The sequence below is a fragment of the Paenibacillus sp. JNUCC32 genome (assembly GCF_014863545.1).
GTDB lineage: Bacteria > Bacillota > Bacilli > Paenibacillales > Paenibacillaceae > Paenibacillus_AQ > Paenibacillus_AQ lautus_A.
This window is the reverse complement of sequence record NZ_CP062260.1, coordinates 1499461-1556449: the sequence shown is the minus strand read 5'-3', so window position 1 is coordinate 1556449 and position 56989 is coordinate 1499461. Positions and strand designations below refer to the sequence as shown.

Here is a 56989-nt window from a genome sequence, read left to right as displayed (position 1 = left end):
CCGTTCTCTTCCAGGATCGGATCGATTTTATCCAATAGCGTCGGCAAATATCGCTCGGATTCGGCCATGGCCAATCCACAAGTCGGCAAGGCTACGCATGCCATGGAATTTCTGCGCAGCGCAGAATAATGATGGCCGTCCGTCAGCCCGTAACGCTTGATGAGTTCTTCAATCTTCTTCTTTTTGTGGCTGCTGATATTGGCAATGATCAGATTCTGATTGGCCGTCAATCGAAAATCGCCATTATGGATTTGGGCGATTTCGCGAAGACCCGTCATCAGCAGGTAATCGGCATCGTCTTTCACGCGCCCGTTCTGGATGAACAGCGTGAAATGCCATTTGCCGTTGCTGCCTTTTACCCAGCCGTAACGATCGCCGTTATGATCGAAATGGAACGGCTTTGCCTCCTCCAGCTTCCATCCCAGACGGCTGGTCAGCTCGTTAACGAACCAATCGATTCCGCGGTCATCAATCGTATATTTGAAACGAGCATGCTTGCGCACTGCGCGGTCTCCGTAATCACGCTGAATCGTCACCGTTTTCTCGGCCAAGTCCACGATCTGCTCGGGTTTGCAGAATCCGATGACTTTCCCCACTTGAGGATAGGTTAGCGGATCACCGTGCGTCATTCCCATGCCGCCGCCTACCGAGACGTTAAAGCCTTTTAATTTGCCGTCCTCCACGATCGCTATGAAGCCGAGGTCCTGGGAATAAACATCGACATCGTTGGAAGGCGGCACGGCCATCCCAATCTTGAATTTCCGCGGCAGGTACACCGGGCCGTAGATCGGCTCCTGTTCCTCTCCATTCTGCGTGCTGTCCACGATCTTCTCGCCGTCAAGCCAAATCTCATGATACGCACGCGAACGCGGATCGAGATGACTGCTGAGCATGCGTGCCCATTCGTATACCTCCGAATGAATTTCGGATTGATCGGGGTTCGGATTGCACATGACATTACGGTTAACGTCACCGCAAGCGGCCAACGTGCTAAGCATGGCTTCATTGACTTCTTTAATGGTGCTCTTCATATTCCACTTCAATACACCGTGGAGCTGGAAGGATTGACGCGTTGTCAATCGAATCGTGCCGTTTGCATACTTCTGGGCTACGCGGTCCATCATCAGCCATTGCTCCGGCGTGACGACACCGCCCGCTGCGCGTACGCGCAGCATGAACTGATAAGCGGGCTCCAGCTTTTGCTTGTGCCGTTCGTTTCGCAAGTCCCGGTCGTCCTGCATATAGCTGCCGTGGAATTTCATCAATCGGTTATCGTCTTCGGGAATCGATGCCGTAATGCGATCCTCCAATGTTTCTACAAGACTGCCCCGCAGATAATTGCTTCGACGCTTGATGTCCTCGACATCGCTATGCGGCGCACTATTCGGTGATACAAGGTTATTATCAGACATGTTCCTTTTCTCCTCTCGAAAACCACAGGGATGACCTCAATACACATCCCGCTGATAACGTTTCTGTTGCTGCATGAGCGTCAGATATTCCGCAGCTTCTTCCGGACTCATCCCGCCTTCTTGCTCAAGAATGGACCCCAGGGCGGAGTGCACGTCATGAGCCATCTTTTTCTCATCGCCGCAGACATATACGCAAGCCCCTTCTTGGAGCCACTGGTACAGCTCCTTGCTGCTCTCCAGCATCCGGTGCTGCACGTACACTTTCTTGTCCGTATCCCGTGAGAAGGCAACATCCATGCGAGTCAACACCCCATCCTTCAACCAGCGCTGCCACTCGATCTGGTAGAGGAAGTCCGTCGTGAAATGCTGATCGCCGTAGAACAGCCACGATTTCCCTTCTGCGCCCGTCTCTTCCCGTTCCCCCAGGAAAGCCCGAAAAGGGGCCACGCCCGTGCCGGGTCCAATCATAATAATCGGGGTGTCCGGATTCTCGGGGAGCTTAAAGTTCGGGTTATGCTGAATGTATACCGGCAATGAATCGCCAGCTTCCAGTCGTTCTGCCAATTGTACCGAGCACACCCCGTAGCGGTTGCGGCCGTGTGCTTCATAGCGGACCGTACGAACGGTGACATGGACTTCATCCGGAAACGCTTTGGAGCTGCTTGCGATCGAGTACAGACGAGCCGGAATCTTGCGCAGAATGGATACAAAATCGCTTGCCGCCACTTGCTGCAGCCCATAATCCTGTACCAGATCCAGCAAATCCCGTTCCTCGATATAGGCACGAAGTTCCTGCTCATGTCCAGGCTCCAGCAGTTTCCGAAGCTCTTCGCTCCCCGACAGCTTAGCCGCCTGTTCAATCAGTGGTTTCGTGAGAACCGTGATTTCATAATGACGGAGCAAGGCATCCCGCAGCGTCCGCGCTTCGCCACTTTTGTTCACAACGACCGCTTCGTCTGCATTCCATCCCATTTCAGCGATGAGATCATCTACCAGCTGCGGATGATTTTCCGGATAGATGCCTAAACTGTCGCCAGGCTCATACTGCAGATTCGATCCTTCAAGCGATATTTCGATATGACGAGTTTCCCGTTCAGACCCTCTTCCGTTCAAATTCAAATTTTCGAGGATCTCGGCTTGAAACGGATTACTTCTCGAATATTCCGATTCCGTACTGTCGGTCAGGGCTACCGCGCTTACATGTTCAACAGCGGACGATCCCGCTCCGGCCTCATTCAACGATAGGAGGACCTGATTCATCCATTCCGCGGCCGATTCATCAAAATCCACGTCACAGTCTACTCTTGGCGTCAGCCGCTTACCGCCCAGTTCCTCGAGGCGCTTGTCGAAATCTTTACCCGTTTGGCAGAAAAATTCATACGAGGTATCCCCCAGCGCCAGTACGGAATATTGAAGATTCTCCACCTGAGGTGCCCGCTTGCCATGCAGGAACTCATAGAATGGAATCGCGTTATCCGGCGGTTCGCCCTCTCCGTGCGTACTTACAATAATGAGGAGATTCTGTAATTTCTTCAGGTTGTTCGGCTTGAAATCGCTCATCGAGGACATGGTGACCTGCAATCCGACTTCTTCAAGCTTCTTCGATAACTTTTTCGATAATCCATGACCGTTGCCCGTCTGAGACCCATATAGGACGGTGACTTCTTTAGGAGCTGACACGACCGGTGCCGATACGGCTGCCGCCGCGCTCGCTTGCGGTGAAGCAGCAACTGCCGCAGCGGCTGCCGTTCCCTGCAAAGCCGCGATAAAGCCGCTCAGCCACGTCCGCTGGGATTCCGTCAGTGTAGGCAGTAAGCGATTCAGCAATTCCACTTGTTCCTGATTAAAAGGACTGTTCGTTACTTGAAGTTCCAACAATATCCACCTCTCAAAAGCGCACATTATTAATTCCTACTATTGCGATACAATTAATTTTATTGCTCCTCTGAACCTATCACAGCTTACGGGACCGGTCAATTACAATGTTCTTATAGCATTTATCAGTTTTCCTGATAAATCGGTTTTCCCGACGTTTACTGGATAAAAGCAAGCCGAATTACGGAATATCGCCATCCCCGAATGGTAATGATACCAATGATAAGGAGGAAGACATCGGATGCACAATCAAGACTGCAATTTTACGCCGCTGAAACGCAAATTAAAGGAACAGCTTTCGGATATCACGGGCCACCTGCAGCAGGTTATCGTCAATTTGGATCGAGACGGCTCCTGCCTGCTAGGGGAGCTGGACTCGATACGAACCAAGTTCATGGAAGCCGAATCGATTTCATCAACGTATTATCTCAATTGTTTTCTCTTCCCCTTCACCAGCAAATATCAAGAAATCGCGAAATCTGTATACCATCTCAGCCAAAAAAATCTGGGTGCGTTAATTGTTATTCAACGCGAGGACGGCCTGGATTCCTTAATAACGCCCGGCATTCCCTTGTCGGCAGAAATCACGAGCCCCCTGCTTGAATCCATATTCGTTCCGGGCAGTCCGCTCCACGATGGAGCTGTGCTCGTGCGCAAAGATATGATTATTTCGGCTGCGAACGTGCTCCCGTTAACCGCCAAAACCTACGGGGATCGCAAGCTCGGAACCCGTCACCGTGCAGCCATAGGACTATCCGAGATCAGTGATGCCTTGGTCCTCGTTGTATCGGAAGAGACCGGGAGAACCTCCTTCTGTATGGAAGGCACAATGTATCCTTTATCCATCAGCAGCCCCTAGCATTGGCTGTTGATTCATTCTGCCTCCTAGAAGCAGATGAAGAGTAACCCTTCCTGACCGAAGCCGACATATCTCAGTAGACTAAATCCTGAAAAAAAAGAGCCGCAGATGCTGAGTCTGCGGCTCTTTTTATGGATCCAACCGATGATGGATCTTTTATGCAAAGGTATAGGTCCAGAAACGCTCCGTTCCGAAGCGCTGCTCCACTTCCTTGGCCTTCATCTGTTTCTTGCCAAGCAGCTCGGCTGCTTGGAATTGAGAGCGATGAGCTTGAATGGAGTTCAGCTTCTGCACCATAAACATGGATACGTCTTGGTAGACATCCGGTTTACCCAATTCCTGTTCACAGTTGTTGGAGAAAGCCAGACATTGGACCACGGGTCTTTCTTCGGACGGCATCCGACCAATCGTTCGAATGACGGCCGCGCCTGTTGCATCATGATCGGGGTGCACGCTGTAACCAGGGTAGAACGTGAACACCAGCGATGGCTTGATCTCCTGAAGCAGAGAAGCAATCACGCCGTCCAGTTTGTCCTGATCCTCGAACTCAATCGTTTTATCATGGAAACCAAGCAATCTCAGATCCTGTATGCCGATGGCTTTGCAGGATTCTTCCAGCTCCGCTTTGCGTATCGTTGGAAGCGTAATGCGATTCGCGAAGGGAGGAATGCCCATATTGCGGCCCATTTCCCCCAGCGTTAAACACGCGTAGGTTACATGTGCGCCTTCAATAATATATTTAGCCAGCGTTCCGGACAAACCAAAAGCCTCGTCATCCGGATGCGGCAATACGACCAGTATGTTTTGCTCCATCGATCCTCGTCTCCTCTCTCTATTAAAAAGGTTCCCGGCTCAGCTGCAAAGCGACAACCAGTTTCCCCTGACTGTCATGACCCGCCATGATGAGCCGTTCGGTGTCCGTCTGCTCGAAGTGGGTGAGTCCTTCCGTATATACCCAGCCTTGGCCCATCTTCAATCCGACCCTGTAAGGTCCGTTGCCGGATATGGAACCATGACTGTAACGAATGGTTGCGTTCGTAATAAAATTAGCCGCCGGGTGTTTGGAGCTGTCATAATGGGCAGCATAGGCGCCTGTCGTCATCTCAAGATGGATATATAAATCCTGATCCTTCAATTTATCAATCATTTGCTGTACTTCAGTTTGATTTATGAGTTCCATATTTCCCTCCAATATAAAGAATCACTACGCCATAAGCAGTCGATATGATAATTCTATCATAATTATTGAGCAGGACGAAAACCCTCAAAACCGATGAACAAGATTATCTCTCGGCAAAGAGAGTTGCGTATTCCGGCTGTGCCGCATAAACGCTTAGCTCGTGCTCAGATATAACCGTATAGCCTTCCCGGCGCAGAAGAGCCGTAGTCACGCCATAACCGGCCTGTTTCACATTGTCAAATTCTCCGTTATAAATCATGGCACTTCCGCAGGAAGGACTTCCCTCTTTCAGGACGATCAGCAAGGCTCCAAGCTCTTGTGCCATTCGAAGAGCCTGGTATGCACCTTGGATATACATCTCGGTCACGTCTCTGCCCGATAGCTCCACCACTCTGGCTTTTCCCGCCAGTACATCATCCCCGTTCCCTCCAACGATCTCCGCAGGTTCTCGAGGGATGGTGAATCCACCCAGCAGTTCGGGACATACGGTTACGGCTTTCTTCGCTTCAACAAGCAGCTGAATATTCGTATCCATGCTGTCAGTCGCATTATAGCGAACTTTCATACCGGCTAAACATGAGCTTACAACAATCACAGATGCCACCTCAAATCTTTCGTTCATACAAACTTACAATCGAAGCCGTTCGCCCTCATTCAAGTATCATGAATCAGAACCCAAATGTCAACGAAATGCAATGAAGAGCTGCCGCGGCGTTCGGAAGCCCTTAATGCCAAAAGTGTATCCATTTTACGAACTTAGACCGCTTCTCTCCATCATGACTCATCTCAGCATGGGAGCAACCCTCTTAAGGAAATGATTCATTAAAATCGGCAAGGAAATCAGAATCGGCGGATCATCCAGCCGGGGAACGTGGAGCGTAACATGAAGATGCGGCGTCCTGGCGTACGGCTTTACGATAACGGGCTCCTTTGAACGGGTACGCAGCGTAGTGGACTGAGGAAGCAGGAAATCGACCGCCTGCATACCCCATGGGACCGAAGTAGCCATCAAATAATACGTGCCGGGTCTGACGTCGGTAAAACGAAAGGAGCCGACGGATGAAAGCAAAGTACCGTATAGGGGAAACCCTTCGGGGATCGGCTTGGCAAACAGCCCGATCAAAATCACGCCCTGAAAGGGAGCCGCGGCCTCGATCGTGCCTTCAACCGTCAAATCGGGATTATCTACCGGCATGGACTCGCGCCAGCTGTTCAGCTTCTGCAGGGCTAACAGATGCTCGTCGGCCTCCTCCTTCGAGTTTCGGAATTGCGAAGGGGTCACCCCCACCCTCTCCGTGAAGCGCGTCGTAAACGTCCCCAGACTCTGCTGGCCGATCTCCATGGCGATATCCCGTATGCTTAGATGCGTATGTAACAGCAAATCCTTTGCCTTCTCCAGGCGAAGCGATGAAACATAATATAACGGAGGCAGCCCGATTCGATCCTTGAATATACGCGAGAAGTGATATGGGCTGTACCCGATGTAATCCGCAAGCGTTGATAACGGGAGAGGCTCGTAAATATTCTTGTGAATATAAGCGATTACTTCATCGATTTCAGCATATCGATCAGTCATCAGGTCTGCACCATCTTTCATACCGGATATGTTATGTATGGATTCCAATTCATCTCTCTCGAAGAACAATTGTTCGCATTCATACTATCATATCCATTTAAAAAATGGAAGCATTTGCAATGCCATATTCACGAATTAAATAATTAAAATTGCAACTAAAAAGCCGCGCTGGTTGCACGGCTTTCATCATCTTAATCCATATCCGGAATATGGATTTCCACTTCTTTTTTGCTTTGGGAGGATCGCAGAATACCGTCCAGTATCGCTTGATTGCGAAGCACCTGCTCACCCGGAATCGGCGCCGGCTTGCCTTCGCGCACCGCGCTAACGAAATCCTTGATTTTCTCCTGGAATACATTCAGCTCATGGCTGATCAGCGGTATTGCGCTTTCGGTATGATGGCCCTGGATATCGTGGAACAAGGAAATCGATCCTACCTTCCCGTCCCATACACCGCTCCAAGGGCCTGAGCCTGCAGGCGTAATCTTCATGCCCGCGTCCGTCCCAAGGAACATCGTTGCCCCGAGCGTATCCATATGCATAGCCCAGGATGTTTTAAAGTTAAGCACAAGGTCGCCTTCAAACCGAATGATGGCTACCCCGAAGTCCTCTACGTTAAACGCTCCGGCTTCCGCATGGTATTTGGGATTCGTCCCGAAATAATTCGACGTATAAGCGGATACCGTTAATGGCTTGGGATATCCCAGGGCGTTCAGCGCCATGTCCAGGGAATAGCATCCGATGTCCGCCATAGCGCCTGCCCCGGCGATTTCCTGGCGTACAAACGTGCCGCCTGGCATTCCCCGTCGGCGGCCGCCCCCGGTTTCCACATAGTACACTTTTCCAAGCTCGCCGTTCTGGATCAAATTCTTAATGATGCCCATGTTCGGGTCATATCGCGGCTGGAAGCCTACATTAAGCATATTCCCGGTCTTCTTCGAGATTTGAACCATCTCGATCGCTTCATCCAAAGTGACCGACATCGGTTTTTCAAGCATAACGTGTTTGCCCGCCGACAGCGCATCGATCGTCGTACGGTAATGAGCGACGTTCGGCGTACAGATGCTTACGCCGTCCAGGTCAAGATCCAACAATCTGCGGTGGTCATCGAATCCGATGGCTCCCTGCAATCCCCAGCGCTCAATAAACTGATCGGCTCTGCCGGGTAAAATATCAGCTACGGCAACAATTTGCACATCGTCAATTTGTTTATAGTACTTTGCATGCTCCCCCGCAATGCCGCCGCTTCCAATAATTCCAATTCGAATGGTTTTGCCCATGGCTGATACTCCCCCTACAATTTCACATTCATGGCTCGGTATGTTGTTGGCGTATATCCGTATCTCTTTCGGAAAACGGTATGCAGATAACTGCCGCTGGAGAAGCCTTCGTGAATGGCGATTTTGTCAATCGACCAATTGGTATCGATCAGCTTCCTGCACACGGCTTCCAGGCGGACATGCTCCAGGATCTCGCTGAAGGACTGACCTTCCGCTTGCTCCTTGAATATCCGCTGCAGCTGTCTTGAGCTGATATGCAGCTTCTCTGCGACGTCATCCAGCACAACCTCACCCGAAGAATTCGCATGGATATACTCCAGCGCCAATTGATAACGGTAAGCCTTCATATCGCGCGAAGGCAGCTCCGCTTCCGATGGCTCGGATTCATATGCGCGCACAGCGCGCAGCAATATCTGAATAAGGCATTGCTTGATCGTTGTGTACAGACCCGAATATTTCTCCTGCGAAGCCTGATAAGCCTCAAGAAAATAAGGCATCGCGCGATGGATGTCCATCGTCGGCTTCATCGGCAATTCTCTCAGCTTCTCCATGCAGTCATCGGCTTCCGCCATTTCCCAAGGATCCGAAACAGGCAGTGCCGGGCTCTCAGGCTCGGAAATCTCATCGCGGGGAATGATGTCGACGTGCAGGCATAATTCGTCCATCGGTTCCGCGGTATCCGCTTCCTGATAATGAAGCACGTTCGGACCCGTTAAATAGAACATCCCTTCCCGCAGCGCATACGGCTCATCCTCCATAATAACGGTCCCCTTGCCGCGGGGTATGAAATGAAATTCATACTCCGCATGCTTATGGAAGGAGACAATCTTCCCGGGCGGGAAGGTGGTCAGATGAAACCGAAGGACCCGGATCTCGTAACGTCCCCAATAGACCCTAAGATCAAGCCGCTCCAAGGCATCCTGCCGCTCTTTCATCATTTCGTATGGAAAATGGTTATTCATCCCGGTGCATCATCCCTGTATCTTATGCTTGAAGTTCATCCAATCTTACAGCACGATGCTCCTTGGCCGAACGATTGGCTGCCTCCATCAATTTGGTCAATTCAACCGCATATGCGATATTTTCTTCGGCAACGGTATCTTCTTGAATATGAGAAATCCATTGTTCAAAAGCACTTGCGCGGTTCGCCGGTACCGGCAGCTCAACCCAAGCATCCTTGTACTCTTCTTTTTTCGTTGAACGAATCAGAAGCTTGCTATCCGGCGTACCGTACAGGATGGTTCCATCCGTGCCATGAATCTCGATCGTGAACGGAGAGAAGTTGTTAACGAATCCGGCTTCCACCACGCCGACGGCACCCGCCGCCGTAGAGAGCGTGGCAACGGCGTTGTCTTCTACCTCTTTGCCGGTTATGTATCCGAAATTCGCTTGGACGTCAATGGCTTCCTCACCAAGGAACAGGCGCGTCAAATACATCGGATGGCAGCCCAGATCGATCAGGGCACCCCCGCGGCACTCCTCCAGGCTGTAGAAATGCTCAGGCAGCCAACCGGCGGTTGCGCCATTGTGGGACAAGCGAACGCGAACGAGCGTCACGGTTCCCAGCAATCCCTGCTCCAATACCTCACGGATCGCCAGCGTATAACCGTCATTCAGCCGCGGTAGCGATACCGTGAATTTGACCTGATTCTCCTTCACGGCTTTAATGATATCATTGACCTCCTGAAGGGTTGCAGCAATTACTTTTTCCGTGAAAATATGCTTGCCTGCCGCTGCGGCCTTCAACATGACTTCTCTGTGCATGGATGTCGGAGCATCCACGATCACGGCATCAATATCGTCGCTTTGCAGCATATCATCCAGCGATTCATGAAAACGCACGCCTTGCTTCTCGGCGGCTTCTCTTCCCCGCTCCGGATTCTCATCCCATACCGCTACGATCTGAGCATCGGGATGCTCCTGCGCTTGTTTCGTATAATCCCATGCGTGCACATGCCAATAACTAATTTTTCCGATTCTGATCATTCTAGTCACCTCAGTATCTAATATTAAGACATCATGCCATTAATCTATCACACGTACCGCCTGATTCACAGTGTAAAATTGCGACAATCAAGTTAGAAATCACGACATGTCCGCACAAAAAGAACCCCGTCGTATGACGGAGTTCAATGTGATTTCGACTAAAATCCAAATCGTTCTCTGGCTGACGTGATGTGGGCAATGTGGTGATTTCCATGCCATGCATACATGCCTGCGGCGTATTCCAAACTCGTTGTTCGCTGGTTTTCGGGATGGTAGAACGTTCTCAGATAGTCCCCATCCTTCATATTCTCCAATAAAGCGACCCATCTGGCATGTAATCCGTCGATCAATGCAAGCGAAGCCTCAATGTCTTGTGTCAATGAATCGTGCAGGGCAGCCCATTTCTGTTCGTCATACGGTTTAATCGTCGGGTTCTCTTCCGTCAACGCAAGTTTAAACCGGATATAGCTGTTCATATGACTGTCAGCAAGATGGTGAACAACCTGGCGGATCGTCCAGCCGCCCTCGCGATAAGCCGTATCCAGTTGTTCGTGGCTTAACCCCTGGACCGCTGCCCTCAGCTTCTCCGGCATTCCCTTAATCTCTCGGACCCAGACCTTCCTGTGCTCAGGCGACGTGCTGCCTCCCCAGTCAAACTGTCCTATCGGATACCTCAAATCCATGTTCCTCTCTCCCTTCCATTATGTTTGAGATCATTCCATGTCATGATTTTAGCATCTCCGCCGAAAAATAATAGTGACTGCACTCCTGATGGATGCTGCTTATTTCCGTCGAAAAGGCCCTCGGCATCTGCCAAGGGCTTCTCTCCTGCTACATAACTGGAATGTGACTACATGGAGCCCAGTATTCCTTCGATTTCGTTCATCTGTCCAGCCGTTAAAGGTCCAAAAGCAACGGCTCCTATTAGTTCTTCCGCTTGCCTTCTCGTTTTGAAACCCGGAATCGGAATCGCCGCGCGGCTTCTTCCCCAAATCCATGCTAACGCTCCTTGAACTAAAGTACGGTCTTCACTCGTCAAAATCTCCCGCACCGCTTCAAGTTTAGCGAGGAACGACGGTACGGCCTTACCCTCCTTGAAATAGGCGACCCAGTCGTGACCGCTTCCTCGCACATCTTGATCATTGAATCGGGTGTCCTGATTAAATTTCCCGCTTAACAGCCCCATGGCCAAAGGCGTATTATTGATGCTCGCCAAACCATGACGTTCGCAACGGGCAAGCATCTCCTTATCGTCACTGAGAACATTCAGCACGTGCTGAATGGCTGCCGCTTCGGATCGCTCTGCAAATAACTCGGCATTGGCCGTATCCCAGGTACTCCAGCCATATGTACGGATCAGCCCTTCTTGACGAAGACCGTTTAAGGCATCAATCACCGTTTCCACCTCATCCGGTCGTAATCCGCCTACATGAATCTGATAGAGATCGATATAATCCGTATCGAGTCGCTGAAGAGACCGCTCGCAAGCGTAGCGGATATAATCCGGCGTAACATTATAACGCGTAAAAACTTCCTTCGTTGTTTCATCATAGGTATATCCGAATTTGGTGGCTATCACGGCTTCGTGCCGCTTTCCTTTTAATGCGCGGCCAAGCACCCGTTCGCTATGCCCGGTACCATAAACGTCTGCCGTATCAAAAAAGTTAACGACCCTCTCCAGGGCCGCATGAATCCCTGCAACGGATTCACGTTCGTCCACCTCGCCCCATCCGTCGGACAAGCCGTCCAACGTAAAATTCCCGCCCATTGCCCAGCAGCCTAAGCCGAGCGGGCTTACCGGGATTTGCGATCTGCCTAACGTTCTATCCATGATAGTTCCTCCCTTTTCGAATTGGTTCGCCTTCATTATAATTAGGAAAATGGTTTGTGATGAGATCCAATGATGGTGAATTTGGAGGAACCAATTAAAGGAGGGATACGGTGTACGGCATTTATATCGACCGTGAATCGAAACGATCCGTTACCCATCAGGTATGCCAGCAGCTGCGAAGGCTGATCGAATCGGGACAGCTGGCAGCGGGAGCACGGCTGCTTCCGACCCGGGTTCTGGCCAAAGAGTGGGGCATTGCGCGCAATGTAGTCATCGAGGTATATGAGCAGCTGACGGCTGAGGGATATTTGGAAGGGCACGTAGGATCAGGCACCTATGTAGCGGGCGGGATAATACCTTCTCCCCGTCCACGAAACGAGCCATCTGTCGGCGAGCAGCCGATCCATAAAGTTACATCGACTGAACATTCGCACATGATCGATTTTGCCGCCGGCATTCCCGATCAGAAGATGTTTCCAAGGCACATCTGGGCCAAGTACTTGAAACAAGCTGCTGAGGACTCCGTGAATGCAAACCATGATTACGGTCACATCAAAGGTGATAAGATGCTGCGCTCTACCATTTGCGACTATGTATTCCGGTCCAAGGGCATCCAATGCTCATCCGATCAAATCGTGATCGTGTCCGGCGCTTCCGAAGGGTTGCTCCTCCTTGCCAAATCGTTAGCTTCCAGGTTTCATTCCATCTATATCGAAGACCCCACGATCGATATTACCCGCGATATTTTTCAGATGATGAACTATCGGCTTGTGCCGGTTGAGGTGGATCACAGCGGCATGCGCATCGACGCCATGACGAGTTTCGCACCAGGTCATCTGGTTTTATTAACGCCGTCACATCAGTTTCCTTCCGGCAGCGTACTATCCATCCAGCGCAGACATCAGGCCATCCGGATGCTGGAGGAAGCCGACTCCTTCGTGATCGAAGATGATTATGACAGCGAATTCCGGCTTCGAGGAATCCCGGTGCCTCCTCTGCAGACGCTCTCGCCTTCGAGAGTCATTCACGTGGGAACATTCAGTAAAACCTTAACGCCGAGCCTCCGAATCGGATTCATGATCGTCCCGCCTGATCTAACCGATGCCATAACCGAGATGAAAGATAAACTGAATATACATACCCCAACCGTCATTCAACAAGCGCTAAGCCAATTCATTCTGGACGGCCATCTGGAACGGCATATCCATAAGATGAAAAAAGTGTACAAGAAACGCCGCAATGTATTAACGGAGCGGCTCCATCACTTGTTCGGGCAGGATATTTCCATTGTCGGCGATGATGCGGGGATGCATCTTCAGGTGATATTCGGTCCTCAAGCTTACGCTCTCCTCCCATGGAACGATACGGTCTCATACGGGTTTCGCGTCGAGCCTGCTTCTAATTACAGAATCTCGCCATCGCGTCCTCCGGGTTCGACAGGGATCGTATTGGGATATGGAAACCTTTCGACGGAAGAGATCGAAGAAGGCTTAAGCAGGGTTTACGCATTTGCTTCCCATTGCAGGGATTCATCTTGATTTGCGGGCATATCTTCCCTTCTCCAAACAACAATGGCTCGGTTCGCTTTACGGCGAACCGAGCCATATCTGTTTCATCCTCAGGATCTTGCCATCATATCCCTTCAATCCGGTCAAAATTACGCAGCGTCCGAAGCGCATTCAGTGTCATAACGCCCTTCCATTCTTCCTTGGCCGACGGCCATACCTCTGCGAATTGGTACCAGCTCCAATTCGGCTCCCAGGCCCCATCTTCGCCCTGGTTCTCTATAAGCAAATCCAGCTCCGCCGGAAGAAGCGCTCGATATTTTGGAAAGTAAGGAGAGTTCGGCGTGTCCATAATGCTCAGCGGTGTTGCCCCGTATCCCTCCCGGCTGCCGGGGTCCAGGCTAATGCAGTTGTCCATGAAAGCCTCCAAAGCCTCCCTGATCTCCGATGCCTGTTCCTTTGGCAATCGCTCATTCAAGCGCAAGTAACAAAACAGTTCATGCATTTCTTTTAAATCGCTGGTTCGATTCAGATAGTCCAGAGCATAACGAACCAAGGAATCCAGCGATTCCAGAGGATACAGCTCCCGTTCATCGATAAAATAAGCGATGATGTCTGCATTGGGATTGCCCCAATGGTCCTTAAAAGCGCCGTATTGCCACCAAATCGCTCTAGGTGACTGCTCCGCTTCTTTGGGGATAATGTCCCATCCTGAGCGTTCAGGCACATACGTATGCTCGAGATACTGTAACGCGGATATAACCCGTTCGTTCCGCTCGGGATGATTCGGATGTAACCGAAGGATCTCCAGCGCTCTGGTCGTCGCCAGGGCGGATGATTCCTTGCAGCGAAGGTCAGGCTCAAGACCATGACCGAATCCGCCATCCTCGTTCTGGTAGCTGGAGAGCTCAATCAGCACATCCGTAAACGACCCGTTCTCGAATTCATATCGGAACAAGGCCCGTTCAAGGCTTCTGGCCCGCTGCAGCATATATTGCCTTGCTTGTTCCCATCGTATCTCGTTTAGCTTCATCACTCGGGTTCCATCTCCTCGTAGTAAGTGATTCGATTGCCGAACGGATCCGTTACACGTACCTCTTTGCTGTTCCATGGGGCGATCTCGATTCCGGGTCTCTGATACGGATAGTTCTGGTTTGACAGCTGTTCGTGAAAAGCTTCAATTCCTGCGATCTCAACGCGAATGGCTGCTCCAGGGGAGCAGTCACCGTAATGCTCCGTTAAATGGATCAATAACGAACCTTTGGATATTTGCATGTAAAGCGGCGCCGAATCGTCAAACCGGTGCTCCCAGTCCAAGGTGAAACCAAGATACTGCAAGTAGAATTCCCTTGCCTTCGTTTCGTCGAACACCCTGAACAACGGTATGATTTTGCTCATGCCAGCCCCTCCCTCCTCTCATCATTCGTTTACATTATGTATGTGCTGCTGTTGACTTAATTTAGATCTTATCACAAATCACTTCACAGCTCGTCCCTATCTTATATAAACTAAACCCGAGCAAACCAATGATCCTTGCCGGGTCATGGATCCAAACTATTCATTCCTTGTCACTTTGGTTAGTTTCTTGGCCTTCTCGCGTTTCACGCGGCTCCAAACCAGCAGAACGAGAAACGAACCTGCCAGACAGAGAAAGATGACTTTCAAATAATGCTCCACTACATTCAGAATGTACTGCCACTGCTCCCCGAATATAAAGCCTATGCTGAAGAAGGCCAATACCCATGCAGCCACTCCCGTGTATCCATATATCCAAACCGTCCGATAGGGAACTCGAATCATGCCGATGAAATACCCGATAAACTGCCTGACTCCGGGTATGAAAAAACAGACAATGAGCAGCTTGTTCCCATACTTGCTGTAATACGCCTGTGTTTTCTCCACAAGGGACGGCTTGATGAACAGCCATTTTCCATAGCGTTCAATCAGCGGCATCCCTAACCGGTAGCCGAGGATATAGGTAATGGTCAGTCCCATGGCCGCTCCTATAAAAGCAGATCCCATGGCCGGAACCATGTCGATGACCCCCTTATAGGTCAGGAACCCGGTATACGTCAGGGTAGTATTTCCTGGAGGGATTGGAAGAGCAATAAAATCAAGAGGGAGCCCAATCAATAACACCAGATAACCATATTGTTCAAACAACCGCTCAACCAATTCAAACAAATTCATGGGGAAAACTCCTTCGTCTTACCGATAACTGTCATGGTAGTGGTGCAGGGCTTCATTCACATAAACTTCCCTGTTCAGCACCTCGTAGGGCACCGGGTTCTTTTCTTCGGCCCATTCTCGCGAAGGGCGGTAACGCCGTTGAATCTCCATCAATCGGGTCAGAACCGATAGAGCCGAATCTTTATGCGTGTTAATGGCCGCTTTTCGCTTCATCTCTTGCAGCAAGGACGGATCCGTCATTAGCGTCATGAATTGAAGCTGCAGTTCTCCCGCCATAGCTTGACGTGCCACGCCAATGCCAACAAGGTAGTCGGCATTGTCCTGCTCTTGGCCAGGCAAGGGTTTAACCAACAGCATGGGACGTTCCATCGTTAATGCTTCGGAAATCGTGAGACCTCCCGGCTTCGTCACCATCAAGTCGGCCATCGCCATCAATTCATGCATACGATCCACATAACCCATGACGGTGATTTGCGGATGCTCCGCAAACTCTTCCAGCAGCGATTGATATAATTTCATATTGCGTCCGCAGACGACCATAAACCGAACATCCTGCGGGTATGCCCTGGATTTCAAGAGCTCGATAATTTCTTTATCGATCATCCCTTCTCCGCCGCCCATGATCAGCACGACCTGCTCGGATGGTTTCAAGCCATAATAATCGCGCAGCCGTTCCTCATCCACCGGTTGACTATAGAGCGGGTTGACGGGTATTCCGGTCACCGAGATTTTTTCGCTCGGCACGCCTTTGCGCTCCAATGCAACCTGGACCACATCGGAACCCACCATGTAATAATCCGTATGCGAATGGATCCAATAGCTGTGATCCGTATGATCCGTCATGACGGTGGCCGTCGGCACGTCCGTGTAACCCATTGCTTTCAACAGCGACATGCCTGCCGCTGCCGGCGGAAACGTACTGACTACGATAGCCGGCTTTTCGATTTCCAGCATTGCGCTCAGTTTTTGAAGACTGAAGGTACTGAAGCGTTTCAGCATCTGAATGAGCGTGTTTTCCTCGCGCGTTTTTTGGAACAAATAACCGTAAACGGATGGAAAATGCTTCATCCACTGCACAAAGAAAAACTGTCCGGCCACATGCAGCCGCGGATGGGTTAACTCCATGTAATCAATGACTTTAACGCGCAGATGAGGGTATTTTCTTTTTGCTGATTCCACAATGGCCTTTGATGCCTGGTTATGACCCTCTCCCAGACTTCCGGTTAATATGATGATTTTTTGCTCATATATGGATCTCATTGATATTACTCCTTATCTAACGTTATGTGTTTCCCAAGACATGCATCAGGTAAACGACCAGCCATCCCGATCCGAATCCGATCAGGCTTCCCGCCAGACAATCGGTCGGGTAATGATATCCCCAATAGATACGGGATAGACCGACCAGCGCAGCCAGCATGATCAGCAGTATCGTCGGCAGCGGCGAAACCAGAAACAGCAGCGGGGTAATGACTGCAAAAATCGCCGTTGTATGACCGGAAGGGAAGGAGTAATCCTTCAGCGGGAAATTTCCGATCTTTACCTGCTCCAAAACCCGGAAGGGACGATCTCTTCTGACGATTCTCTTGATGAGGACCACGATCAGATGGCTAACGGTTAACGCAATGGCACTCTGATATGCCGTTATATCCCAAGCTTCGAATGCTGCCCAGGCGATAAGCAACGCGCTCAGAATGGTGAAGGTGGCTCCGCCGAGATGGGTGATGCCGCCGAACAACCGGTCAAAGGCTCGGTTGCTGATCGTCTGGTTGCACCAAACGAATACCCGGTGATCAAAACTTTGCAGTCGCTTTATCATTCATTCTTCACCTGCCGTTACGTCAATTGAATCTTTTGGCCCCTTCACGACGGGGACCTCCGAACGTTTATCCCTGCGCTTCTTGATAAGCCGCACCGTCAACCAAATGCCCCCGATCAGAGCACCTACGGATAACAAAATAATCGTAAGCACGCTGTCCACCATATTCTCGGCAGCACGGCCATATACGTAGAACAGCACACCCACCGTGTAGAACTTCACGGCGCGTCCGAGCGCTGCATAGCTGATAAGCTTCCATAAAGGATAGTTCATGCAGCCGGATAGAATGGTGAATATTTTGAAGGGAATCGGCGTAAACGCACCGACCAGGATAGCGGCTTCGCCATGCTTGGTGAACAAAGCGGTGGCAGAATCATACCATTTTTTCTTCATGATCTTGGTCAACACCAAATGACCTGAAGCCTTGCCGATTCCATATCCGATGGGCGTTCCGATCAAGCACCCGACAAACCCGATCGTGGCGAGCCAGATCGCACGGTCCGGACTCAAGGCACTTAAGGACAACTGCGAGAACAGTGCCGGAATCGGAAAAATGATCGCGTCGATCATGGCATGAATGAATAATCCGATACCGCCTAAATTACGTAAAAAATCCATCAAGCCTAATCTCCTCTGCTTGGCTGACCCTTGGGCAGCCCGTGTATCGTGCGATATCGTTGCTTACATACGAATTTGAAATCATCGGTTCACATTCCTCTCCCGTATCATGTTAATGCAAGGATATCACGAATGGAGGAGGATGCCTTCCGTCTTCAGACGATAATGAACCTAGACTTAGGTCTAGATCCTAATAGTAGATATAATATAGTAGATATAGTATAAACGAGTTTTATGATCAATAAGTTGGGTTTATAACCAATTGGACCAAAAACAAAAAAACAGCTCAGCCGCAATGTGCGCGGCCAAACTGCCAGGATCCAAGACCAAGCCCTATTCAAATTGGCAAATCCTCAGAACGTCCCCGATGGAATCCACGACATGATCGGCTTGCGACAAATCCTGATTTCCCGAATTCGGGTTCACGAAGCCGATGCATGTCATGCCGGCCGCCTTCGCTGCAGCGACGCCATGCCGGGCATCCTCCAGCACCATGCAGTGCTCGGGCTCCACGCCTAACAATTCAGCCGCTTTGAGGTACACATCCGGCGCCGGTTTTCCTTTTTCCACTTCTTCACCGCTCACGACGCATTCGAATTGATCCAGGAGATCGAACTTGCGCAAGACGGCCGTAATAAATACGGGAGGCGAGGATGATGCAATCGCAGCAGGGATACGACGTGCTTTAAGTTCAGCCAGAAGCTCCCGAATGCCGGCAATCGGCTCCATTTCCCGAGAGGTGAGCATCTCGATTTTATTGGACAATTGGTATTCGATAATCTCCGATACGGATTGCTCAAGCTGATGCTCATGTTTAATGGCTGCCCACATCTCCGGATTGGTCATGCCTACATACTTCTCCAATTGTTCATGGGTTATCGAGGATCCGTAGTAGTTCATCACCTGGATATCCACTTCAAAGTGCAGCGGTTCGCTGTCAATAATGACCCCGTCCATGTCAAAAATAAATGCCTGTATCATGTTCATGCTCCTTTGCTGAATGTTCTGTTAGTTAACCCCAGATGAGATCGAGCACCGTTCCCAGCACTCCGGATTGATGTCCGCGGAGGACATCGGGATTGAATACCTCGACGAAACCGCACCGCGTACAGGATACGAAGAGATAATGATGATAGTCGATATCGAATATTTTGCTTATGCCCGTACCGCTCATGCTGACTTCCTGCGAGCTGCATTCACGGTGACCGCAGCGGCGGCAATGGAACTTGCTGGCCATTAATTCCTCAATGCTTAGGTAATCCATTTCGGCTGTTGAATCGTACCGGTCGGTAGTTTGTTCATTCGTCTCTGTGCTCAGATGCTCCGGCAATACCTCATGCTTGCATTCCGGACACATACTATCAATCAACGTTACCTCCTGCGCACACCATGGACACTGAACCACCTCTGCACCTTCCTCCCTTTTCGCATGGAACCTATTGGAAAACCCTCAGGATAATTGAAACATCTAGAAAGGATTATATTGCCCCAACTTCATCAATCTGGCCAAAGCACGGTCATTCGGATGAAATGATGTCGTGAAGCTCCTCCAAAGTATGTATCTCATACTTGGGGTGAATGGACGTCGGATTGGCCTTTCGCTGCGGGTTATACCAGCAGGTATCTATCCCGTAACGGATGCCTCCTTGTATATCGGAAGTTAACGAATCGCCAACAATGAGCACCTCGCTTTTATCCGGGTGGTTTAACTTATGGAAGGCGTAATCGAATATTCCTTCGTGCGGCTTTTGAGATCCTGCATCCTCCGAAACCACGATACATTCAAAGGAATCGCACAGCGCCGATCGGCTGATACGATTAAACTGCACTTCCTTGATTCCGTTCGTGATGATGGCCATGCGTTGACCGCGCTCGGACAGTTGACTGCACAGCTTCTCTGCCCCTTCCATGAGAAAGGAGCCCTGTCCTAAATACTTTATGTAGATATTGCTAAAGGCTTCAGCGTCCAAAGCGCATTTGATACTATGTTCCTCCAGGAGTCTTTCGAACCGAGCCGTACGCAATTCGCCCTGCGTCACGATCCCCTGCTCGAAATCGTTCCACAACTGCTGGTTTATGCGCCTGTAACTGTCTACGATCGCATTCGTGCACTCCTGGTGGATTTCGCCAAAAACGCCGGCTAACGCAAACGCCTCCGATTGGGCATAGTCGTATAGCGTATCGTCCGCATCAAATAAAATAACGTTGTATCGCAAGGCTGGGCCTCCTTTCTTGCTGCTTAACTTCAACCATTACCCTTTCGCTACCCAGCATAACATTTTATTCATCCGGATTCATCGAACCATTGTCGGATGTCGAAGTTAATCTGGATTGCCGGTTCAATTCCTGGATCCTCTGCCTTTGTTGATGATCTAGACGGTCTCTGTTACTCTTCACCAACTCCGTCAGACGCATGAAAATCAACAATAATATCGTAATGATTACACCTGCTGAGAACACCATCATTGCCCATTCGTCCACGCCTAAAAGCGTGATCAAAAGCAATTCCGTCACAATGAATATCCCCGCTCCAAGGGCAAGCTGTTTCATTGGGCCTCCCTGTTACTCATCGCATAATTTATAGTGATGATACCGCTCCTGCTCAAGTTCGATCTCGCCGATATAGGCAAATCCGCACTTTTGGATTACTTTATTGGAAGCACGATTATGAACGACGGCGATTGCGTTGAGTTCTCGCTCCCTTGTATTCCGGAACAAATAACGGATTAACGCCCGCACGGCTTGGGTGGCATATCCCTTATTGTAATACCGATTGGAGATTCCGTACATGATCTCCCGGTTAGGCGGGGGCAGCTCTTCCTTAGGACCGCTATTGCACCAGCCGATGCACTCGCCTGTTTCTTTCAAGACGATGGCTAACCGCAGACGCAGCTGCCCCACATCCCCGCCGTCTTGAACGGCTTGCAGGAACCGCCGATTCTCCGGCATTTCATAGTCGGTTAACCATTCTCGCCGCTGTTCCCTTGATACATCCCAGCCAGGCAGGAACTGTCTGATCTCCGGTTCGTGCGTGATCTTGCAGATCGCATCCAGATCTTCCAACAAATATTCCCGAAGGAAGATGTCCTCACATTCAATCGTAAAGGGCTTACCCTGGAAATCGATAGTTGTCTTGCTGTTCAATATAACCCCTGCTTTCATTCGCTCAATGATTCCTCGCCATGATCCATGTTATCAACTGATCGGGCCGTGTAAACATATAGTCGGGTTCCACCGCAAATTGTGCATTCTGAACGGTATCAAACCAATGCGCCCCGATGGTTAATAGCTGAGCTGATTTGCCAGCCGCAATGTCGGCATCGCTGTCCCCGACAAAAACCACGTCCGATGTCCTCAGACCCAACAGTTGAACGGCTTTGAATATCCCTTCCGGGTCCGGTTTAGAACGTTCAACCTCATCTCCCGTAATGGTAGCGGCAAAATACCCGTCCAGCTTCAGGTTTCTTAAACATATATCCAGGCATCTTCTGCTCTTGCCCGTAATAATAACCATGGGTAAACGTAAATCCGACAGCTTCACAATTAGATCCTGTACGGCTTCCGATACCTGCACATGCTCTTGAAAATTCTGCTCAAACACTTCGTAATAATATTCTACGGCTTCATCAACATGGGCCGGATTCGAAAGATAATTGGCAATGATCTCTTCCTCCGTTGGCCCAAACGTCTGAACGATCTCGGCATCGGTCAACCGCTGGCCTTCGTACTTCAAGAAAACCGCCCGGAACGCTTTAAACGAGAGCGGCAGCGTATTTGCTAAAGTACCATCGAAATCAAACAGCACCGCTTGTATGGTGTTCATCCCAAAGCTCCCCTTTCACCTCAGAATCCGACTGAACAACACGACTTGCTCAGACCAAATCCATCCTCATCTGAATGGTAATCATTTTCCGATCGTCATCTAACGCCGTGATGCGGACATCGAACGGCTCGAACCCCAACTTATGATAAAAAACAAGCCCTCTGGAATTGGTATTATGACAGCTTAGATAAAAACGTTCCATTTCGTATTTTTCTTTGGCGATGTCCATCATGGTACGCAACAGCTTCTGCGCTGCACCGAGTCCACGGTGCGACGGTGCAACAACGACATTGCCAAGCCACAACGATCCATCCGCATCTTCATAAAAATTCGCGTAGGCGACGACCTGCCCGGTGGATTCTTCAACGATAACCGTGGGATCAAAGCGGTTCTCAAGCAAACTCAGGATTTGATCCGGCGTCAAAGGGAATTCCGATCTCGGGCTCATGTAAAACAGTTCTTCCGGCGTTTGAGGAAAGCTGCAAATCGCTTGCAAATCCTCATCCCTCAGCGGTCTATGCGCATACATATTTTGAGGTCCTCCTTACTAAGCTATTCGGGCAATATACATGCCTCTTCCGATCAAGCCTTGCGTATCGTGCTCCACATCCAGTCCCGCTTCCCGAAATGCCCCGATCATCTCTTCCACGGTAAACAGACCCATACGATGCTCCTCCGTGTAATGCTCGATTCCAACCTCGCTGCCAAACAAATACGAAAAATTCATGATCGAAACATTACCTGCGCGATCCGAATGGGACATTCTGCTCATATGGATCCCATGGCGCTCGGTCGTGATCGTGTCCACTCTTCCGGTTGTCCAAACGTCCGGCGTAAGCCATGGCTCAACTAGAATGATACCTTCCTCGTTCAGATGTTCCCTAAACTGCACAAGGGTTTGAACCAACAGCTCCGGCGTCTTCACATACCCGATGGAGCTGAACAGACACATAATCACGTCATACTTCCGGCCGAGTCGAAAACGGGTCATATCAGCCACCGAATAATCCCCCTTGGGATTCTTCGACTTCGCTATAGCTACGAATTCGGGGTTCAAATCGATTCCATCGATTGCATAGTGCTGCTTCAAGAAAACAGCGTGTTCCGCCGTTCCGCAGGCTACATCCAGAATGGTTTGGTACTCCTTGCTTTGTCTTTCGATATATTCCCGGACCTGCCGCGCCTCCTGCTCATAGTCCTTGAAGCTGTAGATCACGTCATAATACTTCGAAGATAAGTCGAACATGATTTCACCAACTTTCTGTATCCTTCATGAGTACGTTAGAAAAAGGGAAAACGCGATTTATGACTGCGAACAGCCCATTTGACTAAAAAGACCCAACTTAGACAGCTTCATCTAAGGCGGGGTCCTCTGTGGCAGGCATCTTCCATGATTATACAACTGTTCATTCGATTGGGTAACCCCTGGATCCGATAAGCTCAGATTCACCGGTTCATACGCTACGGATGCTGCCTTTATCCTTCGATACGCTTATGTCTATACCAATAGGAATAGATCTCCCTGTACTGAAGACGATCGTACAACCGGTTTGCAGCAACATTGTTCTGGACCACTTGTAGATAGCTGCTTGCGGCTCCATTCTTCTTGGCCCAATGCAGAATATGTAACAGTAACTGTTTTCCGAACCCGCGATTTCGGCATGCCGGAGCTGTGGCGAGATCAAATATGCCGACGACGCCTTGCTCTATTGCCCCGATCCCGCATGCCACAGGCTCACCAAGATCATATAGGATGAAGAATCCGTATTGAATCACGGAATAGTTGAACAGCTTTCTTTTTACAGCCTTATATTTCTCGGATATTCCAGTTATCTCGGTCAGCACGCTCAGCCATTCATCCGTCAGCCGTTCTTCGATCTTAACCTCCTTATGCGTTGGAAGCTCCAGATGATCCAGATGATCTAACACCCTCAGACTGGTTGGATCGAGTATGGAATAACCCCTGGAATCCAACATACGGTCCAGCTCCTGCGGATTGAACGGGGTGATTTTAAATACGACGTCAAGCCCAGCCTTAACATATAACCGCTCGCATTCATGAATTTTGGCGTCAAGGTCTATCGATGGATCCGTGTATAAGGCATTAATCGAGTTGGATCTCTTCGTATAACCGTCTGCAAAACGTAACAGCCACCCATGGTGCGTCAAGGTTTGAAGCGCCGGCCAAGCGTTTAAGGCAAGTTCTTCGATTCTCTTTAGCACGTATACCACTCCTACCGTATGATAGGAATTAATATACATTTATTTGTATTATTATTCAATTAAAATGATCTTCTTCATGTATCCTGCACGCCACTCGATTCTGCTAATTCCTTGGATCTATCGGCCCATACTAAACACAATGGGAACGTCCGTCATCCTTCTTCTCCATATCAAATGGTCGATTCCGCGCCCCCAGTGATCTTGAAGGACGTAATCGGGTTCACCTAGTTTCTTCTTCCATATTTTCTGAGCACGCGTATATCCGCTATCCAAACAAAATTCCGTTATCCCCTTATTGAGCAGCGTAAGATACATGATTTGAAGCATCAGACTGCCGATTCCCTGTTGCTGATAATCAGGATGCACAAATACGGTTCCGATTTCAACCACGTCACGCAGTACTCCATTGGAACTTTTCCGTATCAATGCATTGGACGGGCCAAACTCGATGCTACTTACAACGCTGTTGTCTATAAGTCCGATCAGAAAATACCTCTGCTCTCCGTTCGTTGCAATATCCGCGTTCAAGCACCTAATTTTGCTGTCAATCTCCTGCTCGATGTCCTCCGATAAATCAACCAAGCCTTCTTTGGCAAACGTATCGGTAATCACGATCCGGAAAAAATGCTCCATCGCTTTCATATCACTACGATTCGGCCGCCTAATCTCTACATGAAACATGAGGAGTCCTCCTCCTATCGTCAATTACAAATAGACTCACCATTTTTGGGTGTGTTTGATAACATGGGCTTTTATTTCATCCTTTTGTTGATCCGATAGCTCAACGGGTGTCCAGGAATGATTGTCGGGGATGTGGATGGTTAGAGGTGTTTCAAGCTCCTTTTCTTGGCTGCTGGAATCCTCGTTCGGTATATTTTTCCAACGTTTATGACTCTGATCATACACCCTGGTTTTCACAAACTTCCCTTCGCTATCGTAATAGTCTTCAATCGCTCGTACACGCGACAGCGTGGCCCCTTGATTATCTTCATGAATGGTTATCGAATTCACTTTTTTATAACCTGAAGGCATGTTGAGTCCATCTGCAGTTATCATCACATCTTCAACGATAAAAGCCTCAATGTGCTCTACCCGCTCCCCTCCGTTCTGACAAGAGCATAATGCCAACACGATCCATAGGATACAGATCCACGAACCCGTTTGTTGTATGTATTTCAGTAACACGCCTAACCTCCTTGTACATGGATCCCTTCGGGAGCCAATAATGTGCTCAACTCCGCAGCCGTGTTCTGTACGAACCTCTCCACTTTATCCAAAGTAAAATAAATCAGTTCAATCTTCGGCTCATTACCTTCCTCCAACAACCATTCTAGTTTAATTGTTCGATACTGCTCCACCTCGGACTTGTCAACAAACGGGGCCAGTGCATGCCCCATCGAATCCGTAAGTTTATTCAGTACGGAACCTGCCCAATGCTGAGATCGTATGATTTCGAACTCAAGCTGGCTGACCTCCTGGTTATATGTAAATCTCAAGCTTTCATTGTCCGCTTTGTTTTCTTTTTTGTAATCAGCGTACAGCGTCTGCACCCACCTTAAATCCGTGTAGATATGAGCAAAATAACCGTATACAAACTCAATCCACTCTTTTCCCGGCTTCTGTGTTACATATAACAAATAATTCTCCCTGATTCGATTGGCATCCGGCAACAAATCTTCGTTTACCAGATGCGTGATCCCTTTTTGTTCTCTCGTTATGTTGCCCCTGACATGGACGGCATCGGGAGCGATGCTCCCAAGCAATAAACTCGGTGTCGGCTCCGGCGTACCCAGCTGCTGGGCAATCGCAAAATGGACCATGGGCCATGGCATTTTTCATATACCTCCGATCATCATTTATGGGTAATTCCTGTACTCGACCATTCGCTAACTCCAAAAATACAAAAACTCAACACCTTCGTATATGGAATTTCAGTTCCCAGTCTAGATGTTGTCATGATGAAACGAGAAGAATAAGTGTAGAGACTCTCTTCCACATGATCTACTCCATACGTTCGTTACGGAGCACCATGTGAAGGTGGTCTTCCCATACACCGTTTATCTTCAGGTATTTGATCGCCAGACCTTCCTCATAGAAGCCCAGTCGTTTCACGACGTTCATCGAGGCTTTGTTTCTCGGCATGATGTTGGCTTCCAAACGGTGCAGCTCCAGCGTATCAAAGCAATAGCCGACCACGGCGCTCAGAGCTTCGGTCATATACCCTTTTCCCGTATGAGATTGCGCCAGCTTATACCCGACATGAGCCGATTGAAAAACACCCCGCACGATATTGCTGATCGCAATCGAGCCGATCATCTCATCGTTTTGATGCAGCCACACTTTAAGCAGGGAACCGTCAGCGATGCTTCGACTTTCCGCTGCCAGAATCTCAGCCTGTTTCTCCAGGGTATAAAACTCCGCTTCCCTGGTAGGCTCCCAAATCTTCCAAAACTCATCGTTCCTGACGATAAAATCCAACACATCCGCTGCCCGTTCCCGATCCACGGTTTTCAACTGCAGACGTGAAGTTTGTAGCGTTATGGACATGCGATGCTCCCCCCTGAACAGCTTTAAACTAAAAATTGCAACACCATATCAATCCCTTGGGATATCATGCTTTAGCATGGATCGTGTAATTCCACGGGCTTCCCCCTCAGGCGTCAATCGGTATTCAAACTGCATAATCGTATCATGGGCAAAATAAATATACTCTACCTCAGGCTCGTCTTTAAATACCACGACGGCATAAAAAGGAGGCAGCTTAACGCCCCAGATGCCTTGGACCGACTGGATTTCATCCTGCGTATAATGTTCTTCTTCAAGCAGGTAGGTTTTCACCTTCTTGGCATAGATCATTTTGTTGGCTTGCACATACACAAAGGGAGACAAGAGCACAAACACTAGCAAAACCAACAATGCGATTTTGATTTTCTTCATTGGATTCCCTGTCCCTGTTGTTTGCATAGCATAAAATGACGCCTGACCTCTTCGTAGTTCTCCCGAACACTTCGGCTCCCGTCCACGAACATCACCTTGAATCCGCGGTCCAAGGCATCCTTGGCCACGTATCTCGCAAAACCGATATCCCGGTCCATCCAGTTTCGAAACGCGCCGCCGGGATCATCGCATGATACCAAAATTTCGTGGATCCATTCCCGTTTGGCATAATGCTCCTTCTGGAATGCCGGAACCGGGACGATCCATATCGCATGATGGGGGCTGGGTACCAGGTGCTCAACTTTTTCCGGCAATAGAGCCGCACCTTCAACGATGATGGGGCTCGTGTCCGGCAGGGCCGAAACATCATCCATAATCATGCCAAATTCCTCTCGGTAAAATTCCAATTCTTCCTCAACCTGCTGCTCCACCGGCCGCGACCACAATGCATTCCAGGACATATCCTTCAATCGAGACATGGTGGGGTGCTCCGACGGATGGCATATGGTCACATGCTTCTCGTTGAATAGATCGCATTGATAATAGGTGCAGCTGTAATCCTTCGCCAATTTTTCGGCAATCGTCGACTTGCCCGAGCAGGGGGAGCCTCCGATCCAGTATACATGGGAGTAGTCTTTTTTCTCGCTCAGCATCGTATCACGCCCCTCTGTCGCCATCACTTCTTAACTCGTTTCGAATGTCCAGCAACACGTTCCAAATTGCCCTCAAATATACCACAACGAACAAAAAGCCCACAACTAGTATCAGTGCGACCAGCTCCATGTTAACTCCCCACCTTTACTCTGCGACTGGGCATCCCGTCGACCTAAGATCTACGGATCTTATGCCCCGGAAGCACGTGGTTACGCAACTTTATCCCTTCATTTATTATAACTGTCTTTTCTGCGACAAAGTTACGCTATCCTTGCATTCATACCAGATGTCCTAAACAACAAAAAGAACCGGTTCAAAACCCGGTTCTTTCATTTAAGCCTATGATACTTACTCTTCTCCCTGAGCCTAGCTCACCACGGCATCCAGTTCGGACTCGTTCCGTTCATGCTCAGGTACCAGCACCTCTACCACCACTCTGGTCGGCACACAAATAATCTGTTGATAAGGTTCCGAGATAAAACCCATGTCCAGCGCGATTCGCTTCGGAGCATCCGAATATATCATCTGGATCCCGTAGTCATAAACTTTCAATGTATTGTGTCCAAACTTGGTCTTAATGTCGATGATGCGTTCGTCCCCGTTCAGCGGGACGGTTTCGTATTCTTTGCCATTCACCGTGATCAGCGCCTGAAGCTGACCCTGCTGATATTCCACGTGACTATGCTTCCACCATTGCAGCCCCGTGAAGGATCCAAGGATCAGGATGATGGCGAACAAAATCATATCCCCGCGTCTTATTCTGGACAAGGTGCTCCCTCCCGACGTGCAAAGTCTTCGGAACCCAAGTATGAACGATGCTCGAAGCCGTGGAAATGAGTTTTGTCACATTCGCTATCCGGGTTAAACGGCTGCCCGGTTTTATGAATTGATGACTGTTTTGCTCCAGCAAAATATTCAGGACGGCCAATCGCGACCTTGGCACAAACCTTTGAAAACGTCCTTCACTATGTAGACGAGCATTACATGGATCCTGATTTGACGGTAAAACAGCTGGCGCACATGGCTCGATTATCTTCGACCTGGCGTTTCACGCCTATATTTCAGGAACTCACAGGGAAGAAACCATTGCATTACGTAACCGATTTGCGTATTAACCGTGTCAAAGAACTTCTGCTACGGAAAAATGAGCCGATGCGATCCATTGCCCAAGAAGTGGGATACACGGATGAGTACTGCTTCAGTCGCCGTTTCCGCCAGATCACGGGGATGTCGGCTTATCGACAGGGCTGTACCAAACACGAGGGTTTCAGCCGACGGAACCTGTCCGTACGGTTCTGATCGACGGGATGGGTATTCTATGCATGCCTCATTCTTCGATCAATACATTTCCGTTGAACGGCATGCACAGATTACATACCGCCCATAGACCCTGGCCCCCTGGTAACACCAGTCCCGTCCGACATAAGGATGTACGTATTGCGAGATGCAATCCTGACACTTGGCCCGATGTCCCACCGGATCGCTTGTATACCACCACCCGGAAGGATAAGGACATAAGCCCTTGCAATCGTTGATCACCGTCTTTGGCGTGCAAATGATATAATCGGACGGGCAGGAGGCATCTGCGCCGCAGCCCGTGCAATATTGTCCGTGCGGAGGTCTGCAGGGCCCCGCGGCAAACGCGTGTTTGAGAATATCGTCATCGTTGGGCCGTACCAACACTTTGGCGAGCGCCTCGGCCGTCCTTTGCGCGACTTTATTCAGGAGCGTCTTGCGGTTCATTTTCCGGGTAACCCGGCTGATCAGCACCTGCGTCTCTTCGTCCTTGCTCTCCGGCTTCCTCCACATGCTCTCACCTCGTCTTAGGAAACTCTTGATGCTTTCGCATACGCTTCAAGCTGTTCCCGGCTGTTGACCAGACCCTTATGCCGGATGATGCCGTTTGTATCCACCGCATAGGCGTAAGGCGTGACCTGTACATCCAAGTGATTTGCGAACTCCGAGCTTACGATCAACACCTCATCGTCATATGCTATTTTGCGGACATAATCCGAAGCCAAATCCGCGGACGAAAATAACAGCAGGATCGGTTTCACGTTATTCATCATGGCGATCCGCTGAAAATCCGGCAGGATCTCGGCGCATTCCTTGCACGTCGGTGATCCGAACAGCATAAGGGACGGCGTGCCAATCAGCTCGCTGGTGGACCACTCGGCTCCTTGCAAGGTTGTCGTTGTGGCTCCGGGCATTTTGTTGCCGACCGGGATACCGGACTGATTCACTCCTCTTGCGGTGCCCATTACCATAATCCCGAGCTGCCGGAACAGGACCAAATTCAGAATCACCAAAGGCACGACCAAAATCCACAGCATGGCATATGAGAACCAGAAGAACGTGTTCATCGCGGCCTCCTCTACCTTCTTTTTATCTTTAAAATATGCGGTGCGGCAATTTCGCGGTATATTCGGATCGCGTGTAAGGCATCCGGCACCCCTACAACTACAAACAGCGCAACCAGCAATATCATCCCTTCCATAAGCAGACCCGTTACCGTGAACGACTGTTGAAACGCAAGCCTTGCGGAAGAGCTGCAAACCAATCCTGCGAAGCCCATCGCCAGATTAAACCCAATCAACGGAAACCCCAGCCTGGAGCTGATCTGAGGCCCGAAGCAGCCGCAGTCTACCCTTCCTTTTATTCGGATGAAATAAGCCACGCCCAGTCCTTGAATGAAATAGAGCAAGGAAATGCCCAGGAAGCTGATCAACGACGGAAAGCTGTATACCAAGGTCACCGTCAAAATTTGCAGAAGAATGAGCAGCACATGCAGCCCGGCTCCCCCGGGGAATGGATCCGGATCACCGAAGGCACGGCCCCAGGCATAACTTGCCACCGACAATAGCATGGGAAGCGTAACGAATATCGCGAGAACATCGTACATGGACCTGTATGCTCCTTTTTGGCATCATCAGCTGATGATGCAGATGATGGCTCCAATGATCAGCAGCATGGAAGCCGTCAGCCGCACCGCCGTCAGCAGCGTGAAGCTGTATACTCTTCTTTTAAGCATGCGGTATACGATGGACCGCATCAGCGGAAGGCTGAACAAGGTGCCTCGAACCATTCCAAACGTCGCGCCTGCCAGCAGGCTCAACCACCATGGAGCCGCAAACAAGGAAACCACGATGTAGGCATGAAAGAGGACGCCCACTTGCAGCGTGATGAAACCCAAGCCCAGAATCAGGCCCCATAACGCCGCGGATCGATACCCTGCAGCCTTGATCCATTCCGAGGGAACGATGAAATTGCCGGAGGGCAGGATTCCCGATTTTTGAATCAACTCCAAGACCAGAAACACGACCAACAGCCCAACGATGACGTAGTTTTGATATAAGCCCGCGGGGGTTAATTTCAGCACATAATTGATGCCCCCGACCGCAAGCCCCGTTACGGCGCCGCCAAGGGTACAGGTCGCGATATAGACCAGCGCATATTTGAATTTACTGACCTTCGTGCTGTCCAGGCTGCCTAGCACGTTCAGTCCGCAGGTGGTATCCACGCTGGCCATTGCGGCACCGACCGCAAACATAAAGAGCAGCATCGTCAACAAGCCATGCCACCTCCCCACAATCCCGTTACATGAATCCTTAACACTTCATCTTATGAGCGATAGCCTGTCGATTATTTGCACGAATCTCCGATGGCTTGGGCATATTTGCCCGTGGCTATCTTATCCAGAAAAAAGAAACCGTCCTTGGATGATCTCCGTGGACGGTTTTTCTGTAAGCTATTCACTTTTTCTAATTAAAACCAAAACATAACACGCTTGCCTAACCGCGTGGAGCCGATTTGGTCCACTCCATATAAATCCGGTCGTTGAAGCCTTTCTCATCCGAGTCCTCGGATATACGCTTAAACTCCCGAAATCCTAATTTCTGATATAATCGAAGCGCGGTTTGGTTGCTGTCCGTCACTTCCAGAACGTAACGCCTGTATGGCAGCTCCGTCATGACGTGTTTCATCAAAGCGGTTGATACGCCTTTGCCGCGTGCTTTTTCGGTTGTGGCCACGCATTCGATATATCCGGTCTCGTCATCATAGGGCAATGCCGGGTTGAATTCGTCCTTCATGACGTTATATGCAAGCTCTCCCGTCTTGCCTCCAAAAGCATCCTGAAGCGGGGCTAACGCGACCGGCATGGCCCGCTGCCCATTATGGGAACAAGCCAAGATTCCGACTATGATTCCCTGGACCTCCGCCACATAAAACACCTCCGGGCTGAACAACGTCCGGAAGGCGTTCTCCAGCATGTTCCGGTCTCGGGTGAAATAAGACAACTCCTTATAATACCCGTTAACAAACACCTCGGCCACTTCGCCGCGAACATCGCGTTCGTAATCGGCCATGCTTCTAACCGTGATCGCGCACATCGTGATTACCTCCTGTCAAAAATGTAGTCTGCGCTTCATTTCCTTGCGGAATCCCTTGTCTGCAATCAGGCACATCCCGCCGAATGTCAGCAAGGCGTACACCGCCGCAGCTACGGCTGTCCATAATACATGCGACATGCCAACGGCATACAGCAATAAGGGAACGATACCAAGAAGGATCAGAGTTAATAAGTAACCTGCGAACTCCCGCCAGCCCATTTTTCGCGAACAGCATATAACGGTAATGAGCAAGGTTGCCGCCATCATCAGGAACGGAATGACATAGCCGGTCGACCAGTAAGACGTTCCCGACGCCACGTTGATCCACAGCAGCATACCGGACAGCCCGAGCAGCTGAACGATAATTTTGCCGCCGAGATGCGACCCGGACATCAGGGTATGCCTGATGGACAGCCACGCATACAACACGCAGGGTATGAGAGTTAAACTCCACCATACCTCGCGATTTCCAAGTAGGTTAATCAGGACGGATATCACCATGACGGATACCGCAAGAAAGGTAAGCCACTTGGATACAAGACTGCTGCTCGCATGCTGCTCCTCCGCAGCCTCATAGACGGGATACCATGAATTACTTACGAGGTACTTATCATCTTTACCTTGCACATTCCTGCGGCATAAGGGACACGCTTGATGCGCCGGATCTACGGATACGCCACAGTTTTCGCATCTCATGCGCCCATCCCCCAATCATTGCTGACAATCGTAATGTCCAAATCGCTTAGGCTGGCAAGCTGGCGAAAAAAGCGCATGATCACATCGCTTTCGACGATATTTCGCGCAAACGTGATGGTGAGCTGATCGTTGATCGAGCTGACGGCACAGTTCATGGGACTTTTGGCTGTGGGATACATCGTGGTTTCCATCGCCTCGATTTGCGAGGCCATGCTAGCTGGAATGTCGACTCGACCTAGGTTGGTAAGCGTAAGCGTTTTGGCTTCTTCCCCGAAATGGTCAAAGCCGTAACGGATTGCCAGATCCTTTAATTTCAGCGGCGTGAATCGGGAAAACAGGTTTTTTTCGTACTTCATGCTGCCGGCCATCGCTTGGCTTAAATAAGACTTGGTCGTTTTCTCTTTCATCTGTGCATGAACGATTTCGAGCACCTGCTCGAATGTCATGCCTTCCTTTAGTTGCACGCCAATGTTGATGACCGCAAAAAAGTTGCGGAGGCTGCTGGAAGGGAACATTTTTCGCAGGTTCACCGGCATGCTGATCACGACCGGACGGTTATCCTTATTGAAAGGCAGTGTGGTATCGTAAACCGCCATAATCAAAATTGCCGTCAGGTAAGCGGTAAGGGTTGCTCCCTTCTGCTTGGCTGCCGCATTCAGCCGCGATGCGTGAACCATCCCGTGTATGACGTTGTGTCCATAAGGCGAGAAACGGGTGCCCGGAATTTGAAGTGCATCCTGCATCCTGGCGTCGGGAGTGGCCGAAGTATAATGCGCTTGAAAGCTATCTTGAGCTTCAGCATATCGGGCAAATGAAGCGGGCGGCAGAATCAGGCCTTCCTTGTCCTCCACGTCCTCGCCGAGCAGAGATAAATACTGGAATACCAAGGTTTTGAGGAACTCCAATGCCCCTCCTCCGTCCGTTAGAGCATGAAAAATTTCCACGCTGATCTTGCTGCCGTAATACAGAACCCTTACCAAGCTTCCGTTCTCATGCGAAAGAGTAACGGGGGCACAGGGATAGGCGGATTCCGGCTCCACCGTCAAGCGTGTCTCCTTCTCCCGCAGAAATTTCCAGAACAGTCCGTTTCTTAGCTCGACATTGAGTAGAGGAAATCTCTTAATCACGCTATCGAGCGCCTCTTGCAAAACCGATGGTTTCACCCGGCTTGTCAGCATCATCGACAGCCGGTAGGTGGATGAGTTCTCCCTCCCCGCAACCGCGGGGAACAGCTTTCCCGCGTGGTCAAGTTTATACCATTCTTCCATGTACGTTCTCCCCGTTTCTTCATGTTCTCCCGTTTAAACAGCATACCGGTCTACTATATGGATATATCGCCCTTATACTCAACCTTCTACCGCAGCCGATACGAAGGCCGCGTTCCCCTCTTCATGTGGCTGTCTCCGATCTCCCATCGAAAATCGCTTCCTTAAAGAGGATCGGGTATGAATCAACTTCATCGGTACGAGCAATTCGGTTCTTCGATCGATGCGGCTCTTCCCCTCCGGGTGCATCACGGACAACAGCATGCGCAGATAGGAAGTGGTCAGCTTCTGGAACAGATCCGGTTTCATTGCTTGATGCTCAAAACCAAGTCCATGCGTTAATCCCCGGTGAAGCAGCGTAATCCCGACCAATGCGTTAACCTCGCTGAACTCGGACTGGCTTTCGTAAGCCCGGCTAATCTGCTGCATGGATTTTCTTCCAAGTCTCGCAATCTTCAGGGCCGCGCGGTCCGGCCCTTCTGCTCGAATGAGCTTCAGCACCGTCTCATTATCCAAATGAAGCTCGCCTACCAGATCCCCATCCTGAATGACCGTGGAATCCTCGCAGACGATGCGCTCCCCCCGATGCTTCTTGATCATGACCGTGCATATGCCAAAGCGCGAGATATGCGAGCTGCGGAATCTGGAAATAAAGCTGAAGAAGCGCTCCCATATCATCCATGTGCTCTGCATGATGGTTTTAAATGATTTTTGCAGCAGATCCAACACCCCATTTTTTGATGAATATTACATTCCATCATTAGTCAGGAAAAAATCGTTACTCACATCTTAATGGAGATCTGCGCAGGTTCACACCGCCTCAGGTATAGAGTTTTACTCGGTCTCCAGGCGGAGGTCCATTTCAAACTGCTCTTGTCGATTGAATGGACGCCCATTCGAACACAACAAAAATAACCTGACACATGCCAGGCATCGGTTCTAATCGATCTTTTTCGTAATATTTAAAAAGTAAGCGCTTTAAATTTGCGCAGCATGGTATTTTTAGGCTCTTCCGATCATGATGGCTGCCGTTGAGTCCATTTGGTTTACATCAAAACTGACAAGGATGTGACTAAGATGATGCTTTCACATTTACGAAGGTGCGGGCTTTTGTTTCTGGCGGCCGTTCTGTTTACTACACTCTGCGTTCCATTGCCGCAGGTTAAAGCGGCAGCGTTCATTACGATTGACTCCCATCAGGACGGGCAAGCAATACAGCTAGGCGTAACGGAGTTATTCGGAACCTATTCCGGGGTGTATGAGCTTCAACTCATCGTGAACGGTGAGTTCATGGCGGATGTTCAGATGGAGGATCCAAACGGCGATGACAGCGGGAACTGGTCCTATAAACTCGACACAAGCCGACTTGACGGCCCCGTCGAAATGGTCCTGAAAGGCAATGACGCGATAACGCGTTATGGCATCTGGTCTCCTTGGATTCACTTGAACATCGATAATCCTGCAGCTGATACACCGGAAGTGGAGATTACCAGCCCAACCGAGTCTACGCTGCAGCGCAACAAAATGAAAATCAACATTTCCGCAGAAGGGAAGAATCCGATTGCGCTGGTTGAGCTCCGCATCGACGGCGGCGACTGGCTGCAGGTTTCCCCTGCCAAGAACGGATATCAATATACATTGGATCTACGACAATCCCCTCGCCACATTCACAGTCTGGAGGCAAGGGCAACCGATTCACGCGGCAATACAGGTTATAGTCTGACGGTCTATGCAAGAACCGGGGGACAGACGTCGGCTCAGCAAGATCAGGATTTCGCTGCGGTTACGAATACCGTTTATATGTCGGATGATCATATCAACCCACATCTCGCTAATGTAATGGGTGATGTTTACAATCCCTCGGCGACGAATCCTGAGACGGTGACCAGCAGCACGTATGAACCGGAACCGCTGCCGGATCAGGATCGTGCGATCTGGATCTGGGAGAATGCCTCCTATCCCCTGGTCCTGAATCCGAATTCCCGAGCCGTTCTCTCTTCTATGGCGAAGGATGTTACGACTTTTCATCAACGTCCCATCACGACGCTCTATTTGGCTGTGGGGCAATATAATGGAGCAAAAATGTTGGAGGATTACCGGAGCGAAGTCCAACAGTTCGTCGAATGGGCTCACGCCGAGGGTTTTTATGTTCAAGCCTTAATCGCCGGGGGGACCGTGCCGCCTTACTTCGGAGCCTACAGCCGATATCAAACTCACGCCGTGCGGGAGTTTGAGCAAATCCTGAATTACAACCTGGCTTCCGGCGATTCCGCTCGCTTCGACGGCGTGAACGTGGATACGGAGCCGTATATCCTGCCGGACTTCAAAACCGCAAAGCCCTCCGTCCAGATTCAGTATCTGGATATGCTGCAGCTGCTCATGGAACGCAAACAAGCATCGGGACTCACCTTGTCGGTTGGCGCAGCGATCCCGAGATGGTATGACACTTCGGCCGATGCGAGCAATATCCCGTGGAACGGGCAAACCAAATGGCTGTCTGAACACATTCAGGATACCGCCGATTACATCTCGATCATGAATTACCGCGATCAGGCGGATGGCAGTGCAGGCATTATCGCGCAAGCGCTGAATGAGCTGGCCTATGCTAATCTGATCGGCAAGCCAAAATCGGTTGTGATCGGTGTCGAGACCAAAGACATCGCGGATGGCGGGGACCCCGAAACCATCAGCTTCCATGAAGAAGGACGAATTTATATGGAGTCGGAGTTAAACAAGGTGTACGACGCTGTTCAGAATGACCCGGCGTTTGGAGGCATTGCCCTCCACCATTACTCCTCAATCTTGGATTTTCCAAGCGAATGGGGACCTGGCGGCTATACCTGGCAGCCTCCTGCGGACCATGAACCGCCAAGCGCGGTCAGCGGAGCAGCAGCTAAAGCATTTGATTATCAACGGATCAATATAACCTACGATATGGCTATGGATAACAGTGCCGTAAATGCATACCGGATCTATCGTGGGACCGAAGCCGGCTTTGAGATTGGATCCGCTACTTACGCCGGAACCTCGAAAGGACTTTCTTATAAAGATACAGGGTTGCTGCCGGACACCACCTATTATTACAAAATCACTGCAGTCGATATCAGCGGCAATGAAGGAGCTCCCAGTTTGGCTGCATCCGCATCAACGATGCCGTCTGCGATGAAACCGATGGTGATCGACCAGATGAACATCACTTACACCGCCGGCATCGCCAAAGTCACTTTTAAGATGGTCGATATGGAGACAAGAATGCCTGTTGCGGCCAAGATCAGCGGACGATTCACCCATATGGCAGGCAAATACGTTACGGCCGCGACGAGTGCGGAGGGCATATTCCAATCGCAGTCCGAGCTCGTCACCGTATCCCGCGGCGAGATCGGCTTCCTGCCGAGGCGAATCATGGGGGACTCCTACTACTGGGCAAGTGCTTATGACCAACTCCCGTATCCAACGGTGATATGGGAGCCGTGAAACTCAGTTTGTATTTCAAAGCTATATTCAGATAGAAGATGCGCCCTGGCTTTAGGCCGGGGCGTATTGCTGTTATTGCACTGTCTGCATCAAAGAATGACCGTTCTCCCTCAAATATTGCTGGGTAAACGGTCGCTTCATTTCTTTACTAGGCAATGCAGCACTACGCATGCGGATCATGCTTCCGATCCCTGTTGCCCCCAGATTTCTTATGATCCTATTATATGGTTGAAATCCGGGGACAAAGGGGACCTCTCTGCTTCTCCAGCATGATTCCGCCTGCTCCGTTGAGGCTAGATATCCATACAGAAACCTCTCTGTGATCATGATGGTTTGAGACCACCACTCATCTAGGAGAGGTTTCCTTATTTTATATAAAATCTACTTAAGTTGTACAAATATCATGCGTATTAAGGAAGGGTGTTTAGGAATGGTCTCACCGTTTTGGCAAGCGCGTAATTCGTAGTCGCATCCCAGTTAATGGACCACGTCATTGCTCCCCGTATATCGGGGTATTTAGCCACAGGCTTATAACTACCACAGCTGTTTCCGGTTGCTAGACAATTGAGGGCATTATTTACGACCGCTGGAGAAACATATCCACCTCCGGCAGCTGAAGAGGTAGCAGGTACTCCTATTCCCAATTGGGAAGGCGATACCCACTGCAGCGTTAAGTCCGAAAGAGCCGTCAGGAAATCAACCGTGCCTTGGGAATAGCATTTCCCGTCGCGTCCTAACATGCATCCAGAATTATAATACTGGACGTTAATTACGGTAGTCATATCCTTCAGATTGTTATATAGCTGCATGTAAGAAGTGTTTGGATTCTGCATGTCTATCGTTTGGGGAGCCATCGTCAGAACAAAATCATTTCCTACTTTTTGTTTTAGTTGGCGGATCGCATTGGTTACATTAGGTACATTCATGCCATGCTCCAGATCAATGTCTATCCCGTCAAGCCCATATTGAGTGATGATTCCGTACATGCTGTTCACAAAGTTCGCTACATTCGGGGAAGGATTATTCAAATTAATGTTCCCTAATTCCCCTCCAATGGATATGATGATCTTCTTACCTTGAGCGCGTTTAGCCTGAATATCCGCGATTAGTTCGGCACTGGTGTACCCGCCAAGAGCTGCGGATAGTGCGGAATCAACGTTGAAAGTGACACCACCAGGGTTAGCAGGATCCATCTCGGCAAACGCTAAAACAATGATGTCGTACTGATCCGGTATATCTCTAACTTTCAATTTGCTGGCACCATTGACAAAGTTCTGCCAGTACCCTGTCAATATATGCTTCGTCGGCTGGGGACCCCCACCCGTTCCATCTGAAGTGGTGGCATTGACGATCGCACTGGCAGGAGAAAGGTTCCCGGCAGCATTCTTCGCAATGACCTTAAAAGAATATGTCGTGTTCGGTGAGAGACCCGTTATTGTCGCTGTCGTTCCTGTAACAGAGATGGCAAGGGATGTTCCTCGGTATACATCATATCCTGCCACACCTACATTGTCCGTAGATGCTTGCCAGGATAAAGTAACGGTTGAAGATGTGATTGCGCTTACAATTACATTCGTAGGAGTTGTCGGAGCTACTGTATCATTACCTCCACCACCTTGAACAAATTGCCACAATGCAGGAACATTGGGTGGTTCCCATCCGGGTAATGAGGTATGAGATTGAATAGCTTTATACGCCTTCCCGTCGTACGTCACGTTGTCGTTAACGACATAAGATACATTGGGTGCCCAAGCGCCCCGTTCTGCTGCAGAAACTTCAAGGGGAAAAAAGTTCATAATCATAGACATGACGACCATTAAAGGCAATAACATCACTCTCGATTTGTCCGGCAATCTGGATAAATCCCTTTTCATCCATTAATCCCTCCTCAATCATTGATAATTAAACGTTAGCCTATCTTGATGTAAGCCGGCATCACCTCCTTGATGAAAACTATCTTGTTAATTTTTAAAACCATGTCGATACATTGTTCTTACTCAATTTTGATTCTTTTACGTATTTTGTAAGTTGATTGATATGTAAAAAATTTACTTTATATGTTAATCATTATCAATAGCTCAAAAGGATCAATTTGGTGAAAAGAAAAACCACAAGTCGAGTTTTAATCGAATTGTGGTCAGAACATTTCATTTTTTCAATTTCATCCAATCTAGGATTTCATAAAAGGACCGAGTGCCCGATCGTCCCAAACCTGCACTTCAATATACCGCTCAGGTCCATGACGACCGTCTTTGTTCCAATCTTGAGGCCAGCCAAACTCGTCTACAAGTTGAAGGATTTCGTTTTTTACATATACCTTTCCTCTATAAGGCTTGTCGTCTTGATACCGCATGGTCGGAAATAAGTCGCCATAAGTGAAACTCATCATTTCGGGTTGCATATCATCCAGCAGAATCCTGATTTCTTTTCCATTCGGATACCATTCCTTAATCCATTCGCAAGATCCAAGCGTCATGTAATGCGGATATTCTTTTGTTGGTTTGCCGCCTTTGGCCCTGAATAGAGCTCTAGCCCGTGCTTCCAGATCGCGACGGATGGTCATATAATCATCCGCACGTTGACTCGCAAACCAATTTTTGTTTTGTTTGAGTCTCCTCTGTACCTGCAACGCTTCTTCGATGGATAACGAGGATAGATTTTGAAAGGGTCCTGTTGCCGCATCATAATAATGATATAGATATAAATCCATGGCGACTGTCCTTTCTTCGTCAACCTATGTTATGGTTTGTTCCAAACTTTAATTACCGCTGTTCATACTCGAGTTTCTTCTTCTCACGATCTATGTAGGCATATATATTTGCGGTTTCTTCTTCATAGTTCTCTTGAATTTCAAAATAAGGGACATTCGATGACGCACACTTTTCACGGAATACATCATGCTCATGAGTATAGTCGGCAACAGTTCTCTCTTCAGGATACATTCGCGCTTCGATAGCATTGCGGAGTTGAACGATGTTGGATTGGAAATTCTGCCGGATGTACGAGGTGGAGAATCCTAAGAACACGGAAATGATGTGTTGTGAATAGGACGGCTCAAAATCTTGCAGATGATGAGGCAAAATGTAACAGCCTTCAATGATTAGATTTTGCTTGTTTTCAATGTTTGTCATGATGATCCCTTTGATGATCGGCCATAATTGTGCACCGATATGCTCGGTTGAATCCACCGGCGTGAAACCGCAGTTCATGTCTGCTCTGTACAAGCCCATTTTCAAATGATCGATGGACAGATAAGGCACGTGATACTTTTCAAGTAATTGTTGAGCCATATATGTCTTTCCCGTGCAGCTGTTTCCGCTGATTAATATGATCATTTACATGGCGTCCTCCCTGCATGCTTGATGCTTCGTTCAAATCTCTGGAATGATTTCATGAAGTGTGCTACTCATCGAAAAATCGTAAGACTTCGTTGTTAATTCAAGTATTCTCGACTCATAAATGCAGCCCATCCCTCTCAGTTCATTTATTAAAAACTCATTTAGGTCGTACGTGTGGGTCAACAAGATGCCCGCTTCTTGAAGATCTGCAATGCAGGCCAGTTTATTCTCTAAGCAAGCCTCTTGAAAAAACTCCCGCACTTTATTGTTCAATACATCATATTTATCATATTCCTCCACATTAAAGGTTGGTCCTAACTCACGCGCAGTCATTCGTTTTACGCCGATTCCGTTTATGGTTTGCACAACTTCTTTGGAACGCTCCCTCAGCATGTTCTGACGGTAAGAAACCGGTTCTATCTTTTGGATTCCCAACTCATGAATAAGTTTGGCTTCTACGGCTGATAAATGAGGGTGCGTTTCAACAGCACTCGGTTCTTGACTTGGTTCATTAACCGTGGAAAACATATTTATCATACATTTATAGGTTAAAAATAAACCCAGGTAATCCCTTATGTTTCTCGCAATTAGAGTGACATGAAACTCCTCTGATGGTAAAGCTTGGACAAACACGACAGGGGCATCCTCGAGATCAGTCACCGATCCAAAATCGGTCAAAAATCCGAAATGCTCGCCTCCAAAAGCGGTAAAGGCAAATGGAATTACATCCAACGGATGGCCGCTGTATGCAAATTCGGCGTCTTGATTGTTAAGATCATAATCCATATAGATTTCCAGAATATCGTCAAGTTCCACCTCGAGATCATGTACGATTTGCTCATTCATTTCTTTCAACTTGAGCAGCGTTGCGGGTATAGGGTACTTTTGATTCCCTCGTCCAAACATTTAGAATTCCTCACTTTTCATTGACTACATTTCCGATATCATTTTTTCCAGTGGTTCTCGGCTGACTTACAAGACGTTTGTCACCAACATAGGTCCCACTTGTTCTATCCATTTATGCTCTTGATCGGCCAGCAAGGTTTTCCATCCAAGGTCGATAGCCGGTTTCAGGTTCTTTTCCTGATCATCAACATAAACAACCGTCAGTTCTGAACGTTCGAATTGTTTCACAACATGTTTATAAATTTGCAGATCAGGTTTCCTCAAACCGACTTGATTCGAAATGGTAATGCTCCTAGCATAAGGTTCTACTTTTTCTAAAATCGGCTCCAGCCATTCCTTGCAATGATTGCTTAGTACATGGATATCCGCGATTTCGCTCCATTGCGCCAAGTGATTTAATCCAGGAAGCGGTTGCAACGATTGAGTTATTAACTCCCTGGCTTCCTCTTTGTTGATTTGCTTCATTCGCAGGCTCATCCATCCCCAAAACTCATCTTCCTTCATCTTTCCTGTCCATAAGTCTCTACGAACCTCATCAAATTGTACCCTGATATCTTGAAACGAGATTTCGGAGCCCTCCGCTAATGTAAGCCAAAAAGCAGATGAAAAATTACTCACCAATACGCCAGCTAAATCCAATACCAGTTGTGGCTTTGCCGTCATTGTCTCGTCTCCTTCTATCTTACTGAATTCCTGAGATCATCTATGTATTCGTGTTTACGAGGGACCGTCCGCATAAACACTAGTCGTCATTGCCGACTTCCCAAACTAACAATCGTATGCCTTTGATGCCTCGATTAATTCCTGATGGTTATCCAGTTCTTCAAGCACTCTTTGTATATCGCTTCTTTGATAGCTTCTAACTATAATCATATGTTTGATATGAAGCCCTGGTGGGTCAATATTTGCCCTATTCAAATTATTCAGTAACCTTTCCGGCGTATACAAAATACTCCATCTTTTAGAGCCATCACTGAAAACCATAGTGATCTCTATCCAGTTCCACTCATCTGGGTCATCAACTACTTCGTCATCAAATTGCCAGCTAATTAACTTAGGTATATATGTATTTTTAATCTCCATTGCAACCGCTCCTTTCGTATGAGGTTCATTAGGAGCTACTTTAAATTAAAGCCACCTCCACGAACTTCGCCTGTCCTTAATCGCAATGCGAATCCGAAGTTCGTGGACGTTTCACACTTTCAATCCATGGGTCGAACCGCTAAATCCCCACCATCACATTGCCGCCGCATACCGGAATATAAGCCCCTGTGATAAATGATGACAAATCCGAGGCCAGGAATGCCACGGCATTGGCAATCTCCTGGTCCGTTCCGCGGCGTTTCAGGGGCACGGAAGCTTCGTAGGAGGCGCTATGCTCGGTACCGTTCTCCCGATCGCGGTCGCTGATCGTCCAGCCGGGCGCGACTTGATTGACGGTGATCCCATGCTCGCCGATTTCTTTCGCGAGTACGCGGTATACGCCGTCCATGCCGCGCTTGCCAGCTACGTAGGCGGATTGACTCGGAAAGTTCTGGATCGAACATTCGGTATTGATGCCGATGAAGCGGCCGCTCTTTCGCTCGATCATGGCAGGCACGAAGGCTTTTGCCAGGTAGACGCTTTGCATGACGCAGGATTGGAACTGGCTCTCGTAATCTTCCGGCGCTTGCTCCAAGACAGACGTCCATTGATAGGATTCCACGGCATTCGCAACGATGATATGAGGCAGCATGCCAAAGTGTTCAAGCACTGCATCCCGCATGGCATTCACGGATGCTTGATCCGTCACGTCGGCTTGCACCGTGTACGCGCGTCTGCCCATCGACTCCACCTCGCGCTGAAGCTCTTCCGCCTTGGCTAAGCTTCCCCGATAATGGATAACCACATCTGCGCCGCATTCCGCCAAGGTTCGGACCATGACCCGGCCCAATTGGCCCGCAGCACCGGTGACTAACGCAATTTGATCCGTCAAATCCAACTTCATTGTTCATTCGCTCCTCTACGTTTGACTGGTGATTTTCGCCTATCATACCATAATCATCTACTGCTCGGCATGATAAAAAGACCGGAAGCTATCTCCCGGTCCTTACCTTTAAACTCTTTCATTTAACATCTTACACAGCAAGCGCTCATCTGCTAGACGAGCCATCTAACGTTTAAGGTTCAAAACCCTTCTGACTGACAAATAGCTGCTCTTGCGGAAACGCCCTGTTGAATCGATCGTAGACCACCTGATATGCGGCGGGATCATACCATTCTTCCAGATCAAGCTTCTCGTACAACGCCTGAACGGGCAGCCGTCTCGTACGTTTGCCTCCGCTGCCGTCCCCCATGAAATAATCGTCGATGCACACGCGATTGACGAGCGGCCTGAGGATCTGAGGAAATGCCTCCGTGCTTGGAAGGACGGGAGCAATCGCTGCTTGCGTTGGTATTCCTGCGTCTCTTAGCAGCTCAAGGCTTTTCAATCTGGCTTGGATCGGCGGAGCGGAAGGCGTAAAATGCTTGCGAATATCCTCTCGATCGGTCTCGACCGTCATGCTTACCCGCACGCGTGCTCCTAACTGCTGCAGCAAATCGATATCCCGTCGGACCAACGGACTGCGCGTCTGCACCAGCAGGAAATCCGGCGGCTCGCTAACCATGGCCTCCAGCAAGGCACGGGTCACTTCTTCCTTGGCCTCAATCGGCTGATAGGGATCGGTACTGGATGACATGAAGATCGTGACGGGCCCCTTGGACTTGGCACGCTTCAGTTCTTTACGCAGAATGGCAGCAGATTCGAGCTTAACGTCAACCCAACTTCCCCATTCCTGATTTCGGAATATCGAAACCGGCATTTGCCGGACGTAGCAGTAGGAGCAAGCGAAGGTACATCCTGTATACGGATTCAAGGTATGGCTGTATCCATTCAGGAAACCGGTTCCTTTATTGAGCAGGGTCTTCGGCGTTTTATAAAGCACTTCATGTTTCACCTGGGACACCTCATTCCTATACTTTCTTCTATTATACGACTTCCCTCCTTACATTACGAATGAGTGAATGCGCATCCAGCTCCTTTACTTCGCGTCATGAAAAATAATCCCCAGGCTGTATCTTGTCCCCGACGTGACCGTGCTGACGCCATGCCGGAGCGTAGTCCGGTAATATCCCCTTGTTCCCTGCACCGGACGATGGTTGGTCGGAAAGATCAGTCCCGCTCCCTGATCCAAGGCGATCGCATGTCCCCGGCTCTGTGCCCGCGGCCGCTGCTCCACCAGCAGAAACTCCCCGCCCGTGTAATGGACTTCCTTCTCATTCAGCACAAAGACCGCTTGGAACGGAAAGAACTCATCACCGTACAAATCCTGATGCAGGCAATTATATCCGCCTTCTTCATATTTTAAAATCAGCGGCGTTGACCGCTCCTGACCTTGGGCATGACACATCCCCAGAAACTCATCCAGACTTGCCGGATACTTCTCTTCATGCCCTAGCCGGTTCAACCAGCGGTTTGCCGTCAGCGCAAGTTCAGGATACAAGCCTTCCCGAAGCTGCTGCAGCGTTTCGGGAAGCGGCGCCTGATAATATTTGTACTCCCCCAGTCCGAACCGGTGCCTGGCCATTTGGATCGTGCTGCGAAAACGCTGCTCTTCCGTATACGTGCCTATGATCTCTGCGCATTCCTCGGGCAAGAGCAGCTTGGGAATGACCGCATATCCCTGTTCATCCAAAGCTGCCTGTACGGCAGGCCAATCCAGATTCTTTATGCGCTGCAGCAAAGGATTAGGCATACTCCTTCGTCTCCCTCACGGAGACGTTCATTCGCTCCAATTGCAGCAATCTTGTCTTCATTTCAAGTCCCCCGCGATATCCCGTCAATGCGCCGCTTTTGCCGATTACCCGATGACAAGGCACGGTGATAAGCAGCGGGTTCGCCCCGATAGCCGCACCAACAGCACGCACAGCCGCCGGCTTGCCGATCTGGTGCGCAATGTCAGAGTACGTGAAGGTTTGCCCATACGGGATCTGGCACAGTGCATTCCATACCGCCATCTGGAAATCGGTACCCTTGTAATCCATTGCGAACTCAAACCGTTCCCGTTTCCCCTGAAAATAGTCCGCCAGCTCGGCGGCATATGGCTGCATGCCCTCATCATTCTGGAATAGTTCACAGCCAGGAAATTTCGCGTTCACCCATTCCTCCAGCTCTTTGAACGGTTTATCCGGTGATCCGATATAACATAAACCTTGCGGCGTGGCCGCGATATCTATGTTCCAGTCATCATGCCGCAATCGTGTCCAGCTAATGATCGAATGATTAGATTTCATGATTATGCACCTCCGCACTCGTATTGTTCATATATTGCCCTCGATAGCTTAGGGGGGTCATTCCCGTCTTTTTCTTAAACAGCGTGATAAAATAAGCCGTGTTCTCTATGCCCACTTGATGGCCGACATCCGAAATAGCCAGGCTGGTATTCGCAAGAAGCTCTTTGGCCTTGCCGATCCGGTAATCCTGAATGTATTCCATCGGAGTCTGCCCTTTGACCCGCTTAAAAATCCGGTGCAGATGGTACGGACTGCCGTGGCTTACATCCGCCAAGACATCCAGCGTCAAATGATCCGTATAATGCGCATCGATATACTCGGCAACGAGTTCGATCCATTCGTGGTCCGGCAGGCGCTCGCCGGTCGGCTTGCACCTTTTGCATGGCCGGAAGCGTTCGGCCCTCGCTTCATCCGCCGATCGAAACACGCGCACATTTTCAAATTTCGGGGGCCTGGATTTGCAGGATGGCCTGCAGAAGATTTTCGTCGTCTGCACCGCGTAGAAAAATTGGCCGTCACTGTCCTTGTCATTGTCGATAATGGCTTTCCACTGGGCTTCGGTCGGTTGTATCCGGTTTGCCACCTTTCCTCACCTCCGCTAACATTATAACCACAGGAAGATCCGGTTGTACGCTTTTTGGAATATAAGAGCAAGATAACAAAATTATGAGGTCCGCGTTTATGGTACAACTAGTATAGAGTAGATCAGGAACGAAAGGAAACGATGATCATGCATGAACCGGACCACAATCGCGGCGACAAGCCGTATACCATGGAACAACAACAACGGCTTCCCAAGGACAGCTGGGAGGATCATATCCATACGCTAAAGCTATTCGTGCCGAAGGAATTCAGCTTTCAGGAGAACCTCAATTATTTGCAAAGATCGCCGAATGAATGTCTCTTTACGATTCGGAACGACAGCATCTACCGGGCGATCCCGCTTGAAGATGACGTTGCCGTGATCGAAGTCAGCGCCAGGAATCAAGAGCAAGCGATCCTGGTTCGATTTTTGGGGAATACCACCCCGACCGAACCAAGCAAGCGGGCGGAGGTAGCCATTTATGTCCGGGACTGGTTCGATCTAAACACCGATTTAGTGCCGTTCTATTCGATGGCCGAGACCGATCCCCTGCTCAGTCAAGCCGTACAGTCCTTCTACGGGCTTCGCAACATGGGCATTCCCGATCTGTTCGAGGCTTTATGCTGGGGCATTCTGGGACAGCAGATTAACCTGGCTTACGCGTATACGCTAAAAAGGCGTTTCGTCGAGGCCTTCGGCAGACGCATCGAGTGTGAAGGCGAGGTTTACTGGATGTTTCCAAGGCCTGAGGACATCGCGCCGCTGCGTGTTGAAGATCTTGGTGGACTTCGGATGACCGTGAAAAAATGCGAGTATCTCCTCGGAGTAGCTGAGCTTATGACGGATGGAAAATTAACGAAAGAACTGCTGCTGGAAGCTGGCGGCTTAAAGAAAGCGGAGAAACAACTGGTCGGCATCCGCGGCATCGGACCGTGGACGGCCAATTATGTGCTGATGCGCTGTTTGCGAATGCCGGCGGCTTTTCCCATCGATGATGTGGGACTGCATAATGCCATCAAACATCTGCTGGGCCTAGAGGCGAAACCGTCGAAGAGGGAGATTCTGGAGCTGTCCGCAGGATGGGCGAACTGGGAATCTTACGCCACTTTTTATCTGTGGAGGTTTCTCTACTAACAAGTCCAACATAATAAAGAGGACGTCTCCCTCTTCTGCCATACAACAGACAGCTGGGAGACCTCCCCTATGATCACTTCATGGATCGGAGACTGCTATTCAATGAAATACAGTTTACCGTCAACCTCAAGCGAAATGGCAGATTGCGAAAGATCATCCTTGAGTTTCTTCGCATAGTCTACCACTTGATTGAGCGAATCCTTGTCGAGTTTCTCGGCAAAAGCGTACACGATGGTTACTTTTTCCTTGATCAAGGTTTTGTTGTTATCCACCCAAGCCCCTTCGCCCGGTATTGCCGTTGCCCCGCCAAACCAGCCGGACAGCTTCGTCAACGCTTGATCGACAAACTTTTGGTGAGCCGCATCCGTGATGGGAATATCCCCCTTTACGGTGGAAGGCACGTAAATCTTCACGACGTGATCCAAGTGGAACTGATTGTTCAGGGCGCTCTGCGTAATGGCCGTTGCCGTCGGATTGCCCTCTGCGCTAAAAGACTGCTGAACCGGTACTACGATAAGCGTTAACAATAATGCCGCTGCAAATGCGATTAGCCAACCTTTTCTTTTCATGTCCATTTCTCCCTTATGTATAGTTTCGTGTCCGTACGGAATCAGCAGAGTTTCAGTTGTTAAATACACTTCTTGCCATCTGTACGGTACAAACTAGCACATATTATATACTGACCTTTGCGTATCAGCTATGGGACGTACGGATTATATTATGCAAAATCATGTAAAAAAGCCGATATTCCCGATGAACAAACTTAGGGAATTCAGCTTTGGTCAACTAACTTCTTATTTTATTGTCCCGATCCAGGATAAACTCTCCACCGATCGATGATCCATGCTGCCGTTCAATATGGCTTGAACGTCATGCAGCGCTTCTTGCAAGTGGACCCGCTCGCCTGGCAGTCCGGTATAAGCTTCAGCAACGTAAAAAGGCTGCGTTAGATAAGCTTCGAGCCGTTCTCCCCGCTCATAAACCTCCATTTCGGATGACGGAATGGCCTCCAATCCTCGTACTTGAACCAGCGAACGCAGCTCCCGATAGCGGCGAAGCAGCTTCTGGGCCCGCTGTTGGACCGCTAAGTGAGCCTGATCCAGATGAACGCCTTCTAATACGGAAGAGGTGGAATATAACGGGTTCACGGCAGGAAACAGATGTCTTGCCGCCAGATCGGCATCGAAATACCACAGCGTCTCCAGCGGCCCGTAAGGCATGTTTTCATCAACAACCGCACCTTTGAGGTCCACAAGAAAAGTCGTGATCTGCTGCATGCCTTCCTGTTGAAAACGTTCCTGAAGATCATAGATCTTGCCGGTTAAGACATGCTCCCGATCCGCGGCAAACACAATTTCTTTATCGGTATTCGCATGCGATACGATAGAATGGATTTCTTCTATTGAAGAAGCAACCCGCTCTACGTCATTCAGCATATCCTGCAGCTCCGGGTAGTTCCCTTCCGGCTTCAGCAGAATCGTCATATACCCTTCCTGCTTGAAGTGATGAAACAACTCCCCGAGCAGCACCAGCTGCCCCATACCGGGACGAGCTACCAGCCCGACGGTGCCGCCTTTTGCCAGAGGAGCGAATAGATCAAGAGGCTTAATGCCCGTTTCGATCATCTCCACGCTTTCCCCGCGCAGGATCAGTTCGTCAAGGCTGCATTTCGCCAAGGCTGCCAGCGCGGCTATGGTGCGAACTTCCGCCCGGCCTACGGGTATTTTTCCCGTACATAGATTGGAAACCGTGGCGGGCCGCAATCCGACGGATTTGGCCGCGCTGGTGAGGTTCGGAACCCTTTGTCTTAAAAGTGATACATTCAGCTTCAGATTGTCCAAGTCCGTACACCCTTCTTGTGATAGTTTATTGATTTCTTCTTAATCTCTCTCAGAAAAGAGTCTGCGGTGCGAACAAACTCGTCCGCATCCGGTTCGAAAATATTATGATCATGCTGCTCGAATTCCACGATTCGTGCCTGCGGCAGCGATAGCTTATATTGTTCCACTGCTTCTAATGATAACCCGGGATGCGGTTTTGCGCCACGTATAATGAGAACAGGGCATGTGAATCGGGACAGGTCGCTCCAAAATTCTACCTTCGCGGAATCCTTCTGCAGGGCATGCAGGGCCGATGGTTTCATCCGGTCGAATAGCTTCTTCCCTCTCCAAGGCGGCAGCGTTGTAAAGAAATCCACCCATCCCGCTGGCAGCTGGGTGTGTATCGCCGGATAGTCTCCGATGATCAGACCTTCAATGCGTTTCGGGTTCCGAATGGCATAACCTAATTGATAGGCTACCCCTCGTGAGTATCCCATGAGTACGAACTGTTCCAGTTCAAGATGGCGAATGGCCGCATCCAGATCGCTGATATGATCCTCGAGCGTGTATCCCGAATCAGGAGAATTACTTCGGCCACGGCCTCGGAGCGTAATGACAACGATATGCCTGGGCGACAGCGTTACCATTTTTTCCATAATGTCGATATAATCCTCGGCCGACTCGGAAAGCCCCGGGATGATAACCAGTGAGCTTTGTTCATTTCTAAGTTCCCGATGTACCTCCGTCACATGAATATGTACCCCATGGTTATTGACCATCGTTTCGTATAACTGCATGCATGAGCCCTCCTATAAAATCTACATTAAAAAAAGCCAACACTTGGTGCATTCGTTCACCTCAACGCGCCAAAAGGCAAAAATGCATGCACGCCCTTCAGGATATTCACGATCTGGGTTACTCTCAGATCCACCGTCAAGGTGGCGTATGCGTACGCCTCCGTTCTCGAAATGGAATAAAGCTCTGTCATGAGATCCAGCATCCCGCTCAAGGCCATCCACATCGCTTCGTCCAGGTCCTCGTGGAATCCCATCGTCAGCCAACCGGTACTCGTCTTTGCTCTGGGCATCTTAATGGGCATGTCGTCACGGACATGAAAGGTTAGGCTCACCTTCTCCATGGGACATTCCAAAGCGGGACCGCTAACTTCGCCGTCGCCTTGAGCCGCATGTCCATCCCCTGTTGAGAACAGCCCGCCATCTACCGGAATCGGCAGATACAAGGTGCTCCCGGCGGTTAATTCTTTGCAATCGAGATTTCCTCCATAAGGGCGCGGCACAAAAGTCGTATGCTGACCTTCTTCCTCCGGCGGCATGCCCATAATCCCCATGAATGGCTTCAGTCCGACGCTGTACTTGAAATTTTCGAACTGACTCCTGCCAGTCATTGTTTTGGCATCCAATTCAAAGTCCAATGTCATTTCCTGGGTATCGGTCATGCCCAGCTTCTCGTTCCAATAGCTTGGAAACCCTCCGGCAGAGGTCCAACCCCACGGCCCGGGAACGACCTCGTTGATCTGAATCTCCAAGGTAAGCCCCGGTTTAGCCCCTTGGATATGCACGGGACCCAATAAGGCATGCCCGAACTGCTTCTCCACCCGCTCCGGCGCACGCTCCGTAAACTTCGATCTCGGCGCTCCCGGAGCAGAGCGCTTCGCAAGTCCCCATCCCGCATCCAAGGTTCGATACACCACGGTATCCCCGGACTGAATATATAGGGCCGGTTCCAGCTCCTTGCTAAAAAATCCGTGAAGCGTGTGAATATCCGGTTGAAGACTATGGATTGTTGACATCCGTTTCTCTCCCTTCACAACAACCATGATTCGATTGGACTTTTTCAATGTGAACCTCCTTGTTACTTTATAGAGTATTTTAAATTACTTTAATAGTCAATCAATTTTACTCTGAAGAGTAATAATTATTACCCCTACAGCGAACACCTCCGCTTCTCAGTTCGCTATGATCCTACAAATCCTTGATCCACGACAAAGTCCCCAACCCGATCACGCAAGCGCGAAGGTTGGGGACTTCCCCACCAAAGATCATTTCCTTACAACAAAAAAAAGAACCGTTCTCTTGGCAGTTGTACTGCTAGGAACGGTTCAACACCATATTCAACGCAAGCATGCTAGTTCATGATGGAGCCTTTATCATGACGTTCATGTTCATTCGGAAACAACCCATTATACTCCATCCTCGCTTCATATCTTTACGCTGGAATCGCGCACGACCATCTGCGGCATCAATTTCACGGCCCGCTCCTCCCTCGGAATTCCCATTATGCGATCCATCAGGATCTGGGCCGCTTTGCGGCCGATTTCCTCCTGCTGCAAAGCAACGGACGTCAGCTTGGGATATACGCGGGAGGCAATGTCCAGATTATCCATGCCCACAACGGCAACGTCATGGGGAATTTTTAATCCGGCTTCTTCGCAAGCTTTCATGACGCCGATCGCCATTAGATCGTTCGCGGCAACGATGCCCTCCGGGTGGTCGGGCCCTTGCAGCCACGCTTTCGCCATCGCATAACCGCCGCTTTCCGTATAGTCGGATTCGGCGATAAAACGAGGAATCAAGGGGATTCCTGCCTCCAGCATGGCATCCCGATACCCGCAGAACCGCTCATGGCCGGTCTGCTCGCTGAGATTACCGCCGACATAGGCGATGCTGCGCAGGCCTTGCTTGATCAGATGCTCCGTGCTTTGCTTGATTCCGTCATACGTATCCACATATACGTAGTCAAAGCGGTCGCTGCCATCCGGCGACACGTATTTATTCGTCAGCACGACCGGAGCCTGCAGCGCATTGATAGCCCCGATATTTTCTTCTCCAAAATCGAAAGACACCATGATCATGCCGTCGGCGACGTTTTCCCGAAGCGTCTGGATCGCCTTCATCTCCTCCTGGAGCCTGTGCTTGGTGTAGAACAGAATCATCAGGTAATCATGCTCCTCCAGCACCTGATTGATGCCGTTGATCATATCGAAATAGAAAGGGTTGCATATATCCGGAACGGCAAAAATGATTTTATTGGTTTGCCTCATTTTCAGCATCTTCGCTGCATGATCGGGCGCATAGTTCATTTCTTGGGCAGCCGCCAGAATTTTGCTCTTCGTCTTGGGACTGCAGTAACCTCTCCCCGACAAGGCTCTGGACACCGTGGAAGGAGATACGCCTACCCGATCTGCAATGGTATAAATTGTATGTTTGTCCATCCTATCCTCCATTAACGACCATGAAACCGACAAGCAGATGCAAAAGGGTCCATGGCTTCACACTATCACCATACCGGAAGCTAAGCAATAGCGCCTGCTTATATAACCTCCCGCTCATCGTTATCCGGTAGTTCCGGGAATGGCGCATGGGGCTCCGCCTGATACCAGAACGCCGTCGATGCAATATCGCTCTGCTGCGGCAGGTATCTGCCTCCTGACCTCCAGCCGAGGTCCTGGATCGTGACGCGAAGATCGCTTTGGAAGCGGATCGGATCCATGACATGCCATCGATACATGCCGAAGCGCTGCTGGCTGCGATATAATCCGTCCGGCTTCAGCACTTGGTGCATCCCCAGATAAGGCGTCGAGTAGGTTCGGTACGTACCGATCGGCTGTTCCCAGTTCCAAGCTCCGCCGAAATAATCCTCCGTTCCCGTACCGCAGATGGTCGGGTAATCCTGGTCCCCGTCCATATAAAACTTGATCTCCCCTTCGCCCCACCAGCCGCTGTTGTTCACCTGCCAGGCTAGGTAAGTCCCTACATAGTGCCCCTGTCCCTTCACGCCATCCAGGATCGTGTAAACGTCCTTATAAGGAACGGGATTCGTTCTCCGCCACTGTGCATGAAAATAAGCCTCTTCTTCGGGGATGTCCGTCAGGGTATAGTCGATTTGGTAGTAAAGGACCGCCTTTTCCGGCGCGCGATTCTCCATCGTCAATCGGGCTTGCTTGCGAAACGGCATCTGCCAGTAGCTGTTCATGCCGCCGGCCGGATTGACGGCAACCGGAATCGAATTGACATCGCTACGTTCACCCCACCCGTTACAGAACAAATCGCCCACCGGAACCTCAACCGAAGGGTCCTGCTCTTCGTCCCAATACATGCGGATAATCATATTGCGCCACAGCGACGGATGACAGGTCAGCCAAATATGCTGAATGGCCCCAGGGCCTTGAATGTCACCCATAGTAAAGGTTTCTCCCGGCATAATCTCCACGGAAGGAGACACCTTCCAGCCCGCGCCCAGATCCCTGGAAGCCGCTGCACCCGTGCCGTCCGTCGCCATGCCCCCTTTTCCTTTCTCGCCGGTAAAATTCTCCGCGCTGATGGATCTCGTCTTCGCATTAGACAGCTTGGATAAGTTTCCGAGATGCATGTTGAGCCCGTTAAAGTTCATCATCCGTAATCGCTCCTTTAGTGTGTGATATCGTATCCGTACCGGTCTTTCAACGTCTGACCCAGATGGGCCTTGATCCGCAGGTAAGCTTCGGCGGCCGCGCCGTTCCCCCAATCAAAAATGGTGAAAGTCCCCATGCCCCGCCCGTCCTCACCTACATCGCCGTCATGACCGTAATTCTCCATCATGAAGCCGTAATCCTTCTCGTTAAAGAAAGGATACGCCCGTTCCCACTGCTGTTTTGTTTTTATATTCTCGGGGCAATACATCATGGCAAAAGAGGCCTGCAATGCGGCAACACCGCGTTCAATATATTCCGGCTGGTCCAATTCCACGCCGTATTGAAGGATCAGCTCTGCAAACAGGCTTTGCCTCGCATCATTCCACTCCCCGTCGCAGTTCATGACGCCGAATCCGCCCAATACGTCAACATACAGATAGGGAGGCTGCCAGGAGGCTTGCGTCATCAGCATTTCATCCAGCACACGTGTGCCGAGTGTCAGATATCGCATCTCGCCGGTCGTCTTGTACATCTGAAATAAGGCCTCCGCCGTCCAGAACATGGAGAAATTGCACTGCTTGAACATGTTATTCCTAACCACCTTGCAGCCGGGGAGCTCTTCGCGGCCAAAGGAGCAGCAGGACCAATACGTCTCGAAATCCTCCCATCTGCCGGACGGTACGATCTCGTTGACGACAACCTCCAGCGCCCTTACTGCCGTTTCCAAATATCTGGGATCCGGCCGCATGTCGTGCAGCTTCAGCAAAAACGTGACGGAGAGCGACGTCTCCGGAGACTCTCGAAGAATATCCAGCGGCGCTAACGTCTCTTGGTCAAGCCAGGCCGGAAAATAGCCCTTCTCGTCCTGAAGAGCCAGAAGCTCATCCGCATAGCGTACGGCGTATTCCATGAGCCTTGGATCCGGCTCGATTTCATCATGCCAGCGAAGCATGAGCAGCGCCGTCCAGCTCATGTCCAGCACATGGTAAGGCGCTTCCGCGATCGAGCCCCAAGGATCGGCCGGATTGCGATTGGAATTCCCCCAGAAGGCATGGTCCCAACTACCTGACCGGTTAACTTCCTGTCCCTCCACCATCACCCGCTTCATCTCCGTCGCAATAACGGCGGGAAAGAACCCGCTTCGCTGCGGAGCAGCAAGAGCCAGCTCTTTCATGAGCCTGGCCTTGCGAACCAGTTCCGGATCATCCTGTTTCTTACCGTAACGATAGAGGCCTTGCGCCGAACGAAGGGAGCTGAACCACGCTTGGTTCCAAATCGATCGGCTTTCCCGTTCGTTCGGAACGCCAGGATAATTCGGGCTTTGACTCACGTCGGCAATGAATACGGGAGCCCCGACCTTCAGTCCGTTCCATTCGAATTCCTGCCACACCGTATCTTTCCAATGGCGAAAAGCCCAGTCGTACGCATATTTTACATAGTGTTCGAGAGGAGCTCTGTCATGGATGCCCTGACGGAGTCGGGAGTGACCCCATCGCTCCCATAAAAATTGCAGCACCGGCCGCCAGGGGTTCAATGCAGCTTGATCATCCTCCAACGTCATGAGGTAGAAGCCGATGCAGAACGTTCCGGGCGAATAAGCAGCACCCTCCACCTTCTCAAACAGCACGTGATCACTCACACGGGTCCGGCTCATTCCCAAGACGAATTGGTTGTTCGGAGCATCCAGATCCAAGTACCAACGAGCGTCCGCATCCTTCGCGATCAGATCCAGATCCGGTATCAGTGTGAGCAGTCTGGTGCCGTCATGAGCAATGAGGGCAGGCGACCGAAAGCTGTGCTGATCCATCACATGCCGGGAAGTCGGCGTTATATGAGGAGCCCAGTGAAAATACGGCTGGAACGCAGGCTCCAGGCGCAGCTGCCAATCATCCTGTCGTATCTCCTGATCCAGCTCAAATGTCATTATGCAGTGATAAGTGCCTTTATCGATTTGTTTAAGACTCAGCTTGGGAGCTGCACTCCCTAATTGGTCATAATCCCACCGCTTTACATAAGCGTCCGGTAATTGTGCCATAAGTCCTCCATTCTGCTCGTTTTCCGGCAAGAAATCCCCGCCAGCGACACGTCGTCCATTCTTTAACAGGCTGAAATCGTCAATCTGATCCAATTGTCCGACGTCGCCGCCCCAATTTCTATCATCCTCCGCCTCAGAAAACCGCGTCATTGTGCCAAGTTAAGGCGAAGTCAGTTCCAACATCGCTATGCTTCGTGCCGGCAGCTTAAGCAAACGCAATCCGCCTTGTTCCATGGAGCAATCAATGGCCGGCTCTCCCGCTTTCGTGTACAGCTGCCCGGTCACGGTCGTCTTTCCGAAGTCTTCCGGACGGAGCTCGATGCTTATTGTCTGCTCCTCTCCGGTCACATTCGCAAAGAACAAGCCGACATCCCCTTGATCATTCTGCCATGCCGAGTGGATAACGGCGTCTGTCAGCAGTTCTCCCGAATTGTTATATTCCGGCGTATCCTTGCCGTGGTTGTAATGAAACCACTTCATCGGCGTCATAGGAACGTCGAAGGAGAGCGGCCGAAGCATCGTGCCATACGACCAATACGGCTTCGCGGCACCGATTCGCAGCCGTGCATACAGAGCCAAGTAATCGGCCCTGTTCGCCGAGAAGGCATACCCGCGCGGTTCAAACGGATAATAATGCTCCTCCGCGGTATTTTCGTTGCCGTCCAGCGCCTCCATCGGACTGTACTCGTAATTCAATTCGTACAGGCCGCCCCAGAGATACGTGCGTGCTACCGTAAAATAGTAAAGCTCTCCGATTTCCTCGGTCAGCTTGCCCCAGCCGTCCAATCTCAGCGCGCCGTACTCGTGATATACGTAAGTAAACATCGGGATGAGATAGGCCGCACCTGTTTTAA

The 56989-nt window shown here is 49.9% G+C and carries 65 protein-coding genes (2 of these 65 running past the window's edge); 5 read left to right on the top strand and 60 right to left on the bottom strand.

Features of this window, described 5'->3' with window-relative positions:
• Positions 1-1412, bottom strand: partial view of an assimilatory sulfite reductase (NADPH) hemoprotein subunit gene (cysI, locus tag JNUCC32_RS07260; RefSeq protein WP_096774211.1) — the 5' portion only. It extends 313 nt beyond the left edge of the window; the window shows 1412 of its 1725 coding nt (coding positions 1-1412); it begins with the start codon at positions 1410-1412; its stop codon lies off the left edge, out of view.
• A gap of 36 nt (positions 1413-1448) precedes the next feature.
• Positions 1449-3287, bottom strand: coding sequence for an assimilatory sulfite reductase (NADPH) flavoprotein subunit (locus JNUCC32_RS07255; protein WP_192571501.1), 1839 nt, complete (start codon positions 3285-3287; stop codon positions 1449-1451).
• Between the two features lie 241 nt (positions 3288-3528).
• Here JNUCC32_RS07255 and cdaS point away from each other — a divergent pair, with 241 nt between their 5' ends.
• Entirely contained in the window at positions 3529-4146 is a 618-nt protein-coding gene (gene cdaS / locus JNUCC32_RS07250) for a sporulation-specific diadenylate cyclase CdaS (RefSeq protein WP_096774213.1), read from the top strand.
• Positions 4147-4302: 156 nt separating this feature from the next.
• Here the strand turns inward: cdaS and bshB2 are convergent, their stop codons facing one another.
• The 9 genes from bshB2 to JNUCC32_RS07205 all read right to left on the bottom strand — a co-directional run bounded on the left by bshB2 (position 4303) and on the right by JNUCC32_RS07205 (position 11999).
• On the bottom strand, positions 4303-4959 hold the full coding sequence (bshB2, locus tag JNUCC32_RS07245) for a bacillithiol biosynthesis deacetylase BshB2 (RefSeq protein WP_096774214.1): 657 nt from the start codon (positions 4957-4959) through the stop codon (positions 4303-4305).
• A gap of 22 nt (positions 4960-4981) precedes the next feature.
• Positions 4982-5326, bottom strand: a complete 345-nt coding sequence (locus tag JNUCC32_RS07240; protein ID WP_015735930.1) for a YojF family protein — start codon at positions 5324-5326, stop codon at positions 4982-4984.
• Between the two features lie 103 nt (positions 5327-5429).
• A complete protein-coding gene (locus JNUCC32_RS07235) occupies positions 5430-5921 on the bottom strand; it encodes a 2-thiouracil desulfurase family protein (RefSeq protein WP_192571500.1) in 492 nt (163 codons plus the stop codon).
• Between the two features lie 186 nt (positions 5922-6107).
• On the bottom strand, positions 6108-6902 hold the full coding sequence (locus JNUCC32_RS07230) for a helix-turn-helix transcriptional regulator (RefSeq protein ID WP_096774594.1): 795 nt from the start codon (positions 6900-6902) through the stop codon (positions 6108-6110).
• A 191-nt stretch (positions 6903-7093) separates the two neighbouring features.
• Complete coding sequence (locus JNUCC32_RS07225) at positions 7094-8182, bottom strand: Gfo/Idh/MocA family protein (protein ID WP_009595639.1); 1089 nt, start codon at positions 8180-8182, stop codon at positions 7094-7096.
• A gap of 14 nt (positions 8183-8196) precedes the next feature.
• Complete coding sequence (locus JNUCC32_RS07220) at positions 8197-9144, bottom strand: AraC family transcriptional regulator (RefSeq protein ID WP_015735934.1); 948 nt, start codon at positions 9142-9144, stop codon at positions 8197-8199.
• A gap of 22 nt (positions 9145-9166) precedes the next feature.
• Positions 9167-10168, bottom strand: a complete 1002-nt coding sequence (locus JNUCC32_RS07215; protein WP_096774216.1) for a Gfo/Idh/MocA family protein — start codon at positions 10166-10168, stop codon at positions 9167-9169.
• A 158-nt stretch (positions 10169-10326) separates the two neighbouring features.
• Positions 10327-10851, bottom strand: a complete 525-nt coding sequence (locus tag JNUCC32_RS07210; protein WP_096774217.1) for a YfiT family bacillithiol transferase — start codon at positions 10849-10851, stop codon at positions 10327-10329.
• Positions 10852-11018: 167 nt separating this feature from the next.
• Positions 11019-11999 carry an aldo/keto reductase gene (locus tag JNUCC32_RS07205; RefSeq protein ID WP_192571499.1) on the bottom strand — a complete coding sequence of 327 codons (981 nt, stop codon included), beginning with the start codon at positions 11997-11999 and terminating at the stop codon, positions 11019-11021.
• A gap of 110 nt (positions 12000-12109) precedes the next feature.
• Between JNUCC32_RS07205 and JNUCC32_RS07200 the strand changes: the two genes are divergently transcribed.
• Positions 12110-13537 (top strand): MocR-like pyridoxine biosynthesis transcription factor PdxR, encoded by a 1428-nt coding sequence (locus tag JNUCC32_RS07200; RefSeq protein WP_192571498.1) that lies wholly within the window; start codon positions 12110-12112, stop codon positions 13535-13537.
• A 94-nt stretch (positions 13538-13631) separates the two neighbouring features.
• On the opposite strand, the gene JNUCC32_RS07195 is transcribed toward JNUCC32_RS07200, so the two are convergent.
• The 22 genes from JNUCC32_RS07195 to JNUCC32_RS07090 all read right to left on the bottom strand — a co-directional run bounded on the left by JNUCC32_RS07195 (position 13632) and on the right by JNUCC32_RS07090 (position 28536).
• On the bottom strand, positions 13632-14537 hold the full coding sequence (locus tag JNUCC32_RS07195) for a hypothetical protein (RefSeq protein ID WP_228468984.1): 906 nt from the start codon (positions 14535-14537) through the stop codon (positions 13632-13634).
• Positions 14537-14902 carry a glyoxalase superfamily protein gene (locus JNUCC32_RS07190; RefSeq protein WP_192571496.1) on the bottom strand — a complete coding sequence of 122 codons (366 nt, stop codon included), beginning with the start codon at positions 14900-14902 and terminating at the stop codon, positions 14537-14539. Before JNUCC32_RS07190 ends, JNUCC32_RS07195 begins: the two co-directional genes overlap by 1 nt.
• A 156-nt stretch (positions 14903-15058) precedes the next feature.
• Entirely contained in the window at positions 15059-15694 is a 636-nt protein-coding gene (locus JNUCC32_RS07185) for a DedA family protein (RefSeq protein ID WP_036661097.1), read from the bottom strand.
• 18 nt (positions 15695-15712) lie between these two features.
• On the bottom strand, positions 15713-16954 hold the full coding sequence (locus tag JNUCC32_RS07180; protein WP_096774223.1) for an MGDG synthase family glycosyltransferase: 1242 nt from the start codon (positions 16952-16954) through the stop codon (positions 15713-15715).
• A 22-nt stretch (positions 16955-16976) separates the two neighbouring features.
• A complete protein-coding gene (locus JNUCC32_RS07175; protein ID WP_015735943.1) occupies positions 16977-17513 on the bottom strand; it encodes a phosphatase PAP2 family protein in 537 nt (178 codons plus the stop codon).
• Positions 17514-18131: a YqaA family protein gene (locus tag JNUCC32_RS07170; RefSeq protein ID WP_192571495.1), complete on the bottom strand. Its 618-nt coding sequence runs from the start codon at positions 18129-18131 to the stop codon at positions 17514-17516.
• Between the two features lie 333 nt (positions 18132-18464).
• Positions 18465-19112: an HAD family hydrolase gene (locus tag JNUCC32_RS07165; RefSeq protein WP_192571494.1), complete on the bottom strand. Its 648-nt coding sequence runs from the start codon at positions 19110-19112 to the stop codon at positions 18465-18467.
• Positions 19113-19143: 31 nt separating this feature from the next.
• Positions 19144-19500 carry a zinc ribbon domain-containing protein gene (locus tag JNUCC32_RS07160; protein WP_228468890.1) on the bottom strand — a complete coding sequence of 119 codons (357 nt, stop codon included), beginning with the start codon at positions 19498-19500 and terminating at the stop codon, positions 19144-19146.
• 148 nt (positions 19501-19648) lie between these two features.
• Entirely contained in the window at positions 19649-20347 is a 699-nt protein-coding gene (locus JNUCC32_RS07155) for a YjjG family noncanonical pyrimidine nucleotidase (RefSeq protein ID WP_096774226.1), read from the bottom strand.
• 64 nt (positions 20348-20411) lie between these two features.
• Positions 20412-20681 carry a hypothetical protein gene (locus tag JNUCC32_RS07150; RefSeq protein ID WP_090908551.1) on the bottom strand — a complete coding sequence of 90 codons (270 nt, stop codon included), beginning with the start codon at positions 20679-20681 and terminating at the stop codon, positions 20412-20414.
• Between the two features lie 12 nt (positions 20682-20693).
• Complete coding sequence (locus tag JNUCC32_RS07145; protein ID WP_192571493.1) at positions 20694-21293, bottom strand: GNAT family N-acetyltransferase; 600 nt, start codon at positions 21291-21293, stop codon at positions 20694-20696.
• Positions 21294-21297: 4 nt separating this feature from the next.
• A complete protein-coding gene (locus JNUCC32_RS07140) occupies positions 21298-21954 on the bottom strand; it encodes an HAD family hydrolase (protein WP_192571492.1) in 657 nt (218 codons plus the stop codon).
• Positions 21955-22003: 49 nt separating this feature from the next.
• Positions 22004-22483, bottom strand: coding sequence for a GNAT family N-acetyltransferase (locus tag JNUCC32_RS07135; protein ID WP_192571491.1), 480 nt, complete (start codon positions 22481-22483; stop codon positions 22004-22006).
• Positions 22484-22501: 18 nt separating this feature from the next.
• Positions 22502-23200 carry a class I SAM-dependent DNA methyltransferase gene (locus JNUCC32_RS07130; RefSeq protein WP_096774229.1) on the bottom strand — a complete coding sequence of 233 codons (699 nt, stop codon included), beginning with the start codon at positions 23198-23200 and terminating at the stop codon, positions 22502-22504.
• A 230-nt stretch (positions 23201-23430) separates the two neighbouring features.
• Positions 23431-24177, bottom strand: coding sequence for a GNAT family N-acetyltransferase (locus JNUCC32_RS07125; RefSeq protein ID WP_192571490.1), 747 nt, complete (start codon positions 24175-24177; stop codon positions 23431-23433).
• Positions 24178-24294: 117 nt separating this feature from the next.
• Entirely contained in the window at positions 24295-24858 is a 564-nt protein-coding gene (locus JNUCC32_RS07120; protein WP_192571489.1) for a GNAT family N-acetyltransferase, read from the bottom strand.
• Positions 24859-24894: 36 nt separating this feature from the next.
• Positions 24895-25362, bottom strand: coding sequence for a hypothetical protein (locus tag JNUCC32_RS07115; protein WP_192571488.1), 468 nt, complete (start codon positions 25360-25362; stop codon positions 24895-24897).
• A gap of 2 nt (positions 25363-25364) precedes the next feature.
• Positions 25365-26009 (bottom strand): hypothetical protein, encoded by a 645-nt coding sequence (locus tag JNUCC32_RS07110; protein ID WP_192571487.1) that lies wholly within the window; start codon positions 26007-26009, stop codon positions 25365-25367.
• A gap of 169 nt (positions 26010-26178) precedes the next feature.
• On the bottom strand, positions 26179-26724 hold the full coding sequence (locus JNUCC32_RS07105) for a GNAT family N-acetyltransferase (protein ID WP_192571486.1): 546 nt from the start codon (positions 26722-26724) through the stop codon (positions 26179-26181).
• A 48-nt stretch (positions 26725-26772) separates the two neighbouring features.
• Entirely contained in the window at positions 26773-27114 is a 342-nt protein-coding gene (locus JNUCC32_RS07100; RefSeq protein ID WP_090908545.1) for a DUF3139 domain-containing protein, read from the bottom strand.
• Entirely contained in the window at positions 27111-27767 is a 657-nt protein-coding gene (locus JNUCC32_RS07095) for a hypothetical protein (protein WP_192571485.1), read from the bottom strand. Before JNUCC32_RS07095 ends, JNUCC32_RS07100 begins: the two co-directional genes overlap by 4 nt.
• Before the next feature lie 367 nt (positions 27768-28134).
• Positions 28135-28536 carry a NusG domain II-containing protein gene (locus JNUCC32_RS07090; RefSeq protein WP_096774234.1) on the bottom strand — a complete coding sequence of 134 codons (402 nt, stop codon included), beginning with the start codon at positions 28534-28536 and terminating at the stop codon, positions 28135-28137.
• A 168-nt stretch (positions 28537-28704) separates the two neighbouring features.
• On the opposite strand from JNUCC32_RS07090, the gene JNUCC32_RS07085 reads away from it, so the two are divergent.
• Positions 28705-29067, top strand: a complete 363-nt coding sequence (locus JNUCC32_RS07085; RefSeq protein ID WP_192571484.1) for a helix-turn-helix domain-containing protein — start codon at positions 28705-28707, stop codon at positions 29065-29067.
• 39 nt (positions 29068-29106) lie between these two features.
• On the opposite strand, the gene JNUCC32_RS07080 is transcribed toward JNUCC32_RS07085, so the two are convergent.
• From JNUCC32_RS07080 to JNUCC32_RS07045, 8 genes are all read right to left on the bottom strand, one after another.
• Positions 29107-29577 carry a hypothetical protein gene (locus JNUCC32_RS07080; protein ID WP_096774236.1) on the bottom strand — a complete coding sequence of 157 codons (471 nt, stop codon included), beginning with the start codon at positions 29575-29577 and terminating at the stop codon, positions 29107-29109.
• Between the two features lie 14 nt (positions 29578-29591).
• Positions 29592-30131 (bottom strand): redoxin family protein, encoded by a 540-nt coding sequence (locus JNUCC32_RS07075; RefSeq protein WP_192571483.1) that lies wholly within the window; start codon positions 30129-30131, stop codon positions 29592-29594.
• 11 nt (positions 30132-30142) lie between these two features.
• The gene (locus JNUCC32_RS07070) at positions 30143-30670 is read right to left on the bottom strand and encodes a hypothetical protein (protein WP_192571482.1); all 528 of its coding nucleotides are present in this window, start codon (positions 30668-30670) and stop codon (positions 30143-30145) included.
• 27 nt (positions 30671-30697) lie between these two features.
• Positions 30698-31330: a hypothetical protein gene (locus tag JNUCC32_RS07065; RefSeq protein WP_228468983.1), complete on the bottom strand. Its 633-nt coding sequence runs from the start codon at positions 31328-31330 to the stop codon at positions 30698-30700.
• Positions 31331-31559: 229 nt separating this feature from the next.
• Positions 31560-32159: a GNAT family N-acetyltransferase gene (locus JNUCC32_RS07060; RefSeq protein WP_096774240.1), complete on the bottom strand. Its 600-nt coding sequence runs from the start codon at positions 32157-32159 to the stop codon at positions 31560-31562.
• A gap of 15 nt (positions 32160-32174) precedes the next feature.
• A complete protein-coding gene (locus JNUCC32_RS07055) occupies positions 32175-32855 on the bottom strand; it encodes a DUF6320 domain-containing protein (RefSeq protein ID WP_192571480.1) in 681 nt (226 codons plus the stop codon).
• Entirely contained in the window at positions 32852-34123 is a 1272-nt protein-coding gene (locus JNUCC32_RS07050) for an alcohol acetyltransferase (RefSeq protein ID WP_192571479.1), read from the bottom strand. Before JNUCC32_RS07050 ends, JNUCC32_RS07055 begins: the two co-directional genes overlap by 4 nt.
• Positions 34124-34201: 78 nt before the next feature.
• Entirely contained in the window at positions 34202-34846 is a 645-nt protein-coding gene (locus JNUCC32_RS07045) for a YkoP family protein (RefSeq protein WP_430623453.1), read from the bottom strand.
• A gap of 351 nt (positions 34847-35197) precedes the next feature.
• Here JNUCC32_RS07045 and JNUCC32_RS07040 point away from each other — a divergent pair, with 351 nt between their 5' ends.
• Positions 35198-37594 (top strand): Ig-like domain-containing protein, encoded by a 2397-nt coding sequence (locus JNUCC32_RS07040; RefSeq protein ID WP_192571478.1) that lies wholly within the window; start codon positions 35198-35200, stop codon positions 37592-37594.
• Between the two features lie 410 nt (positions 37595-38004).
• Here the strand turns inward: JNUCC32_RS07040 and JNUCC32_RS07035 are convergent, their stop codons facing one another.
• The 11 genes from JNUCC32_RS07035 to JNUCC32_RS06985 form a co-directional block, all read right to left on the bottom strand.
• On the bottom strand, positions 38005-39468 hold the full coding sequence (locus tag JNUCC32_RS07035) for a chitinase (RefSeq protein ID WP_192571477.1): 1464 nt from the start codon (positions 39466-39468) through the stop codon (positions 38005-38007).
• A gap of 296 nt (positions 39469-39764) precedes the next feature.
• Positions 39765-40304, bottom strand: a complete 540-nt coding sequence (locus JNUCC32_RS07030; protein WP_192571476.1) for a hypothetical protein — start codon at positions 40302-40304, stop codon at positions 39765-39767.
• A 52-nt stretch (positions 40305-40356) separates the two neighbouring features.
• Positions 40357-40929 (bottom strand): P-loop nucleotide/nucleoside kinase family protein, encoded by a 573-nt coding sequence (locus tag JNUCC32_RS07025; RefSeq protein ID WP_192571475.1) that lies wholly within the window; start codon positions 40927-40929, stop codon positions 40357-40359.
• A 36-nt stretch (positions 40930-40965) separates the two neighbouring features.
• Positions 40966-41838, bottom strand: coding sequence for a hypothetical protein (locus JNUCC32_RS07020; RefSeq protein ID WP_192571474.1), 873 nt, complete (start codon positions 41836-41838; stop codon positions 40966-40968).
• A gap of 66 nt (positions 41839-41904) precedes the next feature.
• Complete coding sequence (locus JNUCC32_RS07015; protein WP_192571473.1) at positions 41905-42501, bottom strand: HAD-IA family hydrolase; 597 nt, start codon at positions 42499-42501, stop codon at positions 41905-41907.
• Positions 42502-42606: 105 nt separating this feature from the next.
• Positions 42607-42921, bottom strand: coding sequence for a hypothetical protein (locus tag JNUCC32_RS07010; RefSeq protein WP_192571472.1), 315 nt, complete (start codon positions 42919-42921; stop codon positions 42607-42609).
• A 139-nt stretch (positions 42922-43060) separates the two neighbouring features.
• Positions 43061-43825: an SDR family NAD(P)-dependent oxidoreductase gene (locus JNUCC32_RS07005; RefSeq protein WP_192571471.1), complete on the bottom strand. Its 765-nt coding sequence runs from the start codon at positions 43823-43825 to the stop codon at positions 43061-43063.
• Between the two features lie 172 nt (positions 43826-43997).
• Positions 43998-44816, bottom strand: a complete 819-nt coding sequence (locus JNUCC32_RS07000; protein ID WP_192571470.1) for an SPL family radical SAM protein — start codon at positions 44814-44816, stop codon at positions 43998-44000.
• An 84-nt stretch (positions 44817-44900) separates the two neighbouring features.
• Positions 44901-45614, bottom strand: a complete 714-nt coding sequence (locus tag JNUCC32_RS06995; protein WP_192571469.1) for a 2OG-Fe(II) oxygenase — start codon at positions 45612-45614, stop codon at positions 44901-44903.
• On the bottom strand, positions 45607-46152 hold the full coding sequence (locus JNUCC32_RS06990; RefSeq protein WP_192571468.1) for a methylated-DNA--[protein]-cysteine S-methyltransferase: 546 nt from the start codon (positions 46150-46152) through the stop codon (positions 45607-45609). The genes JNUCC32_RS06995 and JNUCC32_RS06990 overlap by 8 nt, the downstream gene beginning before the upstream one ends.
• The gene (locus JNUCC32_RS06985) at positions 46142-46735 is read right to left on the bottom strand and encodes a bifunctional transcriptional activator/DNA repair enzyme AdaA (protein ID WP_192571467.1); all 594 of its coding nucleotides are present in this window, start codon (positions 46733-46735) and stop codon (positions 46142-46144) included. The genes JNUCC32_RS06990 and JNUCC32_RS06985 overlap by 11 nt, the downstream gene beginning before the upstream one ends.
• Positions 46736-46882: 147 nt before the next feature.
• Between JNUCC32_RS06985 and JNUCC32_RS06980 the strand changes: the two genes are divergently transcribed.
• Entirely contained in the window at positions 46883-47869 is a 987-nt protein-coding gene (locus tag JNUCC32_RS06980; protein WP_430623452.1) for a DNA-3-methyladenine glycosylase family protein, read from the top strand.
• 95 nt (positions 47870-47964) lie between these two features.
• On the opposite strand, the gene JNUCC32_RS06975 is transcribed toward JNUCC32_RS06980, so the two are convergent.
• The 8 genes from JNUCC32_RS06975 to JNUCC32_RS06940 all read right to left on the bottom strand — a co-directional run.
• On the bottom strand, positions 47965-48438 hold the full coding sequence (locus JNUCC32_RS06975; protein ID WP_015735984.1) for a hypothetical protein: 474 nt from the start codon (positions 48436-48438) through the stop codon (positions 47965-47967).
• Between the two features lie 225 nt (positions 48439-48663).
• The gene (locus JNUCC32_RS06970; RefSeq protein ID WP_192571466.1) at positions 48664-49710 is read right to left on the bottom strand and encodes an ATP synthase beta subunit C-terminal domain-containing protein; all 1047 of its coding nucleotides are present in this window, start codon (positions 49708-49710) and stop codon (positions 48664-48666) included.
• Positions 49698-50486 carry an alpha/beta fold hydrolase gene (locus tag JNUCC32_RS06965; protein WP_192571465.1) on the bottom strand — a complete coding sequence of 263 codons (789 nt, stop codon included), beginning with the start codon at positions 50484-50486 and terminating at the stop codon, positions 49698-49700. Before JNUCC32_RS06965 ends, JNUCC32_RS06970 begins: the two co-directional genes overlap by 13 nt.
• Before the next feature lie 56 nt (positions 50487-50542).
• Positions 50543-51499 (bottom strand): acetamidase/formamidase family protein, encoded by a 957-nt coding sequence (locus JNUCC32_RS06960; RefSeq protein ID WP_192572609.1) that lies wholly within the window; start codon positions 51497-51499, stop codon positions 50543-50545.
• A 408-nt stretch (positions 51500-51907) separates the two neighbouring features.
• Positions 51908-52921 (bottom strand): LacI family DNA-binding transcriptional regulator, encoded by a 1014-nt coding sequence (locus JNUCC32_RS06955; RefSeq protein WP_015735988.1) that lies wholly within the window; start codon positions 52919-52921, stop codon positions 51908-51910.
• Between the two features lie 98 nt (positions 52922-53019).
• Positions 53020-54102, bottom strand: a complete 1083-nt coding sequence (locus tag JNUCC32_RS06950) for a glycoside hydrolase family 172 protein (protein ID WP_192571464.1) — start codon at positions 54100-54102, stop codon at positions 53020-53022.
• Between the two features lie 14 nt (positions 54103-54116).
• A complete protein-coding gene (locus tag JNUCC32_RS06945) occupies positions 54117-56135 on the bottom strand; it encodes a hypothetical protein (RefSeq protein WP_192571463.1) in 2019 nt (672 codons plus the stop codon).
• 159 nt (positions 56136-56294) lie between these two features.
• On the bottom strand, positions 56295-56989 hold the 3' portion of the coding sequence (locus JNUCC32_RS06940; RefSeq protein WP_192571462.1) for a DUF6259 domain-containing protein. It continues 1531 nt past the right edge of the window; 695 of the gene's 2226 nt are visible here — the last part of the coding sequence; its start codon lies off the right edge, out of view; its stop codon occupies positions 56295-56297.

Excerpts from the sequence above, each read along its gene's own strand:
- cdaS (WP_096774213.1), top strand. The coding sequence starts at position 3,529 with ATGCACAATCAAGACTGCAATTTTACGCCGCTGAAACGCAAATTAAAG.
- bshB2 (WP_096774214.1), bottom strand. The coding sequence starts at position 4,959 with ATGGAGCAAAACATACTGGTCGTATTGCCGCATCCGGATGACGAGGCT.
- JNUCC32_RS07240 (WP_015735930.1), bottom strand. The coding sequence starts at position 5,326 with ATGGAACTCATAAATCAAACTGAAGTACAGCAAATGATTGATAAATTG.
- JNUCC32_RS07230 (WP_096774594.1), bottom strand. The coding sequence starts at position 6,902 with ATGACTGATCGATATGCTGAAATCGATGAAGTAATCGCTTATATTCAC.
- JNUCC32_RS07225 (WP_009595639.1), bottom strand. The coding sequence starts at position 8,182 with ATGGGCAAAACCATTCGAATTGGAATTATTGGAAGCGGCGGCATTGCG.
- JNUCC32_RS07220 (WP_015735934.1), bottom strand. The coding sequence starts at position 9,144 with ATGAATAACCATTTTCCATACGAAATGATGAAAGAGCGGCAGGATGCC.
- JNUCC32_RS07215 (WP_096774216.1), bottom strand. The coding sequence starts at position 10,168 with ATGATCAGAATCGGAAAAATTAGTTATTGGCATGTGCACGCATGGGAT.
- JNUCC32_RS07210 (WP_096774217.1), bottom strand. The coding sequence starts at position 10,851 with ATGGATTTGAGGTATCCGATAGGACAGTTTGACTGGGGAGGCAGCACG.
- JNUCC32_RS07205 (WP_192571499.1), bottom strand. The coding sequence starts at position 11,999 with ATGGATAGAACGTTAGGCAGATCGCAAATCCCGGTAAGCCCGCTCGGC.
- JNUCC32_RS07195 (WP_228468984.1), bottom strand. The coding sequence starts at position 14,537 with ATGAAGCTAAACGAGATACGATGGGAACAAGCAAGGCAATATATGCTG.
- JNUCC32_RS07190 (WP_192571496.1), bottom strand. The coding sequence starts at position 14,902 with ATGAGCAAAATCATACCGTTGTTCAGGGTGTTCGACGAAACGAAGGCA.
- JNUCC32_RS07185 (WP_036661097.1), bottom strand. The coding sequence starts at position 15,694 with ATGAATTTGTTTGAATTGGTTGAGCGGTTGTTTGAACAATATGGTTAT.
- JNUCC32_RS07180 (WP_096774223.1), bottom strand. The coding sequence starts at position 16,954 with ATGAGATCCATATATGAGCAAAAAATCATCATATTAACCGGAAGTCTG.
- JNUCC32_RS07175 (WP_015735943.1), bottom strand. The coding sequence starts at position 17,513 with ATGATAAAGCGACTGCAAAGTTTTGATCACCGGGTATTCGTTTGGTGC.
- JNUCC32_RS07170 (WP_192571495.1), bottom strand. The coding sequence starts at position 18,131 with ATGGATTTTTTACGTAATTTAGGCGGTATCGGATTATTCATTCATGCC.
- JNUCC32_RS07165 (WP_192571494.1), bottom strand. The coding sequence starts at position 19,112 with ATGATACAGGCATTTATTTTTGACATGGACGGGGTCATTATTGACAGC.
- JNUCC32_RS07150 (WP_090908551.1), bottom strand. The coding sequence starts at position 20,681 with ATGAAACAGCTTGCCCTTGGAGCGGGGATATTCATTGTGACGGAATTG.
- JNUCC32_RS07145 (WP_192571493.1), bottom strand. The coding sequence starts at position 21,293 with ATGAAAGCAGGGGTTATATTGAACAGCAAGACAACTATCGATTTCCAG.
- JNUCC32_RS07140 (WP_192571492.1), bottom strand. The coding sequence starts at position 21,954 with ATGAACACCATACAAGCGGTGCTGTTTGATTTCGATGGTACTTTAGCA.
- JNUCC32_RS07135 (WP_192571491.1), bottom strand. The coding sequence starts at position 22,483 with ATGTATGCGCATAGACCGCTGAGGGATGAGGATTTGCAAGCGATTTGC.
- JNUCC32_RS07130 (WP_096774229.1), bottom strand. The coding sequence starts at position 23,200 with ATGTTCGACTTATCTTCGAAGTATTATGACGTGATCTACAGCTTCAAG.
- JNUCC32_RS07120 (WP_192571489.1), bottom strand. The coding sequence starts at position 24,858 with ATGTTTCATGTAGAGATTAGGCGGCCGAATCGTAGTGATATGAAAGCG.
- JNUCC32_RS07110 (WP_192571487.1), bottom strand. The coding sequence starts at position 26,009 with ATGCCATGGCCCATGGTCCATTTTGCGATTGCCCAGCAGCTGGGTACG.
- JNUCC32_RS07105 (WP_192571486.1), bottom strand. The coding sequence starts at position 26,724 with ATGTCCATAACGCTACAAACTTCACGTCTGCAGTTGAAAACCGTGGAT.
- JNUCC32_RS07100 (WP_090908545.1), bottom strand. The coding sequence starts at position 27,114 with ATGAAGAAAATCAAAATCGCATTGTTGGTTTTGCTAGTGTTTGTGCTC.
- JNUCC32_RS07095 (WP_192571485.1), bottom strand. The coding sequence starts at position 27,767 with ATGCTGAGCGAGAAAAAAGACTACTCCCATGTATACTGGATCGGAGGC.
- JNUCC32_RS07080 (WP_096774236.1), bottom strand. The coding sequence starts at position 29,577 with ATGTGGAGGAAGCCGGAGAGCAAGGACGAAGAGACGCAGGTGCTGATC.
- JNUCC32_RS07075 (WP_192571483.1), bottom strand. The coding sequence starts at position 30,131 with ATGAACACGTTCTTCTGGTTCTCATATGCCATGCTGTGGATTTTGGTC.
- JNUCC32_RS07070 (WP_192571482.1), bottom strand. The coding sequence starts at position 30,670 with ATGTACGATGTTCTCGCGATATTCGTTACGCTTCCCATGCTATTGTCG.
- JNUCC32_RS07065 (WP_228468983.1), bottom strand. The coding sequence starts at position 31,330 with ATGCTGCTCTTTATGTTTGCGGTCGGTGCCGCAATGGCCAGCGTGGAT.
- JNUCC32_RS07060 (WP_096774240.1), bottom strand. The coding sequence starts at position 32,159 with ATGTGCGCGATCACGGTTAGAAGCATGGCCGATTACGAACGCGATGTT.
- JNUCC32_RS07055 (WP_192571480.1), bottom strand. The coding sequence starts at position 32,855 with ATGAGATGCGAAAACTGTGGCGTATCCGTAGATCCGGCGCATCAAGCG.
- JNUCC32_RS07050 (WP_192571479.1), bottom strand. The coding sequence starts at position 34,123 with ATGGAAGAATGGTATAAACTTGACCACGCGGGAAAGCTGTTCCCCGCG.
- JNUCC32_RS07040 (WP_192571478.1), top strand. The coding sequence starts at position 35,198 with ATGATGCTTTCACATTTACGAAGGTGCGGGCTTTTGTTTCTGGCGGCC.
- JNUCC32_RS07035 (WP_192571477.1), bottom strand. The coding sequence starts at position 39,468 with ATGAAAAGGGATTTATCCAGATTGCCGGACAAATCGAGAGTGATGTTA.
- JNUCC32_RS07030 (WP_192571476.1), bottom strand. The coding sequence starts at position 40,304 with ATGGATTTATATCTATATCATTATTATGATGCGGCAACAGGACCCTTT.
- JNUCC32_RS07025 (WP_192571475.1), bottom strand. The coding sequence starts at position 40,929 with ATGATCATATTAATCAGCGGAAACAGCTGCACGGGAAAGACATATATG.
- JNUCC32_RS07020 (WP_192571474.1), bottom strand. The coding sequence starts at position 41,838 with ATGTTTGGACGAGGGAATCAAAAGTACCCTATACCCGCAACGCTGCTC.
- JNUCC32_RS07015 (WP_192571473.1), bottom strand. The coding sequence starts at position 42,501 with ATGACGGCAAAGCCACAACTGGTATTGGATTTAGCTGGCGTATTGGTG.
- JNUCC32_RS07010 (WP_192571472.1), bottom strand. The coding sequence starts at position 42,921 with ATGGAGATTAAAAATACATATATACCTAAGTTAATTAGCTGGCAATTT.
- JNUCC32_RS07005 (WP_192571471.1), bottom strand. The coding sequence starts at position 43,825 with ATGAAGTTGGATTTGACGGATCAAATTGCGTTAGTCACCGGTGCTGCG.
- JNUCC32_RS06995 (WP_192571469.1), bottom strand. The coding sequence starts at position 45,614 with ATGCCTAATCCTTTGCTGCAGCGCATAAAGAATCTGGATTGGCCTGCC.
- JNUCC32_RS06990 (WP_192571468.1), bottom strand. The coding sequence starts at position 46,152 with ATGAAATCTAATCATTCGATCATTAGCTGGACACGATTGCGGCATGAT.
- JNUCC32_RS06980 (WP_430623452.1), top strand. The coding sequence starts at position 46,883 with ATGCATGAACCGGACCACAATCGCGGCGACAAGCCGTATACCATGGAA.
- JNUCC32_RS06975 (WP_015735984.1), bottom strand. The coding sequence starts at position 48,438 with ATGAAAAGAAAAGGTTGGCTAATCGCATTTGCAGCGGCATTATTGTTA.
- JNUCC32_RS06965 (WP_192571465.1), bottom strand. The coding sequence starts at position 50,486 with ATGCAGTTATACGAAACGATGGTCAATAACCATGGGGTACATATTCAT.
- JNUCC32_RS06960 (WP_192572609.1), bottom strand. The coding sequence starts at position 51,499 with ATGTCAACAATCCATAGTCTTCAACCGGATATTCACACGCTTCACGGA.
- JNUCC32_RS06955 (WP_015735988.1), bottom strand. The coding sequence starts at position 52,921 with ATGGACAAACATACAATTTATACCATTGCAGATCGGGTAGGCGTATCT.
- JNUCC32_RS06950 (WP_192571464.1), bottom strand. The coding sequence starts at position 54,102 with ATGATGAACTTTAACGGGCTCAACATGCATCTCGGAAACTTATCCAAG.
- JNUCC32_RS06945 (WP_192571463.1), bottom strand. The coding sequence starts at position 56,135 with ATGGCACAATTACCGGACGCTTATGTAAAGCGGTGGGATTATGACCAA.